Annotated in this window: 52 protein-coding genes and 5 tRNA genes (1 of these 57 only partly in view); 40 read left to right on the top strand and 17 right to left on the bottom strand. The window is 71.0% G+C overall.

The genetic code is table 11. From position 1 onward, the window contains the following. Positions 1-76 precede the first annotated feature (76 nt). The 3 genes from OIU81_RS10295 (at position 77) to OIU81_RS10285 (ending at position 3,033) form a co-directional block, all read left to right on the top strand. Positions 77-208, top strand: coding sequence for a hypothetical protein (locus OIU81_RS10295; RefSeq protein WP_327154627.1), 132 nt, complete (start codon positions 77-79; stop codon positions 206-208). 320 nt (positions 209-528) lie between these two features. Further along, complete coding sequence (locus OIU81_RS10290; protein ID WP_329146074.1) at positions 529-1,569, top strand: 3-isopropylmalate dehydrogenase; 1,041 nt, start codon at positions 529-531, stop codon at positions 1,567-1,569. A 357-nt stretch (positions 1,570-1,926) separates the two neighbouring features. Then, on the top strand, positions 1,927-3,033 hold the full coding sequence (locus OIU81_RS10285; protein WP_329146072.1) for a branched-chain amino acid aminotransferase: 1,107 nt from the start codon (positions 1,927-1,929) through the stop codon (positions 3,031-3,033). Between the two features lie 72 nt (positions 3,034-3,105). Here the strand turns inward: OIU81_RS10285 and OIU81_RS10280 are convergent, their stop codons facing one another. After that, complete coding sequence (locus OIU81_RS10280; protein WP_329146070.1) at positions 3,106-4,560, bottom strand: cytosine permease; 1,455 nt, start codon at positions 4,558-4,560, stop codon at positions 3,106-3,108. A 276-nt stretch (positions 4,561-4,836) separates the two neighbouring features. On the opposite strand from OIU81_RS10280, the gene ureA reads away from it, so the two are divergent. The 4 genes from ureA (at position 4,837) to OIU81_RS10260 (ending at position 9,029) form a co-directional block, all read left to right on the top strand. After that, positions 4,837-5,541: an urease subunit gamma gene (gene ureA, locus OIU81_RS10275; protein ID WP_329146068.1), complete on the top strand. Its 705-nt coding sequence runs from the start codon at positions 4,837-4,839 to the stop codon at positions 5,539-5,541. After that, positions 5,538-7,250 carry an urease subunit alpha gene (locus tag OIU81_RS10270; RefSeq protein WP_329146065.1) on the top strand — a complete coding sequence of 571 codons (1,713 nt, stop codon included), beginning with the start codon at positions 5,538-5,540 and terminating at the stop codon, positions 7,248-7,250. Before ureA ends, OIU81_RS10270 begins: the two co-directional genes overlap by 4 nt. A gap of 85 nt (positions 7,251-7,335) precedes the next feature. After that, positions 7,336-8,376: an agmatine deiminase family protein gene (locus tag OIU81_RS10265; RefSeq protein ID WP_329146063.1), complete on the top strand. Its 1,041-nt coding sequence runs from the start codon at positions 7,336-7,338 to the stop codon at positions 8,374-8,376. 35 nt (positions 8,377-8,411) lie between these two features. Then, positions 8,412-9,029, top strand: a complete 618-nt coding sequence (locus tag OIU81_RS10260) for a TetR/AcrR family transcriptional regulator (protein WP_329146062.1) — start codon at positions 8,412-8,414, stop codon at positions 9,027-9,029. A 55-nt stretch (positions 9,030-9,084) separates the two neighbouring features. Here OIU81_RS10260 and OIU81_RS10255 read toward each other — a convergent pair whose 3' ends face one another. Continuing rightward, complete coding sequence (locus OIU81_RS10255) at positions 9,085-9,402, bottom strand: hypothetical protein (protein WP_329146060.1); 318 nt, start codon at positions 9,400-9,402, stop codon at positions 9,085-9,087. A 239-nt stretch (positions 9,403-9,641) separates the two neighbouring features. On the opposite strand from OIU81_RS10255, the gene OIU81_RS10250 reads away from it, so the two are divergent. Together OIU81_RS10250 and cimA are read left to right on the top strand one after the other, a co-directional pair. Next, positions 9,642-10,970 carry an MFS transporter gene (locus OIU81_RS10250; protein WP_329146058.1) on the top strand — a complete coding sequence of 443 codons (1,329 nt, stop codon included), beginning with the start codon at positions 9,642-9,644 and terminating at the stop codon, positions 10,968-10,970. 338 nt (positions 10,971-11,308) lie between these two features. Then, a complete protein-coding gene (cimA, locus tag OIU81_RS10245; protein WP_329146056.1) occupies positions 11,309-12,937 on the top strand; it encodes a citramalate synthase in 1,629 nt (542 codons plus the stop codon). Positions 12,938-13,007: 70 nt separating this feature from the next. Here cimA and OIU81_RS10240 read toward each other — a convergent pair whose 3' ends face one another. After that, on the bottom strand, positions 13,008-14,699 hold the full coding sequence (locus OIU81_RS10240; RefSeq protein ID WP_329146054.1) for an AIPR family protein: 1,692 nt from the start codon (positions 14,697-14,699) through the stop codon (positions 13,008-13,010). 245 nt (positions 14,700-14,944) lie between these two features. After that, a complete protein-coding gene (locus OIU81_RS10235) occupies positions 14,945-15,592 on the bottom strand; it encodes a YceI family protein (protein WP_329146052.1) in 648 nt (215 codons plus the stop codon). A gap of 241 nt (positions 15,593-15,833) precedes the next feature. On the opposite strand from OIU81_RS10235, the gene OIU81_RS10230 reads away from it, so the two are divergent. The 4 genes from OIU81_RS10230 (at position 15,834) to OIU81_RS10215 (ending at position 21,463) form a co-directional block, all read left to right on the top strand. After that, on the top strand, positions 15,834-18,287 hold the full coding sequence (locus tag OIU81_RS10230; protein WP_329146050.1) for a polysaccharide lyase 8 family protein: 2,454 nt from the start codon (positions 15,834-15,836) through the stop codon (positions 18,285-18,287). Between the two features lie 239 nt (positions 18,288-18,526). Beyond that, complete coding sequence (locus tag OIU81_RS10225) at positions 18,527-20,110, top strand: acyl-CoA carboxylase subunit beta (RefSeq protein ID WP_329146048.1); 1,584 nt, start codon at positions 18,527-18,529, stop codon at positions 20,108-20,110. 79 nt (positions 20,111-20,189) lie between these two features. Next, positions 20,190-20,399: an acyl-CoA carboxylase epsilon subunit gene (locus OIU81_RS10220; RefSeq protein WP_329155010.1), complete on the top strand. Its 210-nt coding sequence runs from the start codon at positions 20,190-20,192 to the stop codon at positions 20,397-20,399. 407 nt (positions 20,400-20,806) lie between these two features. Next, positions 20,807-21,463 (top strand): DUF4360 domain-containing protein, encoded by a 657-nt coding sequence (locus OIU81_RS10215; protein ID WP_329146046.1) that lies wholly within the window; start codon positions 20,807-20,809, stop codon positions 21,461-21,463. Between the two features lie 171 nt (positions 21,464-21,634). Here OIU81_RS10215 and OIU81_RS10210 read toward each other — a convergent pair whose 3' ends face one another. From OIU81_RS10210 to OIU81_RS10175, 8 genes are all read right to left on the bottom strand, one after another. Next, on the bottom strand, positions 21,635-22,213 hold the full coding sequence (locus OIU81_RS10210; RefSeq protein ID WP_073760799.1) for a GTP-binding protein: 579 nt from the start codon (positions 22,211-22,213) through the stop codon (positions 21,635-21,637). Then, positions 22,194-22,805 (bottom strand): DUF742 domain-containing protein, encoded by a 612-nt coding sequence (locus OIU81_RS10205; protein WP_443073960.1) that lies wholly within the window; start codon positions 22,803-22,805, stop codon positions 22,194-22,196. Before OIU81_RS10205 ends, OIU81_RS10210 begins: the two co-directional genes overlap by 20 nt. Positions 22,806-22,889: 84 nt before the next feature. Then, positions 22,890-23,303: a roadblock/LC7 domain-containing protein gene (locus tag OIU81_RS10200; protein ID WP_018087204.1), complete on the bottom strand. Its 414-nt coding sequence runs from the start codon at positions 23,301-23,303 to the stop codon at positions 22,890-22,892. A 10-nt stretch (positions 23,304-23,313) separates the two neighbouring features. Beyond that, a complete protein-coding gene (locus tag OIU81_RS10195) occupies positions 23,314-26,412 on the bottom strand; it encodes a nitrate- and nitrite sensing domain-containing protein (protein WP_329146039.1) in 3,099 nt (1,032 codons plus the stop codon). A 403-nt stretch (positions 26,413-26,815) separates the two neighbouring features. Continuing rightward, positions 26,816-27,409: a GTP-binding protein gene (locus OIU81_RS10190; RefSeq protein WP_329146037.1), complete on the bottom strand. Its 594-nt coding sequence runs from the start codon at positions 27,407-27,409 to the stop codon at positions 26,816-26,818. Then, positions 27,390-27,800, bottom strand: coding sequence for a DUF742 domain-containing protein (locus OIU81_RS10185; RefSeq protein WP_189099879.1), 411 nt, complete (start codon positions 27,798-27,800; stop codon positions 27,390-27,392). Before OIU81_RS10185 ends, OIU81_RS10190 begins: the two co-directional genes overlap by 20 nt. A 103-nt stretch (positions 27,801-27,903) precedes the next feature. Then, the gene (locus OIU81_RS10180; protein ID WP_249636908.1) at positions 27,904-28,317 is read right to left on the bottom strand and encodes a roadblock/LC7 domain-containing protein; all 414 of its coding nucleotides are present in this window, start codon (positions 28,315-28,317) and stop codon (positions 27,904-27,906) included. Positions 28,318-28,326: 9 nt separating this feature from the next. Then, entirely contained in the window at positions 28,327-32,025 is a 3,699-nt protein-coding gene (locus tag OIU81_RS10175) for a nitrate- and nitrite sensing domain-containing protein (RefSeq protein WP_329146035.1), read from the bottom strand. Between the two features lie 624 nt (positions 32,026-32,649). Here OIU81_RS10175 and OIU81_RS10170 point away from each other — a divergent pair. The 9 genes from OIU81_RS10170 to OIU81_RS10130 all read left to right on the top strand — a co-directional run bounded on the left by OIU81_RS10170 (position 32,650) and on the right by OIU81_RS10130 (position 36,671). Continuing rightward, complete coding sequence (locus OIU81_RS10170) at positions 32,650-32,817, top strand: hypothetical protein (protein ID WP_329146033.1); 168 nt, start codon at positions 32,650-32,652, stop codon at positions 32,815-32,817. A gap of 81 nt (positions 32,818-32,898) precedes the next feature. Continuing rightward, positions 32,899-33,672, top strand: a complete 774-nt coding sequence (locus tag OIU81_RS10165; protein ID WP_329146031.1) for a fumarylacetoacetate hydrolase family protein — start codon at positions 32,899-32,901, stop codon at positions 33,670-33,672. Continuing rightward, positions 33,665-35,155: a glutamate--tRNA ligase gene (gltX, locus tag OIU81_RS10160; RefSeq protein WP_329146029.1), complete on the top strand. Its 1,491-nt coding sequence runs from the start codon at positions 33,665-33,667 to the stop codon at positions 35,153-35,155. The genes OIU81_RS10165 and gltX overlap by 8 nt, the downstream gene beginning before the upstream one ends. Positions 35,156-35,277: 122 nt before the next feature. Continuing rightward, positions 35,278-36,063: an HAD family hydrolase gene (locus OIU81_RS10155; RefSeq protein WP_329146027.1), complete on the top strand. Its 786-nt coding sequence runs from the start codon at positions 35,278-35,280 to the stop codon at positions 36,061-36,063. Between the two features lie 88 nt (positions 36,064-36,151). Then, positions 36,152-36,223, top strand: a tRNA-Gln gene (locus OIU81_RS10150). A gap of 39 nt (positions 36,224-36,262) precedes the next feature. Beyond that, positions 36,263-36,335: transfer RNA gene (locus OIU81_RS10145), tRNA-Glu, on the top strand. Positions 36,336-36,397: 62 nt separating this feature from the next. Continuing rightward, a tRNA-Glu gene (locus tag OIU81_RS10140) sits at positions 36,398-36,470 on the top strand. Positions 36,471-36,486: 16 nt separating this feature from the next. Continuing rightward, a tRNA-Gln gene (locus tag OIU81_RS10135) sits at positions 36,487-36,558 on the top strand. 40 nt (positions 36,559-36,598) lie between these two features. After that, positions 36,599-36,671, top strand: a tRNA-Glu gene (locus tag OIU81_RS10130). Between the two features lie 469 nt (positions 36,672-37,140). Here the strand turns inward: OIU81_RS10130 and ndgR are convergent. Beyond that, positions 37,141-37,857, bottom strand: coding sequence for an IclR family transcriptional regulator NdgR (gene ndgR, locus OIU81_RS10125; protein ID WP_189099891.1), 717 nt, complete (start codon positions 37,855-37,857; stop codon positions 37,141-37,143). Positions 37,858-38,031: 174 nt separating this feature from the next. On the opposite strand from ndgR, the gene leuC reads away from it, so the two are divergent. From leuC to OIU81_RS10100, 5 genes are all read left to right on the top strand, one after another. Beyond that, complete coding sequence (gene leuC, locus OIU81_RS10120) at positions 38,032-39,474, top strand: 3-isopropylmalate dehydratase large subunit (protein ID WP_329146023.1); 1,443 nt, start codon at positions 38,032-38,034, stop codon at positions 39,472-39,474. A gap of 3 nt (positions 39,475-39,477) precedes the next feature. After that, positions 39,478-40,071, top strand: coding sequence for a 3-isopropylmalate dehydratase small subunit (gene leuD / locus OIU81_RS10115; RefSeq protein ID WP_329146020.1), 594 nt, complete (start codon positions 39,478-39,480; stop codon positions 40,069-40,071). Between the two features lie 135 nt (positions 40,072-40,206). Then, positions 40,207-40,452, top strand: a complete 246-nt coding sequence (locus OIU81_RS10110) for a hypothetical protein (protein ID WP_329146018.1) — start codon at positions 40,207-40,209, stop codon at positions 40,450-40,452. 125 nt (positions 40,453-40,577) lie between these two features. Then, positions 40,578-41,234 carry an HU family DNA-binding protein gene (locus tag OIU81_RS10105; RefSeq protein WP_329146016.1) on the top strand — a complete coding sequence of 219 codons (657 nt, stop codon included), beginning with the start codon at positions 40,578-40,580 and terminating at the stop codon, positions 41,232-41,234. A gap of 88 nt (positions 41,235-41,322) precedes the next feature. Continuing rightward, positions 41,323-41,526, top strand: coding sequence for a hypothetical protein (locus OIU81_RS10100; RefSeq protein ID WP_329146014.1), 204 nt, complete (start codon positions 41,323-41,325; stop codon positions 41,524-41,526). On the opposite strand, the gene cofC is transcribed toward OIU81_RS10100, so the two are convergent. Then, entirely contained in the window at positions 41,507-42,250 is a 744-nt protein-coding gene (gene cofC / locus OIU81_RS10095; RefSeq protein WP_329146012.1) for a 2-phospho-L-lactate guanylyltransferase, read from the bottom strand. The genes OIU81_RS10100 and cofC overlap by 20 nt on opposite strands. Before the next feature lie 132 nt (positions 42,251-42,382). Between cofC and OIU81_RS10090 the strand changes: the two genes are divergently transcribed. The 3 genes from OIU81_RS10090 (at position 42,383) to OIU81_RS10080 (ending at position 45,525) form a co-directional block, all read left to right on the top strand. Continuing rightward, a complete protein-coding gene (locus tag OIU81_RS10090) occupies positions 42,383-43,249 on the top strand; it encodes a lysophospholipid acyltransferase family protein (RefSeq protein WP_329146010.1) in 867 nt (288 codons plus the stop codon). After that, positions 43,246-44,247, top strand: a complete 1,002-nt coding sequence (locus tag OIU81_RS10085; RefSeq protein WP_329146008.1) for an NAD(P)H-dependent glycerol-3-phosphate dehydrogenase — start codon at positions 43,246-43,248, stop codon at positions 44,245-44,247. Before OIU81_RS10090 ends, OIU81_RS10085 begins: the two co-directional genes overlap by 4 nt. 141 nt (positions 44,248-44,388) lie before the next feature. Continuing rightward, the gene (locus OIU81_RS10080; RefSeq protein ID WP_329146007.1) at positions 44,389-45,525 is read left to right on the top strand and encodes a D-alanine--D-alanine ligase family protein; all 1,137 of its coding nucleotides are present in this window, start codon (positions 44,389-44,391) and stop codon (positions 45,523-45,525) included. Between the two features lie 37 nt (positions 45,526-45,562). On the opposite strand, the gene OIU81_RS10075 is transcribed toward OIU81_RS10080, so the two are convergent. Next, complete coding sequence (locus OIU81_RS10075) at positions 45,563-46,042, bottom strand: DUF3515 domain-containing protein (RefSeq protein WP_329146005.1); 480 nt, start codon at positions 46,040-46,042, stop codon at positions 45,563-45,565. A gap of 21 nt (positions 46,043-46,063) precedes the next feature. After that, on the bottom strand, positions 46,064-46,297 hold the full coding sequence (locus OIU81_RS10070) for an Lrp/AsnC ligand binding domain-containing protein (RefSeq protein ID WP_189099910.1): 234 nt from the start codon (positions 46,295-46,297) through the stop codon (positions 46,064-46,066). A gap of 158 nt (positions 46,298-46,455) precedes the next feature. On the opposite strand from OIU81_RS10070, the gene OIU81_RS10065 reads away from it, so the two are divergent. Both OIU81_RS10065 and thiD read left to right on the top strand, forming a co-directional pair. Next, positions 46,456-47,433, top strand: coding sequence for a thiamine-phosphate kinase (locus tag OIU81_RS10065; protein WP_329145998.1), 978 nt, complete (start codon positions 46,456-46,458; stop codon positions 47,431-47,433). A gap of 67 nt (positions 47,434-47,500) precedes the next feature. Continuing rightward, a complete protein-coding gene (gene thiD, locus OIU81_RS10060; RefSeq protein WP_329145995.1) occupies positions 47,501-48,310 on the top strand; it encodes a bifunctional hydroxymethylpyrimidine kinase/phosphomethylpyrimidine kinase in 810 nt (269 codons plus the stop codon). A 146-nt stretch (positions 48,311-48,456) separates the two neighbouring features. Here the strand turns inward: thiD and rpmB are convergent, their stop codons facing one another. Next, positions 48,457-48,642 (bottom strand): 50S ribosomal protein L28, encoded by a 186-nt coding sequence (gene rpmB, locus OIU81_RS10055; RefSeq protein WP_006602870.1) that lies wholly within the window; start codon positions 48,640-48,642, stop codon positions 48,457-48,459. Positions 48,643-48,874: 232 nt separating this feature from the next. Here rpmB and OIU81_RS10050 point away from each other — a divergent pair, with 232 nt between their 5' ends. The 8 genes from OIU81_RS10050 to rnc all read left to right on the top strand — a co-directional run. After that, positions 48,875-50,512, top strand: coding sequence for a DAK2 domain-containing protein (locus OIU81_RS10050; protein WP_329145991.1), 1,638 nt, complete (start codon positions 48,875-48,877; stop codon positions 50,510-50,512). Between the two features lie 58 nt (positions 50,513-50,570). Next, the gene (locus OIU81_RS10045; RefSeq protein ID WP_329145989.1) at positions 50,571-53,609 is read left to right on the top strand and encodes a helicase-related protein; all 3,039 of its coding nucleotides are present in this window, start codon (positions 50,571-50,573) and stop codon (positions 53,607-53,609) included. Between the two features lie 178 nt (positions 53,610-53,787). After that, positions 53,788-54,387, top strand: a complete 600-nt coding sequence (gene rsmD / locus OIU81_RS10040; RefSeq protein ID WP_329145987.1) for a 16S rRNA (guanine(966)-N(2))-methyltransferase RsmD — start codon at positions 53,788-53,790, stop codon at positions 54,385-54,387. Between the two features lie 26 nt (positions 54,388-54,413). Continuing rightward, the gene (coaD, locus tag OIU81_RS10035) at positions 54,414-54,896 is read left to right on the top strand and encodes a pantetheine-phosphate adenylyltransferase (protein WP_329155007.1); all 483 of its coding nucleotides are present in this window, start codon (positions 54,414-54,416) and stop codon (positions 54,894-54,896) included. 127 nt (positions 54,897-55,023) lie between these two features. Continuing rightward, on the top strand, positions 55,024-56,172 hold the full coding sequence (locus tag OIU81_RS10030) for an ATP synthase F0 subunit B (protein WP_329145985.1): 1,149 nt from the start codon (positions 55,024-55,026) through the stop codon (positions 56,170-56,172). Positions 56,173-56,369: 197 nt separating this feature from the next. After that, positions 56,370-56,966 (top strand): YceD family protein, encoded by a 597-nt coding sequence (locus OIU81_RS10025; RefSeq protein ID WP_329145983.1) that lies wholly within the window; start codon positions 56,370-56,372, stop codon positions 56,964-56,966. 2 nt (positions 56,967-56,968) lie between these two features. After that, the gene (gene rpmF, locus OIU81_RS10020) at positions 56,969-57,142 is read left to right on the top strand and encodes a 50S ribosomal protein L32 (protein ID WP_003951102.1); all 174 of its coding nucleotides are present in this window, start codon (positions 56,969-56,971) and stop codon (positions 57,140-57,142) included. A 7-nt stretch (positions 57,143-57,149) separates the two neighbouring features. Further along, positions 57,150-57,671, top strand: partial view of a ribonuclease III gene (rnc, locus tag OIU81_RS10015; RefSeq protein ID WP_329145981.1) — the 5' portion only. The gene runs 390 nt beyond the window's last position; 522 of the gene's 912 nt are visible here — the first part of the coding sequence; it begins with the start codon at positions 57,150-57,152; its stop codon lies off the right edge, out of view.

The raw sequence follows: 57,671 nt of genomic DNA, 5'->3' as shown, positions 1-57,671 counted from the left end.
CCCCCGCCTTTTCCGGCCGCTTCTGGATCGACGCATCCCATTTCTTCTCGGGGCTCTGGCATTGGAGACGTGCATCATGGCCGAGACTGCTGTCCGCAGGACCCGTCACTCCGTCCGGACGACCAGCGAAGCCGACCGCAGGAACGCGGCGGCCGCCCTGCAGCGTGCCCTCGACCGCCGGGACAACGGCGGCTCCACCGGGCACTGAGATGCTGCGCGTGCGAAGCGGGTCCGTGCTGACCAGGCCGGCCTCGGTGCCGTGCCGCTGCTGCTGGCGGATCCGGCTGTCCGTGGCCCGCTGGCTCTTCCTGTCCTGACCCTCAGGGGCGCCCGGATCCCGGGCGCCCCTGCCTGCGCGAAGCGGGGCGGCTCACCGTGAGCGGGCCCTCGCCGGCGTGCAGAGGGAAGACGGGTTCTGACCGGGGGTCACCTGTGGAGGTACGGCGCGGGCGGTCGGCCGGCGGCTCGTATGTCCGTATGGCGGACGTTACGTGTCAAACAATGGGACGGACGAGTAGGGTCCGCAGCATGTCTCGCAGCATTCGCCTCGCAGTGATCCCCGGTGACGGTATCGGCCAGGAAGTCGTGGCCCAGGGCCTGAAGGTCCTGACCGCGGTCCTCCCGCAGGACGTCAAGCTGGAAACCAAGGAGTACGACCTCGGTGCCCGGCGATGGCATGCGACCGGTGAGACCCTGCCGGACGAGGAGCTGGAGTCGCTCAAGCAGCACGACGCGATCCTGCTCGGTGCGATCGGTGACCCGTCCGTGCCCTCCGGTGTGCTGGAGCGCGGGCTGCTGCTCAAGCTCCGCTTCGCCTTCGACCACTTCGTGAACCTGCGCCCGTCGAAGCTCTTCCCGAACACCTCCACCCCGCTCGCCGGCCGCCCCGACATCGACTTCGTGGTGGTGCGCGAGGGGACCGAGGGCCCGTACACCGGCAACGGCGGCTCGCTGCGCACCGGCACCCCCGCCGAGGTCGCCACCGAGGTCAGCCTCAACACCGCCTACGGCGTGGAGCGCGTGGTCCGCGACGCGTACGAGCGGGCCAACGCCCGCCCCCGCAAGAAGCTGACGCTGGTGCACAAGAACAACGTGCTGGTGTACGCGGGCCACATGTGGAAGAACATCTTCGACAAGGTCGGCCGGGAGTACCCCGAGGTCACCACGGACTACCTGCATGTCGACGCCGCGACGATCTTCTTCGTCACCCAGCCCGAGCGGTTCGACGTGATCGTCACCGACAACCTCTTCGGCGACATCCTCACCGACCTCGCCGCGGCCGTCACCGGCGGTATCGGCCTGGCCGCCTCCGGGAACATCAACCCGACCGGCGAGTTCCCCTCGATGTTCGAGCCGGTGCACGGCTCCGCCCCCGACATCGCGGGCACCGGCAAGGCCGACCCGACGGCGACCGTCCTCTCGGTGGCCCTGCTGCTGCGCCACCTCGGCTACGCGCCGCAGGCCGCCCGCATCGAGGAGGCCGTCGTGGCCGATCTTCAGGCCCGCGGCGACGCGCCGCGCAGCACCGAGGAGACCGGCGACGCCCTCGCCGCGCGAGTAGCGGGCTGAGGCCCGCAGCAGCGCACACGCACCGCCGACAGCGCCGGGCCGGGACGGACACGTCCAGGTCCGGCGCTGTACGTCGTGACCCGCTCCGCGCCGCGGCCCGGCGGGGTGCGACCATCGGACCCGGAGCGCGCACACGGTTCCGGCGGCCGGGGGCCACGAGCGATAATCGGACGTGGCATCGCCGCCCGCGAGAACTCGGACGTCCCCAGCACGACCGGTACGTTCAAGAACTGCCGTGAGCGCGGCCGTACAAACCGCACCGGTGCCGCATGGTGGGGGCCGACCCCCTCACCCCCCGGCCGGAGGGTTGGGCCGGTGACGAGCGGTATCGGAACACGCAGTGAAGGACATGCACTCATGACGACGCCCACGATCGAGCTCAAGCCCTCCTCGCATCCGCTGTCCGACGCGGAGCGGGAGCAGATCCTGGCCGCCCCCGGCTTCGGCCGCCACTTCACCGACCACATGGTGACGGTCAAGTGGACCGAGGGCCGCGGCTGGCACGACGGCCAGCTCGTGCCCTACGGACCGCTCTCGCTCGACCCGGCGACCAATGTCCTGCACTACGCGCAGGAGATCTTCGAGGGCCTCAAGGCCTACCGGCAGCCCGACGGCTCCGTCGCCAGCTTCCGCCCCGATGCCAACGCCCGGCGCTTCCAGGCCTCCGCGCGCCGGCTGGCCATGCCGGAGCTGCCCGTCGAGACCTTCATCGAGGCGTGCGACGCGCTCGTGGGGCAGGACAAGGACTGGGTGCCCGCGCACGGCGGCGAGGAGTCGCTCTACCTGCGCCCGTTCATGATCGCGACCGAGGTCGGCCTCGGCGTGAAGCCGGCCAACGAGTACCTCTTCGTGGTGATCGCCTCGCCGGCCGGTGCCTACTTCCCCGGCGGCGTCCAGCCGGTCTCCATCTGGCTGTCCGAGAACCGGGTGCGGGCCGTCCCCGGCGGTATGGGTGACGCCAAGACCGGCGGCAACTACGCCGCCTCGCTGCTGGCGCAGGCCGAGGCCGCCGCCCAGGGCTGTGACCAGGTCGCCTACCTCGACGCCGTGGAGCACACGTGGGTCGAGGAGCTCGGCGGGATGAACCTGTACTTCGTGTACGAGGACGCCTCCGCGGGCAGCGTCAAGATCGTCACGCCCACGCTGACCGGCTCCCTCCTCGCCGGTATCACCCGTGACTCGCTGCTGTCCGTCGCCTGCGATCTCGGCTACGCCTCGGAAGAGGCCCGGATCTCCATCGGCCAGTGGAAGGCCGACACCGAGAACGGCACCCTCACCGAGGTCTTCGCCTGCGGCACCGCCGCGGTGATCACCCCGGTCGGCACGGTCAAGAGCGCGGGCGGGGAGTGGACCCAGTCCGACGGTGAGCCCGGCAAGGTCACCCTCAGGCTGCGCGAGGCGCTCCTGGACATCCAGCGCGGCGTCGCAAAGGACACGCACGGCTGGATGCACCCCCTGGGCTGATCCGGACCGGGTCGCGGCCTCCCGCCCCTCCGGGGCCGGGGGGTTTGCGGCCTTTTGCCCGGCTGGGCCCGCTCAGCCGGCCTCCGCGGGGGCGTGCGCCGCGGCGGCCGGGGCGGCGGGCGCCCGGGTGGCCGCCGCGGTGGCCGGGCGCGGCTCGCGGGCGGTGAGGGCCAGGTAGGCGAGCCCGCCCACGGCCGCCGCGAGCAGGAAGCTGAGGTCGATGCCGCCGGTCAGGGGCAGCAGCGGCCCCTGGTAGAACGGCGTGTCCACGCCCAGCACGCCGACCACCGAGCCCAGCGCCCAGGCGGCGCCGGCCCGGACGTGCCAGCCCGCCCGGTACCAGTACACGCCGCCGCGGGTGCCGCGGTTGTAGACCTGGAGGGACTCCGGGTCGTAGGCGCCGCGGCAGCGGACGAAGCCGATCACGGTGATCACCGCCCAGGGCGTGCCGACGGCCGTCATCAGCAGCACGAACGAGGTCATCGCGTCCTGCGCGGCCCACAGGAAGTGACCGGCGTAGACCAGCACGGTCGAGACCACGGCGACGACCGAGGTGGCCCGGGTGCGGGTGGCGCGCGGCAGGATCGCGTCCAGGTCCAGGCCCATGCTGTAGAGCATCAGACCGGCGTTGCCGACCGAGCCCGCCGAGGCGTTGAGCAGCAGGAACGCCAGGTACCAGAAGGGGGCGCCGGCCACCAGCGGGCCCGCGTAGTCGGTGCCCGCGCCCACGGCGAGCGCGGTGAACGTACCGAACAGCTGCGGCACCAGCAGACCCACCACCAGCCCCAGACAGGTGGCGCCGAAGACCTTCCGGCTGCTGTGCCGGCGCGGGGAGATATAGCGGCTGTAGTCCCCGAGCAGGGTGATGAACGCGATCGGGCCGCTCAGTCCCGCGGAGACGGCGGCCAGCAGCCAGGTCTGCCAGAAGCCGCCCAGCAGGTACGAACTGCCGTGCGGCGGCGCGGTGGTGAAGGTGCCGGCGTACGCGACGATGCCGACGGCCAGCAGCACGGTCAGGCCCAGGGCGAGCACCTTGCTCAGCCGCAGCAGCACCCGGTAGCCGTAGACCGCGCCGAGGGTGGTGGCGCCGGCCAGCAGGGCGTAGACCACGGCGTAGGCCGCGCCGCCGGCCGGCAGTCCGACGAGCCGGTGCAGCACGCCGACGACCGCGTCCCCGCCGACCCACAGCGTCAGCGCGGTGTAGCCGAGCGACAGCAGCAGACCGATGACCGAGCCGATGAGGCGGCCGCGCACCCCGAAGTGAGCGCCGCTGCTGGTGGACAGGTTGGTGGCGCTGCGCAGCGAGACCAGGGCGAGCGGGGCGGTCAGCAGGGTGCCGGCGACGGTGCCGGCCACCAGGGACGTCACCGAGGGCCAGAAGCCGAGCCCGAAGGAGACCGGGAGCCAGCCGAAGATCACCACACCGAGGGCGAGGTTCGACCCGAGCAGGATCGAGACGAGATCACGGGGGCCGCTGGTGCGTTCCTCGTCCGGGACGGTGTCGACTCCGCGTTGTTCGATCGGCATGAGGGCTCCCCTGAGAGGCCGGACAACAGTAGGTGAGCGGTGCCGCTGTGGCCGCCGTTCGGTGGGCGCGGTGCTCCGTGCTCCGCGTCCGCAGGACGGCAGTGCCGCGCGCACCGGGCGCCGCGGGCGGCGAGGTCATTTAGAGCGTCGCTCTAGCGCCTCGCGTCGCGGGAATAGCGCCCAATGTCGCTCACCCACTTGCCCGCGGTCAATGCTTTCCCCGGCGCGAATTTCATGGTTAGAGTGGCGCTCTAACCAACCGGGAGGTGTGACGGGATGCGGTTGACTCCGACGGAACGCGATCGGCTGCTGCTCTTCGGCGCGGCCGAACTGGCCCGGACCCGCCGGGCCCGCGGACTGCGGCTGAATGTGCCCGAGGCGACCGCGCTGATCGCGGACACCGTCTGCGAGGCGGCGCGGGACGGGCGCCGCCTCGCGCAGGCCATCGAGGCCGCCCGCGGCGTGCTCGGCCCGGACGATGTGCTGCCGGGCGTGGCCGAGGTCGTCACCGAGGTGCACGTCGAAGCCGTCTTCGACGACGGATCCCGGCTCGCGGTGGTCGGCGACCCGATCGGGGCCGGGCCCGCGTCCGGCCGTGGCGACGCGGCGTCCGCGCCCGGTGCGGTGCTGCCCGGCCCGGCCGGCCGGGGGCCGGCGCCCGAGGTGGTGCTGACCGTGCGCAACACCGCGACGGTGCCCATCAGCGTCACCTCGCACTTCCACTTCTTCGAGGTCAACCCCCGGCTGGCCTTCGACCGCGCGGCCGCGTACGGCATGCGGCTGTGCGTCCCGGCCGGCTCGTCGGTGCGGTTCGACCCCGGCGGCGCCGAGGAGGTCGGGCTGGTCCCGATCGGCGGCGACCGGATCGCGATCGGCTTCGCCGGCCTGGTGGACGGCCCGCTGGACGCGCCGGGCGCGAAGACGGAAGCGCTGCGGCGGGCCGCCGCCTGCGGCTACCTGGGAGCGGAGGAGCGGGCATGACGGGCGGCATCGATCCCCACGAGTACGCGTCGGTGCACGGCCCGCGGGCCGGTGACCGGGTCGTCCTCGGCGACTCGGGCCTGGTCGTCCGGGTCGAGTCCGACGCCCAGAAGCCCGGCGACGAGTTCCTGGCCGGCTTCGGCAAGACCGCCCGCGACGGGCTGCACCTCAAGGCCGCCGCGGTCCGCGAGACCTGCGATGTGGTGATCAGCAACGTGCTGGTCATCGACGCGGTGCAGGGCATCCGCAAGGTGTCCGTCGGCATCCGCGAGGGCCGCATCCACGCGATCGGCCGGGCCGGCAACCCCGACACCCTCGACGGCGTCGATGTCGTCGTCGGCACCGGTACCTCGATCGTCTCCGGCGAGGGCATGATCGCTACCGCGGGTGCCGTCGACACCCATGTCCATCTGCTCTCGCCGCGCGTCATGGAGGCCTCCCTGGCCTCCGGCGTGACCACGATCATCGGCCAGGAATTCGGCCCGGTGTGGGGCGTCGGCGTCAACTCGCCCTGGGCGCTGGGCCATGCCTTCGGCGCCTTCGACGCCTGGCCGGTCAACATCGGCTTCCTGGGCCGCGGTTCCTCCTCGGGGGAGGCCCCGCTGGTCGAGGCGCTCGCCGAGGGCGGTGCCTGTGGCTTCAAGGTGCACGAGGACATGGGGGCGCACGCCCGCGCCCTGGACACCGCGCTGCGCGTCGCCGAGGACCATGACGTCCAGGTCGCGCTGCACAGCGACGGCCTCAACGAATGCCTCTCCGTCGAGGACACCCTGCGCGTCCTGGACGGCCGCACCATCCACGCCTTCCACATCGAGGGCTGCGGCGGCGGCCACGTCCCCAACGTCCTGAAGATGGCCGGCGTCCCGAACGTCATCGGCTCCTCCACCAACCCCACCCTGCCCTTCGGACGGGACGCGGTCGCCGAGCACTACGGCATGATCGTCTCGGTCCACGACCTGAAGACCGATCTGCCGGGTGACGCCGCCATGGCCCGCGACCGGATCCGGGCCGGCACGATGGGCGCCGAGGACGTGCTGCACGACCTCGGGGCGATCGGCATCACCTCCTCCGACGCCCAGGGCATGGGCCGCGCGGGCGAGACGGTCCGGCGCACCTTCGCGATGGCCGGCAAGATGAAGGCCGAGCTGGGGCCCCTTCTTCCCCGGAACGGGGAGGCCGGGGACGGCCCGCACGACGACAACGCGCGGGTGCTGCGCTACGTCGCCAAGCTCACCATCAACCCCGCCCTCGCCCACGGTCTCGCGCACGAGATCGGGTCGATCGAGGTCGGCAAGATGGCCGACCTCGTGCTGTGGAAGCCGCAGTTCTTCGGTGCCAAGCCGCAGCTGGTGCTGAAGTCAGGGTTCCCCGCCTACGGGGTCACCGGCGACCCGAACGCCGCCACCGACACCTGTGAACCCCTGGTGCTGGGGCCGCAGTTCGGGGCGTACGGCGCGACCCCGGCGGAGATCTCCGTGGCCTTCGTCGCCCGCGCCGCGGCCGAACAGGGCGGTGACGGGATGCCCACCCGCCGCCGCCGGGTCGCCGTCCGCGGCACCCGCGGCATCGGCCCCGGCAACCTCGTCCACAACTCCCGGGTCGGTCAGGTGCAGGTCGACGGGGGCAGCGGCCTGGTCACCCTCGACGGCGACCCGATGCGCTCGGAGCCGGCCGACACCGTCTCGCTGTCCCGCCTCTACTTCCTGTGAACACGTCCCTGTGAACACGTCCCCGTGCACACGTCCCTGTGAACCGGCCCGCCCGTCACCCCGTTACCGACCCCGAGGACCCCGCATGAACACCCCTTCCGCCGACGGTTTCCGGATGCCCCCCGAGTGGGCCCCGCACGAGCGCACCTGGATGGCCTGGCCCGGCCCCAACGTCACCTTCGGCGAGGAGGGCGGGGAGGGGCTGGCCCGGGCCCGGCGGGCCTGGGCCGCCGTCGCCCGCGCCGTGCGCCGCTTCGAGCCGGTCACCGTCGTCGCCGGCCCGGGACAGTCCGAGGGCGCCCGGGCACTCCTCGGCGCGGACATCGAGCTCGTCGAACGCCCCCTCAACGACGCCTGGATGCGCGACATCGGCCCCACCTTCCTCACCGACGGCACGGGGCAACTCGCCGCGACCGACTGGGTGTTCAACGGCTGGGGCGCCCAGGAATGGGCCCGCTGGGACCACGACGAGAAGATCGCCGGGCAGGTCTGCGGGCTGGCCGGCGCCCGCCGCTACGCCAGCTCGCTGGTCAACGAGGGCGGCGGCCTCCACGTCGACGGTGCGGGGACCGTCCTGCTCACCGAGACCGTTCAGCTCGACCCGGGCCGCAACCCGGGCCGGACGAAGGAGGAGGCCGAGGCCGAGATTCACGCGTACCTGGGCACCACCAAGGCGATCTGGCTGCCGCGCGGACTGACCGCCGACTACGGGCGGTTCGGCACCCGCGGCCATGTCGACCTCGTCGCCGCCTTCGCCCGTCCCGGCACCGTCCTGGTCCACTCCCAGCCCGACCCCGACCACCCCGACCACGCGATCTGCACCGAGATCGCCAAGCTGCTGCGATCCTCGACCGACGCCCGGGGACGGCGGCTGGAGGTCATCGAGGTGCCGGCGCCGACCGTCATCGAGGAGGACGGCGAGCCGGTCGACCACTCCTACCTCAACCACTACCTCTGCAACGATGGCGTGGTGCTGTGCGGCTTCGACGACCCCCGCGACGAGGAGGCGGCCGCGCTCTTCCGCCGGCTCTTCCCCGGCCGGACGGTGACCCTCGTGGACGCCCGTACGATCTTCGCAGCGGGTGGCGGTATCCACTGCATCACCCAGCAGCAGCCCAGGGCCTGAGCCGCAGGCCCGCCCCGCCGACCCCGGAGGTCTCCGTGCCCTCTCCCGCGCGCCGTCCCCGGCGCCGGCTGAACCAGCCGCGCGAACAGGTCCTGGCCGCGGCGATGGCGACCATCGCCGCGGAGGGCCTGGACCGGCTGACCATGGCCGGGCTGGGCCGCGAGGTGGGGATGAGCAGCGGCCACATCCTCTACTACTTCGGCACCAAGGACGAGCTGCTGGTGCAGACCCTGCAGTGGAGCGAGGAGCAGCTCGGCACCGAGCGCCGGGCCGCCCTCGCCCGCCGCGTCCCGGCCCGCGAACGCCTCGACGCCCTGGTCGGCCTCTACCTCCCCGAAGGCCACCGCGACCCGCGCTGGACCCTGTGGCTGGAGGTGTGGAACCGCTCCCAGAACGCCGACGACGAGACCCGTGAGCGCCAGCTCGACCTGGAGCTCGCCTGGCACCGTGACCTGGTGGCGCTGCTCGTCGAGGGCATCTCGAAGGGCGAGTTCCGGCCCGTCGACGCCGAGCGCTTCGCCACCCGCACCCGCGCCCTTCTCGACGGCTTCGGCACCCACCTCGTCGTCGGCCTCCCGGGCACCGACCGCGATGACGTACGCGACCACCTCAGGGACTTCTTCGACGAATCGCTGTCCGTCCCCCGGGACTGACCGGCCGTCGGGCCGGGCGCCACGGAACCCGCGGCGCCCGGGGCCCGTTCGGGCCCTACGTCCCAGGCAGGAAGTGGCGGCGGTACATCTCCACGGCCTGCTCCGGCGGGTAGTTCGGCAGCGCGCTGACCGCGCCGTCCGTCTTGGAGATCACGATGTGGGAGCCGCCCGGGTCACGCGGATAGGCGGTGGGGTCCGTCCGGGGCGGGAACACCGGGTACACCAGGTAGCCGAGGTCGAATTCGTGGACGTGCAGCGTCGGCTGCTCCCCGTCCGGCCAGACAGCGGGGAAGTGCCCCCGCCCGATCTCCAGCGCCGCCTCGGCGCTGGTGGGGACCGGCCGTTGCCCTGCTTGCGGTTGCGGTTCGGACATCTCGCTTCTCTCTTCTCTCGCACGACCCGGGCCTCACCCGGCGACCGGGTCGGTGGCGCGCCGTGGGCAGCCTCGACGGTGACCCTATGCGGTACGGGTGGGGCGTGCCGCCGCGGCCGGCGTCCCGGACCGGCCCCGCTCCGCAGCCCCCGCCCGTGACCGCAACGCACGCAAGTACGCGCGATCGTTGCGACCGTGACCCTTGCCGAGGGCCACCCGGTCCGCGACCTTTAGCGGCTATGGGACGAGAGCAATGGAAAAAGATCTGGGTGGGCTCGGCCGGCAACATGGTCGAGTGGTTCGACTGGTTCGTCTACGCCAGCTTCGCGGTCTACTTCGCCGATTCGTTCTTCCCGAAGGGCAATGACACGGCGAACCTCATGAACACCATGGGGATCTTCGCCGTCGGCTTCTTCATGCGGCCGGTGGGCGGCTGGGTGCTCGGTCGGGTCGGCGACCGCAAGGGCCGCAAGGCCGCGCTGACCCTGACCGTCACGCTGATGTCCGTCTCGGCGATCCTGATCGCCGTGGCCCCCACGTACGGCGTCGCGGGCTACGGCGGCGTGGCCGTCCTGCTCCTGGCCCGGATGCTGCAGGGTCTCTCGGTCGGCGGCGAGTACGCGGCCAGCGCCACCTACCTCACCGAGGCGTCCGCCCCCGGGCAGCGCGGCTTCGCCTCCAGCTTCCAGTACGTCTCGATGACCGCGGGACAGTTGCTGGGCCTCGGGCTGCTGATCGTGCTCCAGCGGACCCTGTCCGACGACGCGCTGCACAGCTGGGCCTGGCGGATCCCGTTCATCATCGGTGCGCTGGGCGCCGCCATCGTCTTCTATCTGCGGCGCAACATGCTGGAGACCGAGGTGTACGCCGCGGACGAGGGTGCCCACGCCGACCCGGCGCGCGGCACCCTCAAGGCGCTGCTGGCCCACAAGCGCGAGGCGTTCCTGGTCATCGCGCTCACCATGGGCGGCACGGTCGCGTACTACACGTACACGACATATCTCACCAAGTACCTCTCGGGCAGCGCCGGCCTGGACAAGCCGACCGCCTCGCTGGTCAGCTTCTGCGCGCTGTTCCTCTTCATGTGCCTCCAGCCGCTGGCCGGCAAGCTCTCCGACCGGATCGGCCGCCGCCCGCTGCTGATCACCTTCGCGGTCGGCTCGACGTTCCTGACCGTGCCGATCATGACGCTGCTCAAGCACGCCGGCAGCTTCTGGCCGGCCCTGGGGCTCTCGCTGCTCGCGCTGGTCGTGGTCACCGGCTACACCTCGATCAACGCCTGCGTGAAGGCCGAACTGTTCCCGACCGGCATCCGCGCACTGGGCGTGGCCCTGCCCTACGCCATCGCCAACGCGCTGTTCGGCGGCACCGCGGAGTATGTCGCCCTGTGGTTCAAGGGCGACGGTCACGAGTCCGGCTACTACTGGTACGTCGCCGGCTGCGCGGCCGTCTCGCTGATCGTCTACCTCAGCATGCGCGAGACCCGCACCATCGATCTGCACCAGGTCGGGGCCGGGGGGAGCGTGGCCGCCGCGAAGGCGCCGCGGCCGGCGCCCGTCGCCGACTGAGCGCGCGGCCGGCCGGGCGCACGGCCGACCGCATGGGCGGTGCGCCCGCATGGTGAGACCGCCGTCCACGCCGCCCGGGGTTGTGGCACACTGCGGACCGTGCTCTCGTTCGCCATGATTATTGGCAGCAGGCGCGCCGGTCCGCAGTGACCGCCCCGTACGAACCGAGTACGGCGCGGCCACCGTCGTCCCAGACCCGCGCGCAGACCTCTCGCACCCGCGAGGGGTCTTTTCGTTTCCGGCCCACACGTCACCGGAGGCGGAGCGCGAGGGAGCATGGAGGGGCGGTGGAACCGGTTATTCCGGTAGACCGAGATCCCGACAGGAGCCAAACGAGCATGACGGACGCAGCAGAACCCTCCCCGACCCCCGCCGCCGCGGTGTCCGACGACTTCCACGTCTTCGACACCACGCTGCGCGACGGCGCGCAGCGCGAGGGCATCAACCTCACCGTCGCCGACAAGCTGACCATCGCCCGGCACCTCGACGACTTCGGCGTGGGCTTCATCGAGGGCGGCTGGCCCGGCGCCAACCCCCGGGACACCGAGTTCTTCCAGCGCGCCCGCGCGGAGATCGACTTCCGGCACGCCCAGCTGGTCGCGTTCGGCGCCACCCGCAAGGCCGGCGTGCGCGTCGAGGACGACGCGCAGGTCGCCGCGCTCCTGGAGTCCGGGGCCCCGGTGATCACCCTGGTCGCCAAGTCCCATGTCGGGCACGTGGAGCTGGCGCTGCGCACCACACCCGAGGAGAACCTCGCGATGGTCGGGGACACCGTCGCCTATCTGCGGGCCCAGGGCCGCCGGGTCTTCCTCGACTGCGAGCACTTCTTCGACGGCTATGCGCTGGACGCGGTCTACGCCAAGCAGGTCGTGCGGACCGCGAGCGAGGCCGGCGCCGATGTCGTGGTGCTCTGCGACACCAACGGCGGGATGCTCCCGGCGCAGATCACCGCGGTCGTGCGGACCGTCCTCGCGGACACCGGCGCCCGGCTGGGCATCCACGCCCAGGACGACACCGGCTGCGCGGTCGCCAACACGCTGGCCGCGGTGGACGCGGGCGCCACCCACGTGCAGTGCACCGCCAACGGCTACGGCGAGCGGGTCGGCAACTCCAATCTCTTCCCCGTCGCCGCCGCCCTGGAGCTCAAGTACGGGCGCCGGGTGCTGCCCGAGGGCAAGCTCGCCGAGACCACCCGGATCTCGCACGCCATCGCCGAGGTCGTCAACCTCACCCCTTCCACCCACCAGCCCTACGTCGGCGTCTCGGCCTTCGCCCACAAGGCCGGGCTGCACGCCTCCGCCATCAAGGTCGACCCGGACCTCTACCAGCACATCGATCCGGCCCTGGTCGGCAACACCATGCGGATGCTGGTCTCCGACATGGCCGGCCGTGCTTCCATCGAGCTCAAGGGCAAGGAGCTGGGCTTCGATCTCAGCGGCGACCGCGAGCTGGTCGGCCGCCTCGTCGGGCGGGTCAAGGAGCGCGAGCTGGCGGGCTACACGTACGAGGCCGCCGACGCGTCCTTCGAGCTGCTGCTGCGCGAGGAGGTCCGGGGCAGGCCGGTGCGCTACTTCACCGTCGAGTCCTGGCGGGCGATCGTCGAGGACCGCCCCGACGGGACGCACGCCAACGAGGCGACCGTGAAGCTGTGGGCCAAGGGCGAGCGGATCGTCGCCACCGCCGAGGGCAACGGCCCGGTCAACGCCCTGGACCGGGCGCTGCGGGTGGGCCTGGAGCAGATCTATCCGGAACTGGCCCACATGGAGCTGGTGGACTACAAGGTCCGCATCCTGGAGGGCGCCCTGGGCACCGGCTCCATCACCCGCGTCCTGGTCTCCACCGGCGACGGCAAGGGCGAGTGGTCCACGGTCGGCGTCGCGGAGAACGTCATCGCCGCGTCCTGGCAGGCACTGGACGACGCCTACGCCTACGGGCTGCTGCGGGCCGGGGTCGAGCCGCAGGACTGAGCAGTTCGCCTCACGATTGGTGTGCCGGGCACCGCGACGAAGAGAGTGCGGTGCCCGGGACGCCGTCGGCTCATGTGACTGCGAGCCGGGCTTCTACCCTATTGGCCAAATCCCGGCATTTAGTCGTGTTCTTGAAGAGCGGGGCCAGATAGTTGTTGGGATAGGACCACTCGATTTCGGTCATGAGTGCAGCGAGTACATGCCCCGTTATCTCGTGCACCTTGGCAAGCTCTGACTCCCAATCGTAATGAGGTTCGTTGACTTTCGATAGATTCAGTTGGTTGAAGACCAGCTGAAGGATGATTCGGTTTCCGTGGGTGGCGACCGCGAATTCGCGATCCACCAAGCCGGCGCGCCGTACCAGGAGATCACCCTCGACCGCGCGCATCACCTGTACGCAGCGCCATACCCGATGCGCTGTTGTGCCACCGTTGAACAGGTTGATATATGGAGCGCGTTCGGTGTTCTCTGAAAGTCGGCCAACAGAGCTTTTGGCTAGAACGGAATAATACGGATTGTTGTGCGCGCAAGCCAGCGCCACCACGGCATCTTCGACTGTGCATCCGTCGGATTCTGCAGGAGCGTTTTCGCCTCGTTTGACTGAGTATTGCTTCCGGAGAGACAGGAGCATATCGCGGCGCAGCCGCTCTTGCTGTCGGTCCAGGGCCACAAAGTCCCGGCTCTCCACGCTGTTTTGTGTATTAGTTGCTCTGGTAACGTCGACGGCGAAGTCTGGTGGACACCCTTCCAGTGAAATGAAGCGCACCCATACTCGCGCATTCTCTAGCGCAGTTTCATCTTTCCGTGATGCCCGGTGGATGCTCGCCACTGTTTGTGCACCGTTGACGACACTCACGCCTGTGATGGAAAAATCGCCGTATGCGTGGGTGGCTCCACCGCGAGGGGTCTTCTTGACGGATTCGCACAGCGCGGTGATCCCGTTGTTGAAGTACCAGAAGTTGTGGCCCTGTTTGAGCAGGGTGTTCGTCACACCTTCGTTGACATCGGTGCTGCCCAGGGATTTCCGCAGGTTCTGGGCAAACAGCCGATCGCCGTGACTTTCGTACCAGGAGGCGATCTCTGAGGCCTGAACCAAGCCATAATATGCCTGATAGGGGAGATCGACGGTTCCCCATTGTTCGATGGGAACAGTGATCTCGATTTTAGGGCCCGCAATCCCTTCGACGACCATGGAGTGAAATTCTCGCAGTCCCAGAACTTCAAGAGAAACCACAGGGTCGTTTTCGTTGACCTCGTCCAGGAAGTCATCGAACACTGCTTGTGCCTCGGCTGGCAGGGCGCTGCGGCCAGTCGTAGCGATCACGACAATGAATGTCATAGCGGGGTCGCTCAACGCCGCCGAGATCTCCTCCTGGCGCGCTTGGAGCGCGGGGGAGAAGCGATCGAAGCGCATGTTGAAAAGGTCGCTGCACCCATTTCGCACCTTGAGGGCATCGCCTTGTGACAGGCCGGTGTCGCCAGAGCCATCCCACTTGGACTGCACCAAGACCAGGCGTCGATTTACCTCGTCGATGGCCAGAGCGTCGATGCCGTTGTCGTGGAAACCGTCAACAACTGTCTTCGCTGAGTCTTCTGCCGAGAACCCGGTGAAGCGCTGCACCGCTCGCGCGGCGAGAGCCCGACTCAGGAATGCTGGCGCTGATTGCTTTTCGGGCTTTCCCTCGTAATCGGTGAGATCGATGAGACCGGAGTAATCGGCTTTGAGAGAGTCCCTGATATGGCCAACACGCAGCGTGCGCATGCAAGTTCCACCCCTCGATGGTTCCATGGACGGGAGTAGGTTGGCCAGTTGGGCAACCGGCCAGGGGCGCAAATGTATCCCGGCGGAAGAGCCTGGTGCTGAGGTTTCACCGTTGCGCTCTTGGCGCTCTCCGGCTGTGCGTTCGGCGGGAGTTGACGGGCGTTCGAGGATTGAGGGGCTTGCGGCCCCGCACCGACCTCGGGGGAGGTCGGTGCGGGGCCGCGGTCTTGGGGGAGCCGGCCGGGTCAGGACTGCGGGGCGGCCTTGACGGCGGAGATGTCGAAGGTGACCTTGATCTTGTCGCTGACCATCACTCCGCCGGTCTCCAGCGCCGCGTTCCAGGTCAGGCCCCAGTCGGAGCGCAGGATCTCGGCGCCGCCCTCGAAGCCGACCCGCTCGGCGCCGTAGACATCGGTGGCCGAGCCGTGGAACTCCAGGTCGATGGTGAGCGGCTTGGTGACGTCCCGGAGGGTGAGGTCCCCGGTGATGCGGTAGCGGTCGCCGCCCACGCGCTCGGCGGCGGTGCTGCGGAAGGTCATCAGCGGGAAGGACTCGGCGTCGAAGAAGTCGGCGCTGCGCAGATGGCCGTCGCGGTCCGCGATCCCGGTGTCGATGCTGGCGATCTTGACGTCGAGGGTGGCGGTGGAGCGGGACGGGTCGGTGCCGTCGAGCCGCAGGGCGCCCTCGTAGTCGCCGAACGCGCCGCGGACATTGGTGACCATGGCATGCCGGACGGTGAAGCCGATGCTGCTGTGCGCCGGGTCGATGGCGTAGTCGCCGGTCAGCGCGGCGAGCCCGGGGTCCGCGTCGAGGACGGCAGCGGTGGCGGCGGGGGCGGTGGTGGCTGCGGCGCCGGGGGTGTCGGCGGTGCGCTTGCGGTGGAACAGAGCCATGGCTCCTCCTCAAAGACGGTGGTCCCGGCACAGGACCGAGATTGTTTAAGCTTCAACGAGATTCACCGTAGCGGCATCCGGTTCAACATTCAACCTCTCTGGGTGGGCGGGCTCCGCCGGACGGGTGGCCCGCGGCGTCCCGGCGCGGCCATTGCCGCCCCGCGGCGGCCCGTGCTAGACCATCGGAAACTCCCAAGTGCGCAGCGCCACCGCCCCGTTGACGCCATGGAGAGGACCGACCGTGCCGCCTGCCCCCGCCACGCCCCGCTGGTCGCCGTCCGTCTGGTCACGCCGCGGATTCCTCGCCGCCGCCGCGGGCCTGCTCGGCCTCCCCGCCCGCGCCGCATACGCCCTCCCCGCACCGGCCGCGCCCGCCCGAGTGGCCGGCGACGAGTTCACCGCCCTCCGTGCCCGCTGGTGCGCCCTCACCCTCGGTACCGGCTTCGACCCCGCCGCCCCGCCGTACGCCGCGGCCCTCCAGGAGACCGGCGCGCTCGCCGGCACCTTCCGGGCGGCCATGCGCGCGGCCGCGGACTCGCTCTGGCCGGACTGCCCCTACGACCCGCCGTCCGGCATCACCCAGAGCTACGGCCGGCTGGCCACCATGGCCCAGGCCCACGCCCAGCCCGGCACCGGCCACACCGGTGACCCCGGCCTCGCCGAGGACGTGCTCACCGGCCTGCGCCACCTCGAAGCCACCGTCTACCGCACCGGCACCACCCGCTACGGCAACTGGTGGGAATGGCAGATCGGCAGCCCCCGGCTCCTCCTCGACACCCTCGCGATCCTCGACGAGCACCTGCCGGGCGGCGTGCCCGGCGCCCTGCGCGAGCGCTGCCTCGCCGCCGTCGACCACTTCGTCCCCGACGCCGCGCTCGGCGACTACTCCGGCACCAGCACCGGCGCCAACCGCGTCGACCTGTGCCGGGTCGTCGCCCTGCGCGGCATCCTCGGCCGCGCCCCCGACAAAATCGCGCTGGCCCGCGACGCGCTCTCCCCGGTCTTCCCCTGCGTCACCCGGGGCGACGGCCTCTACGCCGACGGCTCCTTCGTCCAGCACACCTGGGTCGCCTACTCCGGCACCTACGGCTATGCCCTGCTGGACGGCCTGGGGCGGCTCTTCACCCTGCTCGGCGGCTCGTCCTGGCAGCTCACCGACCCGGCACGGCAGATCGCTTTCGACAGCGTCGAGCGGGCGTACGCCCCACTGCTCCACAACGGACTGATGATGGACAGCGTCAACGGGCGGGCCATCAGCCGCGGTTACCTGCGCGGCGACGAACGGCAGATCATGCGCAGCGACCACTACCACGGGCATGCGCTGATCGCCGCCGTCGCGCTGCTCGCCGAGGCCGCGAGCAGCGCCGAGCGGGACCGCTGGCACGCCATGATCAAGGGCTGGACCGCCCGCGACCGTACGCTGCCGGTCCTCACCGACCGGCAGTACACGGTCGCCGACCTCGCCCGCCTCCACACGATCGCCGACAGCCCGGTGCCCGCCGCCCCCGAGCCCGTCGGCCACCGGCTCTTCCCCGCCATGGACCGTGCCGTCCACCGCCGCCCCGGCTGGGCCGCCGGTCTGGCCATGGCCTCCGACCGCATCACGTACTACGAGAACGGCAACGGCGAGAACCCGCGCGGCTGGCACACCGGCGCCGGCATGCTCTCCTGGTGGGGCGCGGACTTCGGGGGCGATCAGTACACGGACGCCTTCTGGCCCACCGTCGACCCCTACCGGCTCCCCGGCACGACCGTGTCCACCAAGCGGCTGGCCGACAACGAGGGCGGCGGCTGGGGCGAGCCCAAGCCCGCCGCGCGCTGGGTCGGCGGCACCACCGACGGCGAATTCGCCGCGATCGGCCAGGACCTGCGCGGCCTGGCCTCGACCCTCACCGCCAAGAAGTCCTGGTTCGCGCTCGCGGACTGCCTCGTCTGCCTGGGCGCCGGCATCACCGCCTGCGACGGGGTGCCGGTCGAGACGATCGTCGACAACCGCTGCCTGGGCGAGCGGGGCACCGCCGCGCTCACCGTCGACGGGGTACGCCAGCCCGGCACACTCGGCGAGACCCGCTCCTTCCGCCGCGTCCACTGGGCCCACCTCGCCGGCCACGGCGGCTATGTCTTCCCCGGCGGCTCCCCCCTGACGACGCGGCGCGAGGCCCGCACCGGCTGCTGGCACGACATCAACACCACCTCCTCCACGCGCCCGTTCACCCGCCGCTACCTCACCCTCTGGCACGACCACGGCACCGACCCCACCGACGCCCGCTACGCCTACCTCCTCATGCCGGGCGCCACCCCCTGCACCCTCGCCGCCCGCGCCGCCGACCGGCACTGGCTGACGGTGCTCGCCAACGACGCCGGCCGGCAGGCCGTCGCCGTCCGCCCGCTCGGCGTCACGGCCGCGAACTTCTGGCGGGCGGGCAGCGCCGGGCCGCTCTCCAGCAGCGGCCCGGCGAGCGTGCTGGTCCGTGCGGGGCGCCGGGCGGGAAGCGGCGGCCGGACGGCGCGGCTGTGCGTGGCCGCCCCGGAGCGCTCCGGGGACCCGCTGGAGATCACCTGGTCCCGGCCGGTGCGCGCGGTGCTCGGCCACGACCCGGCGATCGAGGTGCTGGCCGCCGGACCCACCCTCCGGCTGCGCCTGACCCCCGGCACCGCCTGCGCCACCCACACCTGCACGGTCCGCCTGCGCTGACGCCCCCTGCCGGCCCCCGCCGGCCGTGCGGCCCCGGTCGGGCCCTGGCGCGCGCCGTTTCGTGAGACCCCTACATTTGTCGGCCCCATACAGACCCGGGTGCGGCCCCGCCACCCGAACGGGCGCCGGGGCGCGGGGCACGTACAGCGCGGTTCTGTACTGCCTGCCCACCAAATCGCGTGCGACGTTGTACGAAACCGACATCGGTGCGGGACGCCTCGCACACGTACCGTCGATACATGACCACAGTCGAAGATCTGCCCGCCGGCACCAACGACGCCCGCGGGCGCGTCGCCGAGCTGCACGCCATCCGCGAGCAGGTCAGGCGGGGACCCAGCGAGCGGGCGACCGAAGCGCAGCGTGCGAAGGGCAAGCTGACGGCGCGCGAGCGGATCGAGCTGCTGCTGGACGAGGGCTCGTTCAACGAGGTCGAGCCGCTGCGGCGGCACCGCGCGACGGGCTTCGGCCTGGAGGCGAAGAAGCCGTACACCGACGGCGTGATCACCGGCTGGGGCACCGTGCACGGCCGGACCGTGTTCACCTACGCGCACGACTTCCGGATCTTCGGCGGCGCGCTGGGCGAGGCCCACGCCACCAAGATTCACAAGATCATGGACATGGCCATCCAGGCCGGCGCGCCCCTGGTGTCGCTGAACGACGGCGCCGGCGCCCGTATCCAGGAGGGCGTCTCCGCGCTCGCCGGCTACGGCGGCATCTTCCAGCGCAACACCAAGGCCTCGGGCGTCATCCCGCAGATCTCGGTCATGCTCGGCCCCTGCGCGGGCGGCGCGGCCTACAGCCCGGCGCTGACCGACTTCGTGTTCATGGTCCGCGAGACCTCGCAGATGTTCATCACCGGGCCCGATGTGGTGCGCGCGGTGACCGGCGAGGAGATCACCCAGAACGGCCTCGGCGGCGCCGATGTCCACGCCGAGACCTCCGGCGTGTGCCACTTCGCCTACGACGACGAGGTCAGCTGCCTGGAAGAGGTCCGCTACCTCCTCTCGCTGCTGCCGGCCAACAACCGTGAGAACCCGCCGTCGGTGCCCTGCGAGGACCCCGCCGACCGCTCCGGCGACGCCCTGCTGGACCTGGTCCCGGCCGACGGCAACCGCCCGTACGACATGCGCAAGGTCATCGAGGAGATCGTCGACGACGGCGAGTTCCTGGAGGTCCACGAGCGCTGGGCGACCAACATCATCTGCGCGCTGACCCGGCTCGACGGCCGGGTGGTGGGCATCATCGCCAACCAGCCGCAGTCGCTGGCCGGTGTGCTGGACATCGAGGCGTCCGAGAAGGCCGCCCGCTTCGTCCAGATGTGCGACGCCTTCAACATCCCGATCGTCACCTTCCTCGACGTGCCCGGCTTCCTGCCCGGCGTCGACCAGGAGCACGGCGGCATCATCCGGCACGGCGCCAAGCTGCTCTACGCCTACTGCAACGCCACCGTCCCGCGCATCTCCCTCGTGCTGCGCAAGGCCTACGGCGGCGCCTACATCGTCATGGACTCGCAGTCCATCGGCGCCGACCTGACCTACGCCTGGCCCACCAACGAGATCGCGGTGATGGGCGCCGAGGGCGCCGCCAACGTCATCTTCCGCAAGCAGATCGCCGAGGCGGACGACTCCGACGCCATGCGCACCCGCATGGTCAAGGAGTACAAGTCCGAGCTGATGCACCCCTATTACGCGGCCGAGCGCGGCCTGGTCGACGACGTCATCGACCCCGCCGAAACCCGTCACACCCTCATCCGCGCCCTGGACATGCTGCGCACCAAGCACGCGGACCTGCCGGCCCGTAAGCACGGCAACCCGCCCCAGTAGCCACCCCCGCAACCGCACCAGGCACCACGCCACCGCGACGACGGAGAACATCTTGAATACCGCGAACACCGTGAACACCATGAATACGGCCCGGCGCACCGACCCCATCCGCGTGGAGAAGGGACTGGCCAGCGAGGAAGAGCTCGCCGCCCTGACCGCCGTCCTGCTCGCCCGCGCCGCCCACCGGCCCGCGGACGCCGCCCCGGCCGGTCCGCGCGCCACCGCCGCCCGCTGGCGCCGCCTGGAGCGCCAGAGCGGATTCCGCGGCGCGACCAGCTGGCAGCGCTGACACCGGCGCGTCACCGCACGAACGACGCGCCACCGCACGAACGACGGGCCCGCAGCAGTGTGCTGCGGGCCCGTCGCGTGTGTGCCCGCGGGACGCCCGCCCCCTCAGGCCATATACCGCCGAACAACCGCCATACCGCCGAACAGCCGCCATACCGCTGAACAGCCGCCGAATCCGCGGGATGTGCGAGATATGCGGGATATGCGAGATGTGTGAGATAAGGGGCCGCATCGCTTTTCGGACCGGGTGTTCCGGTTTGACAGGGCGCGGCCGGAATGAGGCGTAGATTCGCCTCAACCCTGGGGAGCAGAGCTGTTCAAGGCGCCCGGCCCGTGCTGGCATGCGCTCGTCATTCCTCTCCTGATGTTCCGCGCCGCGGGCCACAGGACGACCGGAAGGTAGAGCCCATGCTCAGCAGGCTCAGTGCTGGTGCCGCAATGGCATCGTTGCTCCTCGCCGGATCGGCATCCCCCACCACCGCAGCAGGGTTCGGCGACGAACCGCCCACCGGAAAGATCACGATAACCGTCGCCACGGTCAACGGATCGGGCTGCAGACCCGGCAGCGCCGCCGTCGCCATCGCCCCCGACAACACCGCCTTCACCGTCACGTACAGCGAATACCTCGCCCAGGCGGGCGCCGGCACCAAGCCGACCGACTCCCGCAAGAACTGCCAGATCGCACTGAACGTGCACGTCCCGCAGGGATTCACCTACGCGATCGCCCGGGCCGACTACCGCGGCTACGCCTCCCTGGCCAGGGGCGCCAGGGGACTGGAGCAGGCGGGCTACTACTTCCAGGGCCAGCAGCAGACGGCCCGTAAGAGCCACACCTTCGTCGGCGCCTACGACTCCAACTGGCAGACCTCCGACGAGACCGATGTCGACGCGCTCGTGTACGCGCCCTGTGGCGAGGAGCGCTACTTCAACATCAACACCGAGATGCGGGTGGACGCCAAGTCCTCGGACCCCAAGGCCACCAGCTACATGGCCATGGACTCCACCGACGGCAGCATCAACACCGTCTACCACTTCGCGTGGAAGGAGTGCCCCGCCCGCAAGTGAGGCCCGCACCCCGGCCGCAGGGCCCGTACGCAGCCGTGTGCGGGCCCCGCGGCCGGGCGGGCACCGGCAACCGGGCGCCCGTGGACGCCGGGTACGACGAAGGCCCCCGCACCGGTCAGGTGTGGGGGCCTTTCGTCATACGGCGTGCGGGCACGGGCGCCCGGCTGCCGGCTAGCGCAGGCGGGCCATCAGCGCGTGCTCCACGAGCGTGATGAGGGCGCTCTTGGCCTCGCTGCGATGCCGCGCGTCGGTGATGATGATCGGCGCGTCCGGGCCGATCTGGAGCGCCTCACGCACCTCGTCGGGCGTGTACGGCTGGTGGCCGTCGAAGCCGTTGAGGGCGATGACGAACGGCAGTCCGCTGTTCTCGAAGTAGTCGACCGCGGGGAAGCAGTCGGCCAGCCGCCGGGTGTCGACCAGCACCACGGCGCCGATCGCGCCGCGGACCAGGTCGTCCCACATGAACCAGAAACGGTCCTGGCCCGGCGTACCGAAGAGATAGAGGATCAGGTCCTGGTCCAGGGTGATCCGGCCGAAGTCCATCGCCACGGTCGTGGTCGTCTTGTCCGGCGCGTGCGTGAGGTCGTCGATGCCCGCCGAGGCGGAGGTCATCACGGCTTCGGTGCGCAGCGGGTTGATCTCTGAGACGGCCCCGACGAACGTGGTCTTGCCCACGCCGAAGCCGCCCGCCACCACGATTTTCGCGGAGGTGGTGGAGCGGGCTGCACCGCTAGAGCTTGCGAAGTCCACTGAGCACCCTTTCGAGCAGTGTCACATCTGGCTGTCCGCCGGCGGTCTCGTCCCCGCCGGGCTGATGAATGGCGACGAGTCCGGCCTCCGCCAGGTCGGCGACAAGGATCCGGGCGACGCCGAGGGGGATGGAGAGTAGCGCGGAGATCTCGGCAACGGACTTGATCTCGCGGCAGAGGTGGCAGATGCGTTGGTGCTCCGGCAGCTGGCCCTGCAACCTGGAGGGGTCGGCGGTCGTGCTGACCAGCGCCTCGATGGCGAGCTGGTAGCGCGGCCGGGTCCGGCCTCCGGTCATGGCGTACGGGCGCACGAGCGGGTTGTTCGCGCCGGTGGAGGCGGGCTCGGGAGCCCGCCGCTGCGGCTGCACCGGCTGGATGCGCGGTGCCTGCGGCTGGTCGTACACCGACGGCTGGTACGGCTGGGTGTCGTACGGCCGGGGCTGCTGCTGGGATCGCTGCGGCTGCTGCGGTTGGGGCCGCTGCGGCCGCTGGGTCGGCGCAGACGGGAAGTTGAAGCGGTTGTGATGGGTCTCGCCCACAGGCCCGGACTCCTGTCCGGAACCATACGGGTATCCGCTCGGGGGCGTTGCCACGTCTCCTCCTCCAACTTGCCTGTCTGACGCCGGTCGCGCCACCGAACCATAAGGCGCGGTGGCGGGAAACGCACTGCCTGTTTGTTAGTTGAGAAGGCTGCCCTGCAGTTCTGCGCGCAGGTCGGGCGTCAGGACCGTGCCCGCGCGGTCGACCAGCAGGGCCATTTCGTAGCCGACCAGGCCGATGTCGCACTCGGGGTGTGCGAGCACGGCCAGTGACGATCCGTCGGAGACGGACATGATGAAGAGGAAACCGCGCTCCATCTCCACCACGGTCTGGTTGACGCTCCCGCCCTCGAAGATGCGGGACGCGCCGGAGGTCAGCGAGGTGAGGCCGGAGGCCACCGCCGCCAACTGATCGGCTCTGTCACGAGGGAAGCCCTCGGACATGGCGAGGAGGAGACCGTCCGCGGAGACCACGACCGTGTGGGACACCCCGGGGGTGTTGTCCACGAAGTTGGTGATCAACCAGTTCAGATTCTGCGCCGCCTGGCTCATCGGGCTCACACTAACGCTCCTGATCGTAGGTGCTGCCGGGGCCGTAGCCCTGTTGGTCATTCTGGGGGACCCCGGAGGGGTCCGTGCCGACGTTGCGTCCCTGCTGGACACCGCGGCGCAGGTTACTCAGCCTGCCGCGGACGTCCTCCGGGGCGCGGGAGACCTGGGGGCCGCCCTGAGGGGTCTGCTCCGCGGCACCTTCGACCAGGTTGGCCTTGGGCACCCGCCGGGGGAGGCCGGAGGAGGTGACTCCGCCCGCCTTCGGCTCGCGCAGCCGCTCCGCCCGCTCCCAGCGCTCGTCGTTGGAGCTGCGCCAGTCCCTGCCGTCCTGGCCGGTCTCCGGCGCGCTGCCCTGCTGCTGCACCTGCGGTGGCTGCTGGTCGCGGCCTCCGCGGCGCGGAAGGCCGGCGTCCGTCAGCGGGTGGGCGTCGCTCGGTGTGGGGCCCGGACGCTCGAATGGTACGCGCTCAGGGGCGTCAGCGGGAGCGGCAGTTGCATTCCGGTCAGATTCCGCTTCGGTCCCGAAGTAGCCCTCGAATGCAGGGCGTTCGCTCCACTCGCCCGGCTGGGCCGGCTCGTGGGAGACGTATGGCTGCTGGCCGGTGGTCTCCGCGAAGCCGGGCTCGGCGAACGCCTGGTGGCCGGGGGCCCGGTCGTCGTAGAGCGGTTGATCGGCTTCCGCATATGCCTGGCCGGGGTAGCTCTGTGCCTGGCCGGGGAAGTCCTGGTAGTTCTCGGCGGACGGCACCTCGTCACGGAAGAGCGGACGGTCACCGCCGACCGGCTGCTCATCGAAGCTCTGGGCCTCCAGCGCGGCCCGGCGCTCCTCGCGGAGCAGCGAGCGGCCCACCATGTCCAGGTCCCCGGAGTCCGGGCGGCCGTAGCGGCTGTCGTCGAAGCCCAGCTCGGCGGCGGTGTGCTGCCGGCCCTCGTACGTGTCCTGCTGGTGCTCGGGCACGATCCGGGAGACCGTGAAGTCGTCGTCGAACCGCTCCTCGCCGCCACCACCGTGGGTGATCGCCTCGGGCAGCATGACCAGGGACGTGGTGCCCGCCTGCTCGCCGGAGGGGCGCAGCTGCACCCGGATCCCGTGCCGGTCGGCCAGCCGGCCGACCACGAACAGGCCCATGCGCTGGGAGATCGCGGCATCCACGCTCGGCGGGTTGGCCAGCTTGTGGTTGATGTCCGCGAAGTCCTCGGGGGTGAGCCCGATGCCCTTGTCGTGGATCTCGATCATCACGCGGCCGTCGGGCAGCCGGGTCGCGGCCACCCGCACCTTGGTCTGCGGGGAGGAGAACGTGGTGGCGTTCTCCAGCAGCTCGGACAGCAGGTGCACGAGGTCGGTCACGGCGGTGCCGTGGATCTCGCTCTCGGGGACGCCGGTGAGGTCTATTCGCTCGTAGGACTCGACCTCACTGATCGCCGCCCGCAGGACGTCCACCAGCGGCACCGGCTGGTTCCAGCGGCGGCCGGGCTCCTCGCCCGCGAGGATGAGGAGGTTCTCGCCGTTGCGCCGCATGCGGGTGGCGAGGTGGTCGAGCCGGAAGAGGCTCTCCAGCTGGTCCGGGTCCGCCTCGTTGTTCTCGAGGTCGGTGATCAGCTCCAGCTGGCGCTCGATCAGGCCCTGGTTGCGGCTGGAGAGGTTGGTGAAGATCGCGTTGACGTTGCCCCGCAGCAGGGCCTGCTCGGCGGCGAGCCGGACGGCCTCGCGGTGGACCTGGTCGAAGGCCCGGGCGACCTCGCCGATCTCGTCGGTGGTGGCGATCGGGATGGGCGTCACACGGGTGTCGACCCGGCCCGGGTCCGTCCGGGAGAGCTGGTCGACCAGCATCGGCAGCCGCTGCTCGGCGATGCCGAAGGCGGCGGTGCGCAGCTGGCGCATGTTGCGGCTCATCCGGCGGGCCATCAGCCCCGCCACGACGAAGGCGATGATCAGCGCGGCCAGCACGATGCCGGAGTCGACGAAGGTCGACTGGCGGGCGTCGTCGGAGATCTGCGCCGCCTCGTTCACGGCCTTGTCCGACAGGTCCTTCTCGATGGACCGGTACATGCTGAACTTGACGGTCGCCGCGGCGAAGTAGCTGTCGGAGGTGATGCCGCGGGTGCTCAGTGACTCCGGCGCCGCGCCGGTGGCGATCAGCGTCGACATCTGGTCGATCGTCGGCGGGGTGCGGAACGGCCGGCCGGCGGCCTGGGCCTGCGCCTTCGCCTGGGCGATCTTGTGCTGCGTGGTCTGCTTGAGCGCCGCGGCGTCCTTGTTCAGCCGGGCGACGTCTTCGGGCGTGCCGCCGGAGGTGAACTCGCCGATGGCGATGCCCTCCAGGTAGCGGTACGACGCGAAGGCGGTCAGCTGGAGCTTGTGCTCCTTGCCGCCCTGCGGGGTGGCCGGGTCGACCAGGAGGTGGGTGCCGATGGACCGTTCCAGCGACTCGGCGGCCTTGGCCAGCGCGATGGCATAGACGGTACGGCCGTAGGAGGTGATGTTGCCGGTGCCCAGGCCGAGTTCGTTGGCGAACTCCATCAGCGGGTGCTGGACCTCGACATAGCCCTCTTCGGTCTGCACACCGTGCAGCTTGGAGGTGTACGCGACCTGGCGCAGCTTCTGGAGCTTGGGCTCGACCTTCTCGAAGGAGGTGAGCCGGCGCTTGAGGCCGGGCTTGTCCGGCATGGCCTTGGCGGCCTCGTGGAACTTGGCGGCGGCGGCGTCGGTGGCGTCCCGCGCCTGCTGCACGGCCGGGTCGTCCTTCTTGCCCTTCAACAGCGGCGCCGCGGTGCGGTCCCGCTCGTCGTTCATGGCGGTGCTGTAGGAAAGCGCGGCACGTACGAGCTTCGCGGTGTTCTCCGCGTCCTGTGCTTCCTGCCAGGTGGCGAACGAACTGTTCACCCGCAGGCCACCGAATACCAGGGCGAGCAGCACCGGGATCAGCAGAATGGCGTTCAGACGGGTTGCCACGCGCCAGTTGCGCGGGGAGTACTTCCCACCACTGACCGGAGGCTTCGCGACCGTATTTTCGGGCGCGTCGGAAGCCGGTACGCCACCTCTGGGTGGCGGGGTGAAGTTGCCCCGCCGCGGTTCCTGCGGCTCGGGGCTCTCCTTGCTTCGCCTCACTCGACCAACAACCTCTCGGCGTCGGCACTGATGTGCTGTGCCGTTTCTTCTGGGCGTTCCTACTCCGGAGTTTCAGCGAATTTCAGCACGTCAGGGCGGTGCGTTCCAAACACTGGGCAAAGGCGGAGCGGGCACGGAAGTGCCTTAGATAAAAGGGGCGTTAAGGGCGAGCCGCGCCAAAATGCGAGAAGAATGTGAGCGCAGCGAAGCCGGGCATGCGCGCGGGGTGTCGAAACCCCTGTGATTCACTGTCGAAACGTTATGAAGCAAAATTGTCGGCGTGTCGAAGGACACAGATCGACAAGGGGATGCCGGGAACCCGCCCGGGGCAGGGCGGCTCGCCCCGGGCCGTGACAACTGCCGTACGGCCCGCGCCGGATGCCGGGCGGGCCGTCCCGGCGAGCTAGCGCAGGCGGGCCATCAGCGCGTGCTCCACGAGCGTGATGAGGGCGCTCTTGGCCTCGCTGCGGGTCCGGGCGTCGGTGGTGATGATCGGGGTCCCGGGACCGATCTGCAGCGCCTCACGCACCTCGTCGGGCGTGTACGGCTGGTACCCCTCGAAGCCGTTGAGGGCGACGACGAACGGCAGTCCGCTGTTCTCGAAGTAGTCGACCGCGGGGAAGCAGTCGGCCAGCCGCCGGGTGTCGACCAGCACGACCGCGCCGATCGCGCCGCGCACCAGGTCGTCCCACATGAACCAGAAACGGTCCTGGCCCGGCGTACCGAACAGGTACAGGATCAGGTCCTGGTCCAGGGTGATCCGGCCGAAGTCCATCGCCACGGTCGTGGTCGTCTTGTCCGGCGCGTGCGTGAGGTCGTCGATGCCCGCCGAGGCGGAGGTCATCACGGCTTCGGTGCGCAGCGGGTTGATCTCCGAGACGGCCCCGACGAACGTGGTCTTGCCCACGCCGAAGCCGCCCGCCACCACGATCTTGGCGGACGTCGTGGCGCGGGCCGCACCCCCGTCCGATGCGCCGTCAGAGCTTGCGAAGTCCACTGAGCACCCTCTCGAGCAAGGTCACGTCCGGTGTTCCGCCGGCCTCGCCGCTGCCACCGGGCTGGTGGATCGCCACCATCCCGGCCTCCGCCAGGTCCGCGACCAGGATCCGCGCCACACCCAGCGGGATGTGCAGCAGCGCGGAGACCTCGGCGACCGACTTCACCTCGCGGCACAGATGACAGATCCGCTGGTGCTCGGGCAGCAGCCCGGGCAGCTGGGCGGGGTCGGCGGTCGTGCTGACCAGCGCCTCGATGGCGAGCTGGTAGCGCGGCCGGGTCCGGCCTCCGGTCATGGCGTACGGGCGCACCAGCGGCTGGTCACCTTCGTCCCCGTACGGCGCTTGGCTGTATGCGCCGTACGGGCCGGAAGTGGCAGGTGGCGGGGTCATGGGTCCTCCGGACGGGACAGTGGGACTGTCGTCGGGTTTGGCCGGTGGGGGGTGGCGGCACGGATGGGTGGGGTGGTGCTGGACGGTCGGCGCTGCGGGCGCCTCAGTGCAGCAGGCTGCCCTGGAGTTCGGCGCGCAGGTCGGGCGTCAGCACCGTTCCCGCGCGGTCGACCAGCAGGGCCATCTCATAGCCGACCAGGCCGATGTCGCACTCGGGGTGTGCGAGCACGGCCAGTGACGATCCGTCGGAGACGGACATGATGAAGAGGAAACCGCGCTCCATCTCCACCACGGTCTGGTTGACGCTCCCGCCCTCGAAGATGCGGGACGCGCCGGCCGTCAGCGAGGTCAGGCCGGAGGCCACCGCCGCCAGTTGGTCGGCACGGTCGCGGGGGAAGCCTTCGGACATGGCGAGGAGGAGACCGTCCGCGGAGACCACCACCGTGTGCGACACCCCGGGGGTGTTGTCCACGAAGTTGGTGATCAACCAGTTCAGATTCTGCGCCGCCTGGCTCATCGGACTCAACTAACGCTCCTGCTGGTGAGTGGGATCGACAATGCCGTGGGTGCCGGTGGACGACGTCCCGGCCTGCCGGCCTTGCTGGATACCCCGGCGCAGATTCGTCAGCCGCCCGCGGACTTCGCTGGGCGACCGCGAGACCTGCGGCCCGTTCTGGTCGGCCTGTTGCTGTGCGGTGCCCGCGACGAGGTTCGCGCGCGGGACCCGGCGGGGCAGCCCGGAGGTGGTGATACCGCCCGCGGCGGGCTGACGGATCTGCTCCGCCTGCCGCCACGTCTCGTCGTTCGGCGAACTGCGCCACTGCGAGGCGTCGGACGGTGCCGGGGTACGCTCCGCACCGCCCACCGGGCCCTGCGAACCGCCCCGTGCGGCGCCGTCCTGCGCGGCCCCCCGCCGCGGCAGTGCGTCGGCCTCGGGCTCGGTGCCCTGGGGCGGCACACCGGCAGCGGCGGCGGCCGGGTGGTTGAACCAGTTGGACTCGATGGTGTCGAAGATCGGCGTACGGCCGTCGCCGGGACCGGCGTCCGCCCCACCGAGCACGTCGGCGGACTGCGCACCGGCGTCCGGCGGCTGCTGCACCGGGAACTGCCCGGTGCTCTGCGGCTCGTCGGTGTACGCGGCACGGTCGGCGTCCGGACGACGGTACTGGCCGGTGTCGTACGCGCCGCTGTCGCTGCCGGGGCGCGGGTACTGCCCGGTGTCGCCGTCGGGACGCGGGTACTGCCCCGTGTCGCTGTCGGGACGCCGGTACTCGCCCGTCTCGTACGGACCGGTCTCGAACTGACCCGTCTCGAACTGACCGGTCTCCTGGCGGCCCGTCTCGCGGTCCGGCCGGGGGAACTGCCCCGTGTCGCCACGTCCGTTGCCCGCACCCTGGCCGGCCGGACGCGCACCCTGCGGGTCGCGCCCGCCGCGGGAGCCGTCCGCCGCGGGCGGCGGCGCGTTGAAGTCGGGACGGGCGAAGGCTGCAGTGTCACCGGGCCCACCGGCGGGCGCGGGCCGCTCGAAGCTGCCGGTGCTCTCCGGCTCCTCGTGGCCGCGCGGCCGCTCCTGGGCCTCGCCGGGCGTCAGCGGCCAGTCGTCGGACCCGCCGCGCTCACGGCGCGCACCCCAGCTCGTACCGCCCTGCTGCTGACCGCCTTGCTGCTGGCCGCCCTTGCCGCCCGCGGACGGGCCACCGGGCAGTTCGGCCGCGGCACCGCGCGCCGGCAGCTGCGGACGCTCCTCGCGGCGCGGGGCGCCGGTGGGCGGGGCCACGGTGGACGCCGGGCCGCTCTCCTGGCCGCGGGTGGGCAGCGAGGGGCGCGCGGCACCGGGGCGGCCGGCCGGGCGGGCGTCGCCCGGTACCGGGGCGCCCGGAGACGTCGCGCCGGGAGGCGCCGTACGGCCGGACGGCGCCGGGGCACCGAAGGCGTTCGGCGCACCGCCGCCGGGACCGCCGCGGCCGGGCAGCGCGGGGCGCCCGCCGGCCGAGGGACCCGAACCGACCTGACCGCGCGGCTGGAGCCCCGCGAGCCGGCTGGAGCCTCCGCCGCCGAGGTCGCCGGCACCGCCCTTGGCGTTGCTCGGGGCCGGCTTCTTGCCGCCCTGGGCGACATCGACCGGCAGCATGACCAGCGCGGTGGTGCCGCCGGAGTCGGAGGGCCGCAGCTGGATACGGATGCCGTGCCGCAGCGACAGGCGGCCGACCACGAACAGACCCATCCGCCGGGAGACCGAGACGTCCACGGTCGGCGGGGCGGCGAGCCGCTCGTTGATCGCCGAGAGGTCCTCGGGCGACAGGCCGATACCGGTGTCGTGGATCTCGACCAGGACGCGCCCGTCGGGCAGCGCGTGGCCGGTGACCTTGACCTTGGTCTGGGGGGAGGAGAACGAGGTGGCGTTCTCCAGCAGCTCGGCGAGCAGGTGCACGAGGTCGTTGACGACCCGGCCCGCGACCTCGGTCTGCGGGACGGCGTTGAGCTCGATCCGCTCGTACTGCTCCACCTCGGAGGCGGCGGCACGCAGGACGTCGACCAGCGGCACCGGCCGCGTCCACCGGCGGCCCGGCTCCTCACCGGCGAGGACCAGGAGGTTCTCACCGTTACGGCGCATACGGGTGGCGAGGTGGTCGAGCTTGAAGAGCGAGGACAGCTGGTCCGGGTCGGCCTCGCGGGACTCCAGTTCGGAGATCAGCGAGAGCTGACGCTGGATCAGGCCCTGCGAACGGCGCGAGAGGTTGGTGAACATCGCGTTGACGTTGCCCCGCAGCAGCGCCTGCTCGGAGGCGAGGCGGACCGCCTCGTGGTGCACGTCGTCGAAGGCCGCGGCCACCCGGCCGATCTCGTCCCGGCTGTGCACACCGACCGACTGGACGGAGGTGTCCACGTCCTGCGGGTCGGACTCGGACAGCTGCTTGACCAGCTCGGGCAGCCGTTCCTGGGCGACCTTCTGCGCGGTGTCCTGCAGCCGGCGCAGCGAGCGGACCATGGAGCGCGCCACGACGAACGCGCCGACCAGCGAGACGCCGAGGACGAGCAGGATCAGCGCACCGCTGATGATCGCGGACTGGGTGGCCTCGTTGCGCAGCCCGCGGGCCTTCTGCTCCATCTCGGACAGCAGCGTGGTCTCGATACGCGACATCTCGTCGATCTTGACGGTGTCGGAGTCGTACCAGTCGAGGTACCTGATGTCCTGGCTGCGGATGCCGGAGCCGCTGGCGAAGGCGCGGTGCGCGAAGGCGACCGCGGCCTTGATCTCGTCGTTGTTGCCGTCCAGGCCGCGGGTGAGCGCGCCGGCGTTGTTGCTGTAGATCTGCGAGAAGCGGTCCCGGGCGGCCTTCTCGCTGTCCTCCGCGTTACGGCCGGCCAGCCGGTCGTTGGAGGACAGCTGCGGGCCGCCGTCGTGGGCGAGGCCGGCGCTGACCAGCGCGCGCTGGATCGACGCGTACTCCTTGGCCGACGAGAACGCCGCCAGCGCACGGGTACTGCGGATCATCTCGGGGTTGCTGGTGGCCTGCGCCATGTCCTGGGAGAGCGACAGCAGCGAGTTGATCAGCTGGTTGTAGCTGGTGACGGTCCGCGCGGTGTTGTTGTCGTCCTTGTAGGCGTTGGCGCGGATCTCGTTGAGGGTGTTGAGCTGCCGGCCGATCTCCAGGACGGTCGCCCGGACACCGGCCATCGTGGCGTCCTGGCCCTGGATGTCGCCGGTGGCCTGGTTGAACTTCAGCTTGGCGCGGTCGGTCTCCTGGCGGGGCGCGATGACGTTCGCGTCGTCCTTGGTGTTGCCGCTGCCGGCCAGCGGACCGGCCGACTTGTCCCGCTCCACCTGCAGTGCGTCGGCGAGCTCGGTGGCCTGCCGGGTCATCTCGGTGAGCAGCTGCATCTTGTCGAGCTGGTCGATGTTGTCCAGCGACGTGGCGATGCGCATGCCGCCCAGCGTGGTCGCGGCGACCACGGGAAGCGCGAGCAGGGAGACCAGACGGGTGCTGATGCGCCAGTTGCGCAGCGCTATTCGCGAACCGGGCCCACCGGACCCCTTGGACGCCTTGGGCGTCCCGCCGTCCGCGGCGTCTTCGCCCGGCGCCTGGCCGCGCCCGTCGGTGGGCACGGTGCCCCCGGCGGAAGCAGTGTTCTGGGCGCGCTGGGGCGAGGAGCCGCGATCGGTCCCGCCGCGGAGCTCCGGGTCCGCCGCAGCGCTGCCATCCCTCTTGAAACGTCCCTGCACTAGCGTCGCAACCTCTGGACCAGGCGTCCCGCCTCGGCGGGACGGTGTCGAGTCGTATGGGGGACCGCTGAGTCCCCCATGGCGGTCGTGAGTGACCGGCGGGCTGCCCTCTCTGGCCGAGAGAGCGGCACCACCGCGCGGCGCTACGTTGCGCCCTGCGCGCCGGCTGAAACGTGCGGCGGTCCGTGGAATTCCAGCACAGTGCAGGATCTCCAACAAGAGCGGAGCCATGCACTGTGACTTGGGTGACGCAATGTACGGAGCGCGTCACGACTTGTAGAAGTTTCGGCCGTCGATAACGGACTTTTATCCGCGAGTCGGCCGTCCCCGTCCGCTGTCCCAGGTGGGGTGATCGGGCGCGGAACGTGCGCTTCAATCCGCCATTGTCCGATTCGCCCAAGGTTGTTGATCAAGGGGAATGTGGCATTTGTCGCACAGTTCGTGAGCAAACTCACAGGAAGATCGTTGAGTTCTCGCGCACGGTGCCGGGAATAGCGTGCATAGCCTGACGCTTTACACAGGTGCCTGAAGCGACAAGGCAGCTGTGAGTACGACAGGTTTCCCGAGTTCCCCGAGATTTCCCGATCTCTTGACGACGCGAGGCATACAGCAGTGAAGACGACGATGTTCCGCAACATAGCCAACCCGCGGCGCACCACCCTGGTCCACCTCGAGGACGCCGGCGAGCTCGGCACCGAGGCGGCGGAGCACAGCGTCGAACTGCCGGCCCGGACCGCCAACCCCCGCCGGACGATCCTGATGGACGCACCCGCTCAGGACGTGTCGGCGTAAGCGGCGGCGGAGCGGCGGCGGCCCCGCGATAGCCTGGAGTGTCAACTCCGGCCAGTGATCAATGAGGGGCAGCGGCAACCCGTGCGCATCGCCAGATTCTCCATCGACGGCAACGTCGGATTCGGCGTCGTCGAAGGCGACGAACTCGACGTCATCAAGGGACACCCCTTCGCCGAATTCGAGCGCTCGGGCCAAAAGGTCCCCCTCGACAAGGTCCGGCTGCTGCCGCCCGTCCTGCCCAACAAGGTCGTGGCCATCGGCCGCAACTACGCCGAGCACGCCGCCGAGCTGGGCAACGCCGTCCCGGACGTCCCGGTCACCTTCTTCAAGCCGTCCACCTCGGTGATCGGCCCCGGCGACCCCATCGGGTACCCCTCCTTCTCCCAGGAGGTGCACCACGAGGCGGAGCTCGCCGTCGTCATCGGCCGGATGTGCCGCGAGGTGCCCCGCGAGCGCGCCAAGGACGTCATCCTCGGCTACACCTGCGCCAACGACATCACCGCGCGTGATGTCCAGCAGCGCGAGAAGCAGTGGGCCCGGGCCAAGGGCTTCGACGGCTCCTGCCCGCTCGGCCCCTGGGTCGAGACCGGGCTGGACCCCGCGGACATCGCCGCCGGCCTCGCTGTCCAGTGCACGGTCAACGGCGAACAGCGCCAGCTCGGCCGCACCAGCGACATGGTCCGCCCGGTCGAGGACCTCATCGTCCACATCACCGAGGCGATGACCCTGCTCCCTGGCGACGTCATCCTCACGGGCACCCCGGCCGGGGTCGGCCCCCTCAACGTCGGCGACGAGGTCGCCGTCACCATCGAAGGCATCGGCACTCTCACCAACAAGGTGATCAAGCGTGGCTAACGCGACCCCCGGCACCCCCGTCCGCGTACGGTTCTGTCCCTCCCCGACCGGTAACCCCCATGTCGGCCTGATCCGTACCGCCCTGTTCAACTGGGCCTACGCACGGCACCACAAGGGCACCCTGGTCTTCCGGATCGAGGACACCGACGCGGCCCGCGACTCCGAGGAGTCCTACCACCAGCTGCTGGACTCGTTCCACTGGCTCGGCTTCGACTGGGACGAGGGCCCCGAGGTCGGCGGCCCGCACGCGCCCTACCGCCAGTCCCAGCGCATGGACCGCTACAAGGACATCGCCGGCAAGCTGCTCGCCGCCGGTCACGCGTACCACTGCTACTGCACCACCGAAGAGCTGGACACCCGCCGCGAGGCCGCCCGCGCGGCCGGCCGCCCCTCCGGCTACGACGGCACGTGCCGCACGCTGACCGACGCGCAGAAGGCTGCGTACGAGGCGGAGGGCCGCAGCTCCATCGTCCGCTTCCGGATGCCCGACGAGCCGATCACCTTCCACGACCTGGTGCGCGGCGAGCTGACCTTCACCCCGGAGAACGTTCCGGACTACGGCATCGTGCGCGCCAACGGCGCCCCGCTGTACACCCTGGTCAACCCCGTCGACGACGCGCTGATGGAGATCACGCACGTCCTGCGCGGCGAGGACCTGCTCTCCTCGACCCCTCGCCAGATCGCCCTCTACAAGGCGCTGATCGAGCTGGGCGTGGCCAAGGAGATCCCGGCCTTCGGCCACCTCCCGTACGTCATGGGCGAGGGCAACAAGAAGCTCTCCAAGCGCGACCCGCAGGCGAACCTCAACCTCTACCGCGAGCGCGGCTTCCTCCCCGAGGGCCTGCTCAACTACCTCGCCCTGCTCGGCTGGTCCTTCTCCGCCGACCAGGACCTCTTCTCGGTGTCCGAGCTGATCGAGAAGTTCGAGATCGAGGACGTCAACGCCAACCCGGCCCGCTTCGACCTGAAGAAGGCCGAGGCGATCAACGCCGACCACATCCGGCGGCTGGACGTGCAGGACTTCATCAAGGCCTGTGAGCCCTGGCTGAAGGCCCCGCACGCCAACTGGGCCCCCGAGGACTTCGACGAGGCCGCCTGGCAGGCCCTCGCCCCGCACGCCCAGACCCGCCTCACCGTCCTCTCCGAGATCACCGCCAATGTCGACTTCCTGTTCCTCAAGGAGCCGGTCGAGGACGAGGCGTCCTGGACGAAGGCGATGAAGGGCGACCCGGTCGCGCTGCTCACCACGGCCCGCGCCAAGCTCGACGCCGCCGACTGGACCTCCGGTCCCGAGCCCCTCAAGGAGGCCGTCCTGGCCGCCGGCGAGGAGCACGGTCTCAAGCTCGGCAAGGCCCAGGCTCCCGTCCGGGTGGCGGTCACCGGCCGCACGGTCGGCCTGCCCCTGTTCGAGTCCCTGGAGATCCTCGGCAAGGAGCGCACGCTCCAGCGGATCGACGCGGCACTGGCCAAGCTCGCCGGCTGACCCCGTACCGCCGCCCGGGCCCGGAAGCCACCACGGCTTCCGGGCCCGCGGTCCGGCCGGATCCGGTCCGCCGGGCCGACGCCCCGGGCACAATGGCGGCACCGGCACCAGGAAGGCTGATCATGTCCGCGCATGCCGACCGCCCGCTCGCCCCGGCACCGGAGCACACCCCGCCCCGGGACACCCCGCTGCGCGCCGTCCTCTGGGACGTCGACGACACCCTCTTCGACTACACCGGCTCGGACCGCGCCGGCGTGCTGCGGCACCTGCGGGCCGAAGGACTCCTGGCGGCGTACGGCGGCGAGGAGACGGCACTCACGCGCTGGCGCCACGCCATGGAGACCGAGTTCGCCCGCTTCCTCACCGGTGAACTCGGGTTTCTCGATCACCGCCGGGCACGGGCCCGGACGTTTCTGGGCAGGCCCCTGTCCGACGCCGACGCGGACGCCTGGTTCGGCCGGTACATCGCCCACTACGAAGCCTGCTGGACGCTCTTCCCGGACTCGCTGCCCGCACTGGAGGCGCTGACACCGCTGGTACGGCAGGCGGTGCTGTCCAACTCCGCCACCGCGAATCAGGAGCGCAAGCTGGCCGCCCTGGGGATCCGGGAACGCTTCGAGGTGGTGCTCTGCGCCGATGAACTGGGGCACGCCAAGCCCGCCGCCGAGGCGTTCGGCAGGGCCTGTCAGGCGCTCGGCCTAACGCCCGCCGAGGTCGTCTACGTCGGCGACAAGCTCGACATCGACGCACTCGGCGCCCGGGACGCGGGCCTGGCCGCCGTATGGCTGGACCGGACAGGCGGTGGGGAGGAGCCGCCGGAGGGGGTGCGACGGATCGCGGGTCTGGCGGAGCTCCCCGAGTTGTTGCGCGGAGTTACCGGTTTTGGTGCGCCGTCCACGATCAGGTAATGTTCTTCCTGCGCCGCCCGAGAGGGCCGAAAGGCCGGGCCGGGAAGCGCAGATCAAATCAAGCCCCCTACGGGGGGTTACGTTTTGATGGCCTATGGTGTAATTGGCAGCACGACGGTTTCTGGTTCCGTTAGTCTAGGTTCGAGTCCTGGTAGGCCAGCTCGCAGAGCTCATCTGCACCGCAGAGTCTCTCTGCAAAGCCCCCGTTGTGTAGCGGCCTAGCACGCCGCCCTCTCAAGGCGGTAGCGCCGGTTCGAATCCGGTCGGGGGTACAGATCCTTCCCAGGGGGACAGTCCGGGTCGCACCCACTGTCGTTCATGCAGGATCGCTAGGGCCCCCGTTGTGTAGCGGCCTAGCACGCCGCCCTCTCAAGGCGGTAGCGCCGGTTCGAATCCGGTCGGGGGTACTGGTCTAAACCACCATGGGCTATGGTGTAATTGGCAGCACGACGGTTTCTGGTTCCGTTAGTCTAGGTTCGAGTCCTGGTAGCCCAGCGCAGTGTGTCCTCGGACAAGCTCAACTACAGGAAAACTTGCCCCCGTTGTGTAGCGGCCTAGCACGCCGCCCTCTCAAGGCGGTAGCGCCGGTTCGAATCCGGTCGGGGGTACAGAGGGAAGAGCCCCCCGCTTCATGCGGGGGGCTTTTTCGTGTCAACTGCCGCTTCCGGGGCGCCGGTTGGACGCCTCTGCCGTCGCCTCCGCTCTCGTCGGTCGGCGCAGCCACCGCTGCCTCCCACCAGCTCGGCCGGGGTGCCGAACTCCTCGGCCAGATCCCGGTCCAGGGAGGCGAGTTGTGCCGCCGCGGCAGTTCGGTGGCGGTGCGCCGGGCGACGGCCGGCGCGGGGGAGTTCTCCGTCGGCGGTGCCTGGGCCGCGGTGCCCCGGGAGTAGCAGGCGCTCGTGCAGCAGCACTTGATCGTCGCGGTGGACACACCGCCGCGCTCACGCAGTTCCGCCCGTCGCCTACCCCTTGCGCCCTTCGGCGGGCGCGCCAGGGGAGCCGCGGACCGCCTGGCGTACTGAGCGGGCCGGGCGGCCCCGTCCCGCTCAGTACGCGGGACGGGGCTCGGGGGCCGTCTCAGCCGCTGCGGCGCAGGCCCTCGGAGAGCCGGGCCGCCGCGTCGATGACCGCCTGGGCGTGCATCCGCCCGGGATGGCGGGTCAGCCGCTCGATCGGGCCGGAGACCGAGACGGAGGCCACCACGCGGTTGGAGGGGCCGCGTACGGGCGCGGAGACCGAGGCCACGCCCGGCTCCCGCTCGCCGATCGACTGGGCCCAGCCGCGGCGCCGTACGCCGGACAGGGCGGTGGCCGTGAAGCGTGCGCCCTGCAGACCGCGGTGCAGCCGCTCGGGCTCCTCCCAGGCCATCAGGATCTGGGCGGCCGAGCCGGCCTTCATGGGGAGCGTGGAGCCGACCGGGACGGTGTCCCGCAGTCCGGACAGCCGTTCCGCCGCCGCCACGCAGATCCGCATGTCGCCCTGCCGGCGATAGAGCTGCGCGCTCTCGCCGGTCACATCGCGCAGATGCGTGAGCACCGGTCCCGCCGTGGCCAGCAGGCGGTCCTCGCCGGCCGCCGCGGCCAGCTCGGAGAGCCGTGGGCCCAGGATGAACCGGCCCTGCATGTCCCTCGCCACCATCCGGTGGTGTTCCAGTGCCACGGCCAGACGGTGGGCCGTGGGCCGTGCGAGCCCTGTCGCCGCGACCAGCCCGGCGAGGGTGGCCGGACCGGACTCCAGGGCACTCAAAACCAGAGCTGCCTTGTCGAGAACGCCGACGCCGCTAGAGTTGTCCATGCAACGATATTCGCGTCTCACACTGTGAAACGCAAGTTCAATTTTCCGGGGAAGTCGTCAATCTGTAGGTGTGGCCCTCTACCAGGGCCCGGCGTACGGCCCGGTACGGGGATTTCTGCGGGCGTCGCGCACGGACGAGTAAGGCCGGCACTGTGGCCGGCCGGAGGGAAAGCGATGGGACGGACACTCGCGGAGAAGGTCTGGGACGATCATGTCGTCCGGCGCGCGGAAGGCGAGCCCGACCTTCTCTTCATCGATCTCCACCTGCTGCACGAGGTCACCAGCCCGCAGGCGTTCGACGGCCTCCGCAAGGCCGGCCGCCAGGTGCGCCGTACGGACCTGACCATCGCCACCGAGGATCACAACACCCCGACCCTCGACATCGACAAGCCGATCGCCGACCCGGTCTCGCGCACCCAGCTGGAGACGCTGCGCAAGAACTGCGCCGAGTTCGGGGTCCGGCTGCACCCGCTGGGCGATGTCGAGCAGGGCGTTGTCCACGTCGTGGGACCGCAGTTGGGACTGACCCAGCCCGGCACCACCGTGGTCTGCGGTGACAGTCACACCTCCACCCATGGTGCCTTCGGCGCCCTGGCGTTCGGCATCGGCACCAGCCAGGTCGAGCACGTGCTGGCCACCCAGACGCTGCCGCTGGCCCCGTTCAAGACCATGGCGATCACCGTCGACGGCGAGCTGCCCGAGGACGTGACGGCCAAGGACCTGATCCTGGCCATCATCGCCCGGATCGGCACCGGCGGCGGCCAGGGCTACGTCCTGGAATACCGCGGCCAGGCCATCGAGCAGCTGTCGATGGAAGCCCGGATGACCATCTGCAACATGTCGATCGAGGCGGGCGCGCGGGCCGGCATGATCGCCCCCGACGCGACCACCTTCGACTACCTCCAGGGGCGCGACCACGCCCCCGAGGGCGAGGACTGGGACGCCGCGGTCGCCTACTGGAAGACGCTGCGCACCGACGACGACGCGGTCTTCGACGCCGAGGTCTACATCGACGCCTCCGAACTGGCCCCGTTCGTCACCTGGGGCACCAACCCGGGCCAGGGCGCGCCGCTTTCGGCCGACGTCCCCGACCCGGCTTCGTACGAGGACGCCTCGGAGCGGTACGCCGCCGAAAAGGCCCTGGAATACATGGGGTTGACGGCCGGCCAGCCGCTGCGCGACATCAAGGTGGACACCGTCTTCGTAGGCTCGTGCACCAACGGCCGGATCGAGGACCTGCGCTCCGCGGCCGGGATCCTCGAGGGCCGCCGGGTCGCCGACGACGTACGGATGCTCGTCGTCCCCGGCTCGGTCCGCGTCTCCCTGGAGGCGGTCGCCGAGGGGCTGGACAAGGTCTTCACCGCGGCCGGCGCCGAATGGCGGCACGCGGGCTGCTCGATGTGCCTGGGCATGAACCCCGACCAGCTGGCGCCCGGCGAGCGCTCCGCGTCCACCTCGAACCGCAACTTCGAGGGCCGGCAGGGCAAGGGTGGCCGCACCCACCTGGTCTCGCCGCAGGTCGCCGCCGCAACGGCGGTTCTCGGCCATCTGGCCTCACCGGCCGACCTGTCCTCGGCGGCCGGCCAGTCCGACGTCGCCACGCCCGCGGGAGTCTGAACCATGGAAGCCTTCACCACCCACACCGGCCGGGCCGTCCCGCTGCGCCGCAGCAATGTCGACACCGACCAGATCATCCCTGCTCACTGGCTCAAGAAGGTCACCCGCGACGGTTTCGAGGACGGGCTGTTCGAGGCCTGGCGCAAGGACCCGGAGTTCGTCCTCAACCAGGAGCGATACAAGGGCGCCACGGTGCTGGTCGCCGGCCCCGACTTCGGTACCGGCTCCTCACGTGAGCACGCCGTCTGGGCGCTGCAGAACTACGGTTTCAAGGCCGTGATCTCCTCGCGGTTCGCGGACATCTTCCGCGGCAACTCCCTCAAGAACGGGCTGCTGACGGTGGTCCTGCCGCAGGAGACCGTCGACCGCCTCCAGCAGCTGCTGGAGGCCGACCCGACCGCCGAGGTGACGGTCGACCTGGTCGGCAGGCAGGTCCGGGCCGAGGGCATCAGCGCCGGATTCGAGCTGGACGAGAATGCGCGTTGGCGCCTCCTGGAGGGGCTGGACGACATCAGCCTCACCCTTCGGGAGGAGTCGTCCATCGTGGAGTACGAGGCGAACAGGCCGACGTTCAAACCGCGTACCCTCGAGGTCTGACCTCGGGTTTTTGGCTCAAAGCGTTATTGCGTACGATGCGCCCCCTGTGCAGTTGGCAGGGGGCGCATCGCCGTGTCGGGGCCGTTGTTGAGGCCCCGTGAAGCGACAACTCGCCGCAGATGGCACAATTAGCGCATGGAACGCGACGAGCAACTCGAGCTCTACGGAGTTGTCGCCGACCGGCTCAAGGTCGCACACGCAAGAGTGCGGACACTGCAAGTCCCGGAGGGCGTACGGATGGCGCTGACCCGGAAGCTGCTCGTCATCACGGCCGCGGCTAAACACGATCTTGCGGACGCGGCAAGGCGTCTGGAGTGGTTCATGGATGACCTCGACGAAGGTCGTTATCCCGAAGATGTGCACGCCGACGGAAGTCCGTGAAGGTCGACTTCGTTGCGGCACAAGGGTGATTAGCCCGTTTCGTGTTTGATTTGCGGTATATATCTGCCTAACGTGCGAAAAAGCTTGGAAACTTTCCTTCCAGCAATGTCTCCGAAGGGGAAGACGTGAACAAGGCGCAGCTCGTAGAAGCCATTGCCGACAAGCTCGGCGGCCGTCAGAACGCCGCGGACGCGGTGGACGCCGTACTGGACGCAATCGTCCGTTCCGTTGTCTCCGGCGACCGTGTTTCGGTCACCGGATTCGGTTCGTTCGAGAAGGTCGACCGCCCGGCCCGCTACGCCCGCAACCCGCAGACGGGTGAGCGGGTGCGGGTCAAGAAGACCTCGGTGCCGCGATTCCGGGCCGGACAGGGCTTCAAGGACCTGGTGAGCGGCTCGAAGAAGCTCCCCAAGGGTGGCGAGGTCTCCGTCAAGAAGGCTCCCAAGGGCAGCCTGACCGGCGGCACGGCCATCAAGAAGGCCGCGGCGAAGAAGGCCACCGCCAAGAAGGCCGCCGCCAAGAAGACGGCCACGGCGAAGAAGGCCGTGGCGAAGAAGGCCACGGCGGTGAAGAAGGCCACCGCGAAGAAGACCACGGCCAAGAAGGCGACGGCGAAGAAGACCGCCGCCAAGAAGGCCACCACGGCCAAGAAGACCACCGCCAAGAAGGCGACGGCGAAGAAGACCGCCCCCGCCAAGAAGGCGACGGCGAAGAAGGCCCCGGCGAAGAAGGCCACGGCGCGCAAGACCACCGCCAAGAAGACCACCGCCCGCAAGCGGTAATTCAGCATCGGCGATGCACGCGCCGGGCCGGTCTCCCTTCGGGGAGCCCGGCCCGCGGTGCGTTCCGGGGCCGTCTAGGCTCTCTCCCATGCAGGCCACCGCGTACACGTACGACTCCGAGACCCGCTCCGGCAGTGTGCTGCTGGACGACGGCACCCCGTTGCCCTTCGACGCGGCGGCCTTCGACGCCGGCGGCCTGTTGCTGCTGCGCCCCGGTCAGCGGGTCCGTATCGACCTCACCGGCGACGGCGACGACCGGCACATCGTGCTGATCACCCTCCAGACGCTCTGACCTGCGACGGCCGCAGCCGCCCGGGCTCCCCGGCCGGGCCGTCCCCGGCCGCCCCGCCGGCGAGACGGGGGGCCTGCAGGGCCGTGTGCGGGCCCACGCCCAGCGCCAGCGCGGCCCGCAGATCCTCGGCGGTGTCCACGTCCCGGCGGACCGAGGGCGCCCGGTGCGCGGTGAGCTCCCGCGCTCCCGATGCCAGGTGACGGGCCCGCGAGGCACCCCCGAATGCCGGTTCCAATTCCGCGCCGGAAGTCGCGGTCAGAAGTGTTGTCCCGATATCCGCCGCATCCGCGAGAAATGCGCGGGGAAATTGCGAAGCGGAATGGAGCACCAGTTCCAGTTCGGCGGGGCGCAGCGCCGGCAGATCGGCGTTCAGCGCGGCGAGGGCCGCTCCCGGGCGGCGCGCCCGGACCGCGCCCGCGCCGTGGGCCAGTGCCGCGTTGAGCCCCCGGGCCGGTGTGTCGGGAACGACGCGCGCGCCCAGCCCCGCCAGCCGCTCGCCGGCCAGCGGGTCGTCCGTGACAACCACCACATCCCGGACGTTCGCGCAGGCCAGCGCCGCTGTCACGGTGTCGAGGGCGAAGGCGAGGGCCAGCCGGGGGCGGAATTCCTCACCGGCGGCCCCGGCGAGCCTGCTCTTGGCTCGCACCAGCGGTTTCAGCGGCACCACCAGGCTCCAGGCCGTCTCTGCTTCGCCCTCTGCTCCGTCGCTTCGCATCGGCGCCATTCTCCCCTGCTGCCGCCGCTCTCCGGCAGCGTCGGGGTTACGGTGTCCTCGACAGAGCGGGTACCTGGGGCGACACTTGTGCGGCTGCCGGCCCGCAGCAGCTTCACAGGTCCCCACAAGGAGGGTGTCCCAGTGTCCCGCCGCAGAATCGGCTTCTGGTACCGCTTGGCCGCGGTCATCTGCAAACCGCCGCTCTTGGTTCTGTTCAAGCGGGACTGGCGAGGAATGGAGCACATTCCGGCCGACAGCGGATTTATCACCGCGGTCAACCACAACTCGTATCTCGACCCGCTCTCCTATGCGCACTATCAGTACAACACCGGGCGGGTCCCGCGATTCCTGGCCAAGGCGGGCCTCTTCAAGAGCGGCTTTGTCGGCCTGATGATGCGCGGCACGGGGCAGATCCCCGTCTACCGGGAAACCACCGACGCCGCCACCGCGTTCCGCGCCGCCGTCAACGCCATCGAGAAGGGCGAATGCGTCGCCTTCTACCCCGAGGGCACCCTCACCCGCGACCCGGACCTGTGGCCCATGCAGGGCAAGACCGGTGCCGCGCGGGTGGCCCTGCTGACGAAGGCGCCGGTCATCCCCGTCGCGCAGTGGGGCGCCCAGGACGCGATGCCGCCCTACGCCACGGAGAAGAAGCTGCGCCTCCTGCCGCGCAAGACGCTGCGGGTGCAGGCGGGGCCGCCGGTCGACCTGAGCGCGTACTACGGCCAGGAGCCGACCGCCGAGGTGCTGCGGGCCGTCACCGAGGTCATCATGGCCGCGATCACCGAGCAGCTGGCCCTCCTGCGCGGTGAGCCCGCACCGGCCGAACCGTACGACTGGCGCAAGGCGGTCGCCCGGGATCGCCGTGCCGCCCGCGAAGCCGCCAGGGCGGGCAAGGGCGCCGCGGCGGCCGCGGCCCCCGCCGAGCCGGCCGCCGCCCCCGAACCGGCCGTCGCCCCGCAACAGGCCCGAAGCACCCAGCAGGCACAGGAGGATGAAAGCAAGTGACGCGCTGCGCCGTCTACGGCACGGGGTCCTGGGGTACCGCCTTCGCGATGGTGCTCGCCGACGCGGGCTGCGAGGTGACCCTGTGGGGGCGCCGCCCGGCTCTCGTCGACGCCATCAACAACGGCCGTACCAACCCCGACTATCTGCCGGGGGTCGAGCTCCCCGCGTCCGTACGGGCCACCACCGACCCGGCGGAAGCGGCGCGCGGCGCGGAGTTCGCCGTGCTGGCCGTCCCCGCCCAGACGCTGCGCGGCAATCTGGCCGAATGGGCGCCCCTGCTGCCCGGCGGGACGGTCCTGGTGTCCCTGATGAAGGGCGTCGAACTGGGCACGGCCAAGCGGATGAGCGAGGTCATCGAGGAGGTCGCCAAGGTGCCGGCGGAGCAGGTCGCGGTGCTGACCGGCCCCAACCTCGCCAAGGAGGTCGCCGCCCGGCAGCCCGCCACCGCCGTCGTGGCCTGCGCCGACGAGGAGGTCGCCCGGCGCTTCCAGACCGCCTGCCACACCGCGTACTTCCGTCCGTACACCAACACCGACGTGGTGGGCTGTGAACTGGGCGGTGCGGTCAAGAACGTCATCGCGCTCGCCGTCGGCATCGCCACCGGTATGGGCCTGGGCGACAACGCCAAGGCGTCCCTGATCACCCGCGGCCTGGCCGAGACCACCCGGCTCGGCTTGGCGATGGGCGCCGACGCGCGCACCTTCGCCGGTCTGGCCGGCATGGGCGACCTCGTCGCCACCTGCTCCTCGCCGTTGTCGCGCAACAACACCTTCGGCACCAACCTCGGCCGGGGAATGACGCTGGAGGAGACCATCGCGGTCACCAAGCAGACCGCCGAGGGCGTCAAATCCTGCGAATCCGTGCTGGATCTGGCCCGCCGGCACGGCGTCGACATGCCGCTCACCGAGACGGTCGTCGAGATCGTCCACGAGGGCAAGCAGCCGATGGCGGCCCTGAAGGACCTGATGGCGCGCAGCGCCAAGTCCGAGCGGCACTGACAGCGGAGTCGTTTCATCCGGTTCTGTGCGGTCCGTCGGGGGCCCGTACTCCGCGGCAGCCCCCGCGGACGGCGGCGCGACGTCTCCGACGGCTGCCGCAGCACTGACTCCGCGCCGGTCAGCAGGTACGCTCAACGCGATATGAGCAGCCAGACCTCCTCCCACAAGCCCCGCGTCGCCGTCGTGTTCGGCGGACGCAGCTCCGAGCACGCGATCTCCGTTCTCACCGCCGGAGCGGTGCTGCGCGCCATCGACCGCGACAAGTACGACGTGCTGCCGATCGGCATCACCACCGACGGCCGCTGGGCGCTGACCGCCGACGACCCCGAGCGGATGGCCATCGCGGACCGGCGGCTGCCCAGCGTGGCCGAGCTCGCCGAGTCCGCCGAGGGCGGCGTGGTGCTCCCCGTCGACCCGACCAACCGCGAGGTCGTCTACACCGAGCCGGGATCGGTGCCCAAGGCGCTGGGCGAGGTCGATGTGGTCTTCCCCGTGCTGCACGGCCCCTACGGCGAGGACGGCACCCTGCAGGGCCTGCTGGAGCTCTCCGGCGTCCCCTACGTCGGCTCGGGCGTGCTCGCCTCCGCCGTGGGCCAGGACAAGGACTACATGAAGCGGGTGTTCACCTCCTTCGGGCTGCCCGTCGGCCCCTACGAGGTCATCCGCCCGCGGGAGTGGGAGAACGATCCCGCGGCCGCCCGCAAGAAGATCGTGGACTTCGCCGCGGAGCACGGCTGGCCGCTCTTCGTGAAGCCCGCCCGGGCCGGTTCGTCCATCGGCATCACCAAGGTCGACGACCTCGGCGGCCTGGACGAGGCGATCGAGGAGGCCCGCCGGCACGACCCGAAGATCCTGGTGGAGGCGCTGCTGCGCGGCCGGGAGATCGAGTGCGGGGTGCTGGAGTTCGCCGACGGCCCGCGGGCCAGCGTGCCGGCCGAGATCCCGCCGGTCAGCGCGCACGACTTCTACGACTTCGAGGCCAAGTACATCGACTCGGCCGACGGCATCGTGCCGGCGCCGCTGAACGCCGAGGAGACCGCGAAGGTCCAGGAGCTGGCCGTCGCGGCCTTCGAGGCGGCGTCCTGCGAGGGCCTGGTGCGCGCGGACTTCTTCCTGCAGGACAACGGCGAGTTCGTGATCAACGAGATCAACACCCTGCCCGGCTTCACGCCCATCTCGATGTACCCGCGGATGTGGCAGGAGAGCGGTGTGAGCTACCCGGAGCTGATCGACCGGCTGCTGCAGGCCGCACTGCAGCGCTCCACGGGACTGCGCTGAGCCGCGGCCGGCCTCCGGGCCGGCCGCCGCAGCGGGCCTAGACCCCGGTGGGGACGGTCTTCTTCACGGCGTGGGCGAGGTCGGTGAGCACATTGACCTCGGGGGCGTACTTCCCGGGCACGGTCACCTCGACATAGGCCTTCCGCAGCACCGTCGTGAAGCGGTAGCCGTCGTCCTGTTTCTCGAAGAGCCACTGGACCCCGTTGACTTCCGCCGCGTCGGCGCCGGGGTTGTAATGTTCACTCCCGTACGTCAGGACATCGGGCTTCGGCACCCCGCAGCGCAGTTTCACGGCAGGATCGCCCCACATGGCAGTGAAGTCCGAGACCGGTTCGGTGTCGCCCCGTTCCAGCCGGTCCACGGTGCGCGGCAACTCCTTGTGGAGCGCCCGGCAATACCGTGCCGCCTCCCCTTTCGGGGCGGGCACGGCCACCTCACCGGGCGAGGAACAGCTCACCGCGGCGATCAGCACGGTGAGCGGGGGAAGGGCCAGATACCGGCGGCGCGCAGAGATCACCCGGCAGAGGATACGGGGGAGCTAGAGATGGACGACGGGGCAGGTCAGGGTGCGCGTGATGCCGTCCACTTGCTGGACCTTGGCGACCACCATGCGGCCCAGCTCATCGACGGTGTCGGCCTGCGCGCGCACGATGACGTCATAGGGCCCGGTCACGTCCTCGGCCTGCAGCACACCGGTGAGGGTGGAGATCACCTCAGCTACCGCCGAGGCCTTGCCGACCTCGGTCTGGATCAGGATGTAGGCCTGTACCACGGAACCTCCAGGGCGGCTACGAGGATCATGTGGGAAGAAGGGACGCCACGGTACCGCGTCACCGGGCGGAGCGGGGAGACCCGCGCGGTGAACACCGCGAGTGCGGCACAGTCGTCAGCCACGTACGGACCGTCCGTACACATGGGAAGGGCAACAGCATGAAGGGCACCGTGGGCGAGCTGGGGGAATTCGGGCTGATCAGGGAGCTCACCTCCCGGCTCACCTCCACTCCGGCGGTACGGATCGGGCCGGGGGACGACGCTGCCGTGGTCACCGCGCCGGACCGGAGGGTGGTCGCCAGCACCGACATCCTCCTGGAGGGCCGGCACTTCCGGCGCGACTGGTCCACCGCCTACGACGTCGGCCGCAAGGCCGCCGCGCAGAACCTCGCCGACATCGCGGCGATGGGCGCGGTGCCCACCGCGATCCTCCTGGGCCTGGTCGTCCCCGCGGAACTCCCCGCGACCTGGCCGACCGAGCTGATGGACGGGCTGCGCGACGAATGCCAGGTGGCCGGTGCCGCGGTCGTCGGCGGGGACGTCGTCCGCGGCGACACCATCACCATCGCCATCACCGCCCTGGGTGATCTGCGCAACCAGGAACCGGTCACCCGGGCCGGTGCCCAGCCCGGTGACGTCGTCGCGGTGACCGGCTGGCTGGGCTGGTCCGCCGCCGGGTACGCGGTCCTCACCCGTGGTTTCCGCTCGCCGCGCGCCTTCGTCGAGGCCCACCGCCGGCCCGAGCCGCCCTACCACGCGGGCCCGGCGGCCGCCGCACTCGGCGCCACCGCCATGACGGACGTCAGCGACGGACTGGTCGCCGACCTCGGGCACATCGCCGAGGCCAGCAAGGTCCGGATCGACCTGCGGTCCGCCGGCATCGACATCCCCTCGCAGATGTCCGACATCGGTACGGCCGTGGGCGTGGACCCGATGCAGTGGGTGCTCAACGGCGGTGAGGATCACGCGATCGTGGCGACTTTCCCGCCCGATGTGAAGCTGCCCGCCCGGTGGAAGGTCATCGGCGAGGTGCTCCACCCCTCCGCGCTGCCTCAGGTGACGGTGGACGGCGCCCCCTGGGTGAAGGCCGGATGGGACCACTTCGGCGACAACGGGGACGCCGGACAACACCCGTGAGGGCGCCCGCGGCCCCCGGGACGGGCGGCCGCGGGACGGCCGGACGCCGCCGAGTAGATTCGGCGGTATGCACACACCTCCACGCGTCCTGACCGTCGCCGGGTCCGACTCCGGTGGCGGCGCGGGCATCCAGGCCGACCTGAAGACGATGCTGGCGCTCGGCACCCACGGCATGAGCGTGCTCACCGCCGTCACCGCCCAGAACTCCCTGGGCGTGCAGGGCGCGTGGGACCTGCCCGCCGAGGCCGTACGGGCCCAGTTCCGCAGCGTCGTCGACGACATCGGTGTCCAGGCGGTCAAGACCGGGATGCTCTCCTCGGCCGAACTCGTGGAGACCGTCGCCGAACTGCTCGCCGAACTGCGGGTCCCGGTCGTCGTCGACCCCGTGGGGGTCTCCAAGCACGGCGACCCGCTGCTCGCCGCCGGCGCGCTGGACGCGGTCCGCACCGCGCTGCTGCCGACGGCCACCATCGCCACGCCCAACCTGGACGAGGTCGCCCAGCTCACCGGCGTACGCGTCGAGGACGAGGCCGGAATGCGCCGGGCGGCCGCCGCGATCCTGGACTTCGGGCCGCGCTGGGCGCTGATCAAGGGCGGCCATCTCCCGGCCGGCGCCGCGGACAGCGCCGTCGATCTGCTCACCGACGGCACCGAGGAACACTGGCTGCGCGCCCTGCGCCACGACAACCGGCACACCCACGGCACCGGCTGCACCCTGGCGAGCGCCCTGGCCGCCCAGCTCGCCAAGGGGGACACCGTCCCGCAGGCCGCGGCGGCGGCGAAGGACTACGTCACCGGCGCGATCGCGGCCGGCTTCCGGCTGGGCGCGGGCATCGGCCCCGTCCACCACGGCTGGCGGCTGCGCGACGGGCACTGACGGCACGGGCTGCCGTGGCCGGGGCAGGCTGCCGCGGCCGGGCGTCCCGGCCGCGACAGCCCGCCCCGGAAAAGGCGGAAGCCGGCCCACCACGGAGGTGGACCGGCTTCACAAGCAACCGGCTTGGCTGCGCTACGGCTAAGACGTCAGCGCGAGACCTTGCCGGCCTTGATGCACGAGGTGCAGGCGTTCAGCTTCTTCGGCGTGCGCCCGATCACTGCACGCACCGTCTGGATGTTGGGGTTCCAACGACGGTTGGTGCGGCGATGCGAGTGCGAGACACTCTTGCCGAAGCCCGGCCCCTTGCCGCAGACGTCGCAGTTGGCAGCCACGGGTCACTCCAAAGACTTCAGATGCACTTACGGTGAATCCCGACGAGCCGAGTGCATTGCCCGACCGGCACCGTCAGGAGAGGAATGGCCCGATTCTCATCGGGCAACCGGAGCAGCATACAACGGCCGCTCCCGTAGAACGAAACTACCACGCACCCCCCGGCCCCCCGCCCCGCCCCCGCGGCCGGAGCGCGGCTACTGTGCGAGGCATCCCGCGACCCTGGAGGACGATGTGCCGCACCCGCTCGACGCCGCCGCGGTCCGCTCCTGGTGCGGGCTGGCACTGGAGGCGCTCGGCCGGGAACGCGAGCGGATCGACGCGATCAACGTCTACCCGGTGGCCGACGGCGACACCGGCACCAACCTCTATCTGACGCTGGAATCCGCCGCCCGCGCGGTCGAGGCCGCCTTCGACGGGCAGGCCTCCGCCGGCACCGCGCCCCGCCTCGCGGACGCCATCGGTGCCATGGCGCACGGCGCCCTCATCGGGGCGCGCGGCAACTCCGGCACCATCCTGGCGCAGCTGCTGCGCGGGATGACGGAGGTGCTGGCCGCCGCCGACGGCTCGGGCGACGCCCTGGGGCGGGCGCTGCGCCGGGCCGCCGCCTCGACGTACGAGGCCGTGGCCCACCCCGTGGAGGGCACCGTCCTGACGGTGGCGACCGCTGCCGCCGACGCCGCCACCCGGTGCGCCGCCGACCGGGCCGCGGGGGCCGCCGAGGTCGCCCGCGCCGCCCACGAGGGCGCGTCCGCCGCCCTGCGGGCGACCCCCGGGCAGCTGGCCGTGCTCGGCCGAGCCGGTGTCGTGGACGCCGGCGGCTGCGGACTCGTGGCCGTGCTGGGGGCGCTGGCCGACGCGCTCTGCGGGGAGGTCTCGGCGACGCCGGTGGCCGTACGCGCCGACGCCCCGCTCCCGCGGGCGGCCGGCTGCGCGCGCGCCGCGGACGGCTGCGGGGACCCGGACGGGCCCGCCTTCGAGGTGATCTACCTGCTGGAGGCCGGTGACGCCGAGGTGGCGCGGCTGCGCGGCCGGCTCGACGGGCTCGGCGACTCCCTGGTGGTGGTCGGCGGGGACGGGCTGTGGAACGTCCATGTCCATGTCGACGACGCCGGGGCCGCCGTGGAGGCCGGTATCGAGGCGGGCCGCCCGTACCGGATCCGCATCACCCACTTCGGCGGGGCCGCGCGCACCAGGGAGCCGGCGATGACCGCGCGGGCCGTGGTCGCGGTGGTGCCGGGCGCCGGGCTCGCCGGGCTGTGTGCCCAGGCCGGCGCGACCCCGGTCACGGTGCGTCCCGGGGAGCCGCCCGCCAGCGGCGAACTGGTCCAGGCGATCCGGCAGGCGCACGCCCGTGAGGTCATGCTGCTGCCGAACGACCCCGAGCTGCGGCACACCGCGGCGGCCGCCGCCGAACAGGCCCGCACCGAAGGCGTCCGGGTCGCCCTGATCCCCACCCGCTCCGCCGTCCAGGGCATCGCGGCGCTGGCCGTGCACGAGCCGGACCGCAGCTTCGACGAGGACGTGGTCGCGATGACCGCGGCCGCGGGCGCCACCCGCTACGCGGAGCTGGCGGTCGCCGAGCGGCAGTCGTGGACGATGGCCGGCGTCTGCCAGGCCGGGGACATCCTCGGCCTGATCGACGGCGATGTCGCGGTGATCGGCGCCGATCTGGTGCGCACGGCGACGACCGTGCTCGACCGGATGCTGTCGGCGGGCGGCGAGATGGTGACCCTGGTCCTCGGCGCCGGTGTGCCCGGCGCGCTCGGCGAGCGGCTGGAGCGGCACGTCCGCGAGCGCCATCTCGCCGTGGACACGGTGGTCTACGACGGCGGCCAGCACGCGGTGCCGCTGCTCATCGGTGTGGAGTGAGAAGCGCCGGGACGCCGAACGCACCGCGATTGTCACAGGCGTGGTGTGCAATGGATACGTGGCAGCGCTCGACGAACCCCTGAAGAAAATCCTCGGTGGCACCACCGCGAAGGTGCTGTCCGAGCAGCTCGGCCTGCAAACGGTCGGCGATCTGTTGCACCACTATCCGCGGCGCTATGCCGAGCGCGGCGAACTGACCCGCCTCGCGGACCTCCCGCTGGACGAACACGTCACGGTCGTCGCGCAGGTCGCGGATTCCCGGGTGCTGAAATTCAACGGCGGCCGGGGACAGCGCCTCGAAGTGACGCTCACCGACGGCAGCGGCCGGCTCCGGCTGGTCTTCTTCGGCAAGGGCATTCACAAGCCCCACAAGGACCTTCTCCCGGGACGCCGCGCGATGTTCGCCGGCAAGGTGTCGGTCTTCCAGCACAAACTCCAGCTGGCCCACCCCGAGTACGCGCTCCTCGACGGCGACGGCGACGGCGATAACGGGACCGAGGCGGCCGACGCCTTCGCCCGGCAGCTCCTGCCGCTCTACCCCGCCTGCCAGCAGATGGCCTCCTGGAAGATCGCCAAGGCGGTCGACGCGGTACTGCCCAGTGCGCAGGACGCCGTCGACCCGCTGCCCGGGGCGCTGCGCGAGGGCCGGGCGCTGATCCCGCTCACCGAGGCGCTGCTCAAGATCCACCGCCCGGAGAGCAAGGCCGACATCGCCGCCGCACGGGACCGGCTGAAGTGGGACGAGGCCTTCGTCCTGCAGGTCGCGCTCGCCCGGCGCCGGCTCGCCGAGACCCAACTGGCCGCCGTGGCACGACGGCCGGCCGACGGCGGCATCCTCGACGCCTTCGACGCCAAGCTGCCCTTCACGCTCACGGACGGCCAGCAGAAGGTCAGCCGCGAGATCTTCGACGACCTGGCGACCGAGCACCCCATGCACCGCCTCCTCCAGGGCGAGGTGGGCTCCGGCAAGGCGCAGCCGCTGGACGCCCTGGTACTGACCCCGCGCGGCTTCCGTCCCATGGGGGAGATGACCGTCGGCACGGAAGTGGTGGTGCCCAGCGGCGAGCTCGCCGTGGTGGACGGGGTCTTCCCGCAGGGCGAGCGGGAGGTCTGGCGGCTGGTGCTGTCGGACGGGAGCGCCGTCGAGTGCGACGACGAGCATCTGTGGATCGTCGGCTCCGGCGGCACGGGCGAGCGGGTGCTGACCACCCGCGAGCTGCGGGGCGATCTGCTCGGCCCCGACGGCCGGCCCCGGTGGTCGATCGCGGCGGCCACCCCGGTGGATCTCGACGGCGGCGGGGACCGCCCGCGCGACCCGTATCTGGTGGGACGGCGGACGGCCGGGGGCGACGGCCCTGCCGACCGCCTGCCGACCGCCTGCCGCCTGGCCCCCGTCAAGGACCGGCTGGCCGTGGTGCAGGGGCTGATGGACGCCGGGGGCGGGCCCGCGGGGGCCGCCGCGGTCTACCGCGCCGCGCCCGGCCCGCTGGCCGCCGACCTGGCCTGGCTGGTGCGTTCCCTGGGCGGCTCCGCCCGACCCGTCCCCGTGGGCGACGGTGCCTGCAACGTCTTCGTGCTGCTGCCCGCCGGGTATCCGCCGTTCCGCGACGGCGGCGCCGGTGACGGTGCCGGAGTGCACCCCGAGGACGGTCCGGGCATCCGGCGCGCCGTCGAGGCCGTCGAGCACGTCGGCCGCAAGCCCGTCCAGTGCATCAGCGTCGCGCACCCCTCCCACGCCTATGTGACCGACCACTTCACCGTCACCCACAACACCATGGTCGCGCTGCGCGCCATGCTCGGCGTCGTCGACAGCGGTGGCCAGGCCGCGATGCTGGCGCCGACCGAGGTCCTGGCCCAGCAGCACCACCGCTCGATCACCGAGATGATGGGGGAGCTGGCCGAGGGCGGGATGCTCGGCGGCGCGGAGCGGGGCACCAAGGTCGTGCTGCTGACCGGCTCCATGGGCGCCGCCGCCCGCCGCCAGGCGCTGCTCGACCTGGTCACCGGCGAGGCCGGAATCGTGGTGGGCACCCATGCCCTGATCGAGGACAAGGTGCAGTTCCACGACCTGGGACTGGTCGTGGTCGACGAACAGCACCGCTTCGGCGTCGAACAGCGGGACGCGCTGCGCGGCAAGGGGAACTCCCAGCGGGAGAAGCAGACCCCGCATCTCCTGGTCATGACGGCGACCCCGATCCCGCGCACGGTCGCCATGACCGTCTTCGGCGATCTGGAGACCTCCGTCCTGGACCAGCTCCCCGCCGGACGCTCGCCGATCGCCAGCCATGTGGTGCCCGCCAAGGACAAGCCGCACTTCCTCGCGCGCGCCTGGGCACGCGTCCGCGAGGAGGTGGCGGCCGGACACCAGGGCTATGTGGTGTGCCCGCGGATCGGCGACGAGGAGGAGGCGCCCGCGGCGAAGAAGAAGGGTGCCAAGGCCGCGGCGGCCAAGGAGAGTTCACCGGAGGACGCGGCGGAGAAGCGGCCGCCGCTCGCGGTGCTCGACATCGCCGAACAGCTCAGGAGTGGGCCGCTGGCCGGTCTGCGGGTGGCGGTGCTGCACGGCCGGATGGCGCCGGACGACAAGGACGGCGTGATGCGCTCCTTCGCCGCCGGCGAGCTGGACGTCCTCGTCGCGACGACGGTCATCGAGGTCGGGGTGAACGTCCCCAACGCCACCGCCATGGTGATCATGGACGCGGACCGCTTCGGCGTCTCCCAGCTGCACCAGCTGCGCGGCCGGGTCGGCCGGGGCGCGGCCCCCGGACTGTGCCTGCTGGTCAGCGAGATGCCCGAGGCCAGCCCCGCGCGCGCCCGGCTCGCCGCCGTGGCGAGCACCCTCGACGGCTTCGAACTCTCCCGTATCGACCTCGAACAGCGGCGTGAGGGCGATGTCCTGGGACAGGCACAGTCCGGTGTCCGCTCCTCGCTGCGGATGCTCGCGGTCATCGAGGACGAGGAGGTGATCGCGGCCGCCCGCGAGGAGGCCACCGCACTGGTCATCGCCGACCCCGAACTGACCGGGTACCCGGCGCTGCGGATCGCCCTGGCGGCCCTGCTCGACGAGCAACGGGAGCAGTATCTGGACAAGGGATGAGCCGGGCCGCGGCCGTGGGCGGGCTTGGGCCCGGACGGCCCGGCGCCACGTGAGATCGGTCACCGCCCCCGGCCCCCGGTGCCCCCGGCCGGGCGTCCGCGGCCGGCTGACGCCATATCGTGGAGGGGCGGAGCCTGCCCGGCTCCTTCCCAGACCCGCGCAACGTAAGGACGGGCCCATGACCCGCGTGATCGCCGGTACGGCCGGCGGCCGCCGCCTGGCCGTACCCCCGGGAAACGGCACCCGACCGACCTCCGACCGGGCGCGCGAGGGCATGTTCTCCACCTGGGAGGCGCTCGACGGGCCGCTGGCCGGCGCCCGGGTGCTCGATCTGTACGGCGGTTCCGGCGCGGTCGGCCTGGAGGCGCTCTCCCGCGGCGCCGCGCACGTCCTGCTGGTCGAGGCCGACGCCCGCGCGGTGCGCACCATCCGCGACAACGTCCGCGCGGTCGGCCTCCCGGGCGTCGACGTCCGTGCCGGCAAGGCCGAGCAGACCGCCGCCGCACCGCCCCCGGGCGAGCCCTACGACGTCGTCTTCCTGGACCCGCCCTACGCGGTGACCGACGTCGATCTTCAGGAGATCCTGCTCACACTCCGTGGTCAGGGGTGGCTTGCGGAGCAGGCACTCGTCACCGTGGAGCGCAGCACCCGAGGCGGCACCTTCCCCTGGCCGGACGGTTTTGCAGCGATCAAGGCCCGTCGTTACGGCGAGGGGACGCTTTGGTACGGTCGCGCCGCTTCGACGTCCGCCGAATCGACGTCAGCAAGCGTGTCATGACCGGATCGGAGAGCGAGGAACCCGAGTTGCGCCGCGCCGTCTGTCCGGGGTCGTTCGACCCCATCACCAACGGGCACCTGGACATCATCGCCCGTGCCTCCAAGCTGTACGACGTCGTCCACGTCGCCGTGATGATCAACCAGTCCAAACAGGGGCTGTTCACGGTCGAGGAACGGATCGACCTGATCCGCCGGGCCACCGCCGAGTACGGCAACGTGGAGGTCGAGTCCTTCCACGGTCTGCTGGTCGACTTCTGCAAGCAGCGCGACATCCCCGCGATCGTCAAGGGGCTGCGCGCCGTCAGCGACTTCGACTACGAGCTGCAGATGGCCCAGATGAACAACGGCCTGTCGGGAGTGGAGACCCTCTTCGTCCCCACCAATCCGACCTACAGCTTCCTCTCCTCCAGCCTCGTCAAGGAGGTTGCCGCCTGGGGCGGTGATGTCTCCCATCTGGTCCCGGCGATCGTCCTGGAGGCGCTCACCGAACGCCTGCGGCAGAAGGGCTGAGACCGCGCCGGGCGCACGGTGCGCGATGCCGGACTGAGCGGGCGTCAGGTGGTGTCGGGCCCAGGGCGCGTGGCCGTACAGTCGTCCCGTTCCGTCGTTCCAACCCTTCAGAGAGTGGCGAGTCCAGGTGGACGTGCAGAAGAAGCTCGACGACATCGTCGCGACCGTCGGCGGTGCCCGGTCCATGCCCATGTCGGCCTCGTGCGTGGTCAACCGCGCCGAGCTGCTCGCCCTGCTGGAGGAGGTGCGCGCCGCGCTCCCGGGCTCGCTCGCGCAGGCGCAGGAGCTGCTCGGCGGCCGGGAGCAGATGGTCGAGGAGGCGCGGGCCGAGGCGGAGCGGATCATCGAGACCGCGCACGCCCAGCGCGGGTCGCTGATCTCCGACACCGAGGTCGCCCGGCAGTCCCAGGACGAGGCGGACCGGATCCTCGCGGAGGCCCGCCGGGAGGCGGAGGAGATCCGCGCCGAGGCCGACGACTACGTCGACAGCAAGCTCGCCAACTTCGAGGTCGTGCTGACCAAGACCATCGGATCCGTCGACCGCGGCCGCGAGAAGCTGCTCGGCCGCGGCCCGGGGCTCGACGACCAGGGCTACCCCGACGAGGACGGCACCCAGGCCCCGGAGCGCAGCTCCGACCCGGAGACCCTCCGGCAGCGCGCCGACGCCTATGTGGACGCCAAGTTCGGGGCGTTCCAGGCGGTGCTGAGCAAGACGCTGGAAGCGGTCGGCCGCGGCCGTGACAAGCTCCAGGGCGCCCGCGCGGTCGATGAGCTGGCCCTTCACCTGGCGGCGCAGGGCGATCCGCAGTCCGGGCAGCCGCAGGCCGACGCCGAGTACCTCGCCGGCCTGGCGGGCATCGGCGCCGAGCGCGACCCGCAGCCGGCCCAGGCGCCCCCGATGCCGCAGGCGCCGCCGCAGCCCGTGATGCCTCAGGAGCACCAGCAGCCCCTCCAGCCCCAGCTTCAGCAGCAGGGCTACTACACCGACCCGGCGGCCTACCCCCAGCAGGACGTCTACGGCTACCAGCAGCCCCCGCAGGACCCGTACGCCCCGCACCAGGACCCCTACGGCTACGACTGGCAGCAGCAGGCCCAGCAGCAGGGCTACGACCCGAACGCCTACCTCCCGCAGCAGCAGATGCCGCAGCAGCAGATGCCTCAGCAGCCCCCGCACGGCCATGCGGCACAGCCCGGCGCGCTGGACGAGACCAGCCTCTTCGACACCAGCATGATCGACCTGGACCAGCTCCGGCAGTACGAGGAGGGGCGCCAGTAGGCGCGCGGCCCGCGGTCCGCACTCCGGCCGGAAGCGGATTGGGCCTATCGGGGCCCGTCCAGTATCCTGGCTCTTCGGTCGCGCGTATGTCCGCGATCACTGCTGCCCGGAATTCCAGCCCTGGGATTCAGGCGGCACGCAATCCCCGTAGAAAGCAGGAAGCCATCAACGCCCGCCTCGACCACCGTTCCCCTCTCGTGTTCGATACGCGCGAGCTGGGCCGGCGTCCCGGTGCGCTCAAGAGGGTCTCCCGCTCCGTCGAGGCCCCCCGGGACCTCGGCAACGAGGTCATCGCTGTGCCCGCGGGCGCGGCGATCGAGCTCGACCTCCGCCTGGAGTCGGTCATGGACGGGGTGCTTGTCACAGGCACCGGCCGTGCAACCGTCAAGGGGGAGTGCGTAAGGTGTCTGGAGCCGCTGGAGCGAGAGCTCGACGCGGACTTCCAGGAGATGTTCGCCTACCCCGACGCCGATGCCAGGGTCCATGAGGACGCCGGCGACGACGCCGAGGACGAGGAGGACACCCTCTTCCTCGAGGACGACCTGTTCGACCTCGAGCCCGTGCTGCGTGATGCGGTGGTGCTTGCACTGCCGATGCAGCCGGTGTGCCAGGACGACTGCCCGGGCCTGTGCTCCGACTGCGGAGTGCGGCTCGCGGACGACCCGGACCACCACCACGACGCCGTCGACATCCGTTGGGCGGCACTGCAGGGACTCGCCGGGACCGTCAAGGACGGCGAGAAGGACAACATGGGCGGCGCCGAAGCGGGCGTCGACGAGAAGCAGGAGAAGTAGCCGTGGCTGTTCCGAAGCGGAAGATGTCGCGCAGCAACACGCGCCACCGCCGGTCGCAGTGGAAGGCTGCGGTCCCCACCCTGGTGGCGTGCGAGCGCTGCCACGAGCCGAAGCAGCAGCACATCGCGTGCCCGAGCTGCGGCACCTACAACAAGCGCCAGGTCCTCGAGGTCTGAGCGGCTGGTGACAGGCTCCGTGTCTAGCCCCAAGAAGGCGCAAGACGCCCATGCGACTTCCCGCACACGCGGGGATGAACCGACTCCGGCGGACACGGCCTCGTCCCACACGCTTCTGGAAGGGCGGCTCGGGTACAAGCTCGAGACCGCCCTTCTGGTGCGTGCGCTGACGCACCGCTCGTTCGCATACGAGAACGGCGGTCTGCCCACCAACGAGCGGCTCGAATTCCTCGGGGATTCGGTGCTCGGCCTGGTGGTCACGGACACGCTGTACCGCATCCACCCCGACCTCCCGGAAGGCCAGCTGGCCAAGCTCCGGGCCGCGGTGGTCAACTCGCGTGCGCTTGCCGAGGTGGGCCGCGGCCTCGACCTCGGCGCCTTCATCCGCCTCGGACGGGGCGAAGAGGGCACGGGCGGCCGGGACAAGGCCTCCATCCTCGCCGACACCCTTGAAGCGGTGATCGGCGCGGTCTATCTCGACCAGGGTCTCGATGCGGCGGGTGAGCTGGTGCACCGGCTCTTCGACCCG

The organism is Streptomyces sp. NBC_01454, from assembly GCF_036227565.1.
Classification (GTDB): Bacteria; Actinomycetota; Actinomycetes; order Streptomycetales; family Streptomycetaceae; genus Streptomyces.
The sequence above is the reverse complement of the archived record's forward strand: the minus strand, read 5'-3'. Positions and strand labels throughout refer to the sequence as shown.

Coding starts and splice junctions, on each gene's coding strand:
- OIU81_RS10295 (WP_327154627.1), top strand. CDS start 77: ATGGCCGAGACTGCTGTCCGCAGGACCCGTCACTCCGTCCGGACGACC.
- OIU81_RS10290 (WP_329146074.1), top strand. CDS start 529: ATGTCTCGCAGCATTCGCCTCGCAGTGATCCCCGGTGACGGTATCGGC.
- OIU81_RS10285 (WP_329146072.1), top strand. CDS start 1,927: ATGACGACGCCCACGATCGAGCTCAAGCCCTCCTCGCATCCGCTGTCC.
- OIU81_RS10280 (WP_329146070.1), bottom strand. CDS start 4,560: ATGCCGATCGAACAACGCGGAGTCGACACCGTCCCGGACGAGGAACGC.
- ureA (WP_329146068.1), top strand. CDS start 4,837: ATGCGGTTGACTCCGACGGAACGCGATCGGCTGCTGCTCTTCGGCGCG.
- OIU81_RS10270 (WP_329146065.1), top strand. CDS start 5,538: ATGACGGGCGGCATCGATCCCCACGAGTACGCGTCGGTGCACGGCCCG.
- OIU81_RS10265 (WP_329146063.1), top strand. CDS start 7,336: ATGAACACCCCTTCCGCCGACGGTTTCCGGATGCCCCCCGAGTGGGCC.
- OIU81_RS10255 (WP_329146060.1), bottom strand. CDS start 9,402: ATGTCCGAACCGCAACCGCAAGCAGGGCAACGGCCGGTCCCCACCAGC.
- OIU81_RS10250 (WP_329146058.1), top strand. CDS start 9,642: ATGGGACGAGAGCAATGGAAAAAGATCTGGGTGGGCTCGGCCGGCAAC.
- cimA (WP_329146056.1), top strand. CDS start 11,309: ATGACGGACGCAGCAGAACCCTCCCCGACCCCCGCCGCCGCGGTGTCC.
- OIU81_RS10240 (WP_329146054.1), bottom strand. CDS start 14,699: ATGCGCACGCTGCGTGTTGGCCATATCAGGGACTCTCTCAAAGCCGAT.
- OIU81_RS10235 (WP_329146052.1), bottom strand. CDS start 15,592: ATGGCTCTGTTCCACCGCAAGCGCACCGCCGACACCCCCGGCGCCGCA.
- OIU81_RS10225 (WP_329146048.1), top strand. CDS start 18,527: ATGACCACAGTCGAAGATCTGCCCGCCGGCACCAACGACGCCCGCGGG.
- OIU81_RS10220 (WP_329155010.1), top strand. CDS start 20,190: ATGAATACGGCCCGGCGCACCGACCCCATCCGCGTGGAGAAGGGACTG.
- OIU81_RS10215 (WP_329146046.1), top strand. CDS start 20,807: ATGCTCAGCAGGCTCAGTGCTGGTGCCGCAATGGCATCGTTGCTCCTC.
- OIU81_RS10200 (WP_018087204.1), bottom strand. CDS start 23,303: ATGAGCCAGGCGGCGCAGAATCTGAACTGGTTGATCACCAACTTCGTG.
- OIU81_RS10185 (WP_189099879.1), bottom strand. CDS start 27,800: ATGACCCCGCCACCTGCCACTTCCGGCCCGTACGGCGCATACAGCCAA.
- OIU81_RS10180 (WP_249636908.1), bottom strand. CDS start 28,317: ATGAGCCAGGCGGCGCAGAATCTGAACTGGTTGATCACCAACTTCGTG.
- OIU81_RS10170 (WP_329146033.1), top strand. CDS start 32,650: ATGTTCCGCAACATAGCCAACCCGCGGCGCACCACCCTGGTCCACCTC.
- OIU81_RS10155 (WP_329146027.1), top strand. CDS start 35,278: ATGTCCGCGCATGCCGACCGCCCGCTCGCCCCGGCACCGGAGCACACC.
- ndgR (WP_189099891.1), bottom strand. CDS start 37,857: ATGGACAACTCTAGCGGCGTCGGCGTTCTCGACAAGGCAGCTCTGGTT.
- leuC (WP_329146023.1), top strand. CDS start 38,032: ATGGGACGGACACTCGCGGAGAAGGTCTGGGACGATCATGTCGTCCGG.
- leuD (WP_329146020.1), top strand. CDS start 39,478: ATGGAAGCCTTCACCACCCACACCGGCCGGGCCGTCCCGCTGCGCCGC.
- OIU81_RS10110 (WP_329146018.1), top strand. CDS start 40,207: ATGGAACGCGACGAGCAACTCGAGCTCTACGGAGTTGTCGCCGACCGG.
- OIU81_RS10100 (WP_329146014.1), top strand. CDS start 41,323: ATGCAGGCCACCGCGTACACGTACGACTCCGAGACCCGCTCCGGCAGT.
- cofC (WP_329146012.1), bottom strand. CDS start 42,250: ATGGCGCCGATGCGAAGCGACGGAGCAGAGGGCGAAGCAGAGACGGCC.
- OIU81_RS10080 (WP_329146007.1), top strand. CDS start 44,389: ATGAGCAGCCAGACCTCCTCCCACAAGCCCCGCGTCGCCGTCGTGTTC.
- OIU81_RS10065 (WP_329145998.1), top strand. CDS start 46,456: ATGAAGGGCACCGTGGGCGAGCTGGGGGAATTCGGGCTGATCAGGGAG.
- thiD (WP_329145995.1), top strand. CDS start 47,501: ATGCACACACCTCCACGCGTCCTGACCGTCGCCGGGTCCGACTCCGGT.
- rsmD (WP_329145987.1), top strand. CDS start 53,788: ATGACCCGCGTGATCGCCGGTACGGCCGGCGGCCGCCGCCTGGCCGTA.